Genomic DNA, 57,671 nt, shown 5'->3' on the forward strand with positions numbered 1-57,671 from the left:
GGGTACGGGTTGCCATGGGCTGGAGTGGAAATGGCTATGGTTTTTCTGCGGTACCGCGCATCGGCACACAAGTGCTGGTCAGTTACCTGAATGGGGATATCGACAGACCGATAATTACCGGTTGTACCTATGATGGTCGTAACGCACCACCGATTAAGTTCCCAGAGAATAAGACACAAACCACTTTCCGTAGCCAAACCCACAAAGGGGAAGGTTTTAATGAACTGCGTTTTGAAGATGCCGGCGGTAAGCAAGAGGTGTTTCTTCATGCGCAGAAGGATATGAATACCGTAGTCCAAAACGATAAAGGAACGACGGTAGGGGCTAACCATACTGAAACCATTATGCAAAACCAAAAGATCTCAGTACATGGTACGCAAACTACGGCGGTTCAAGCGGATCAAAAAAATATCGTGTTTGGTAACCAACATTCAATCGTGGATGGTGAAGTGTTGATCGCATCAGCCAAAGGTATTCGTTTAATTAGTGGCAACTCGGCACTTCAATTAAACCCTGACGGGACTATCACCTTAGTGTGTAACAACTTTGATTTTTACGGTCACGGTAGCGGTCGGATTGGTACTGGTGAGTTATTAGATTTGAATATGGACGGGGCAGGTCCCGGAAACCTTGAAATGAAACCCGATACTAGCACTATCGCTCAAGCGAAAGATCAGTTCTTCCCTAAAAAATAATTAAGCAAAAGTAATAAGGTCAGCCATGAATTATCAATTCCAAGAAGGTGCTATCACATTACCGGATGAAGAATATCAAGACAATAGTCTTAATATGCTGCGTTTCCCGACGTTACAAGGCAGTATTTCTATTACGCGTGATGTAGTGGCTCCAGAGATAACCCTCAATGACTATCTGGCTGGACAGTTGTCGGCCATCAAACGTGAAATGAAAAATGCGGTGGTAAAAGCACCCACAGATTTTCGTACCGAAAAAGGAGTTACAGGCTGTGAAATCTATTGTGAAACCAAACAAAAAGGGATCCCTATTTATCAGTGGATCGCCGCTTTTCGTCTCGAAAATAAAATAGTGGTGTTGACTTACTGCCAAATTAAACCGTTTTCCAATACTGAGCAGGCGCAATGGCGAGCGTTAAGAGACAGTTTTACGCCATCGCCCAATTAATGCAATCCCGATGTTTTAACCATACCCACTGACGATTTATTGTTTATTTTATAAGGATAGAGATATGGGAAATGAATTTTTCGCAGCCAAGCAAGGCGATAAATTAATGCACTCGTCAATCTTCGCCGATATCGTGTGTGGTGTGGTTAAAGGGGCGGTTTATGCCGCGATAGGGACGGCCGCTGTGGCGCTGACCATTGGGACAGGCGGTATGGCAACGGCCGCCGGTGCGGCCATTTTTGCCGGTGCAGGGCTGGCGGCGGGCTTTACTATCGGTGGATTGATTGATGATGCCGCTGATTGGGTCGCGGATGGGATCGATAGCTTATTCGGGCTAAGTAACCCTGATGGTGAAATCGATACAGGCTCGAAAAATGTACGTGTCAAAGGCAAGGGAGCCGCTCGCGCAGCGGGAAAATTACCGTCACCCGTACTATTAGCCTCAATTGCGGCAGATAATACCCCACCGAAAGAAGAAAAAGGCACCGAGATTGCCTTACGCGTATTGAAAAATACCGCCATGATGACGACTGGGGCATTTTCTTTATTGGCGGGTAAGGTGCTAGGGAGCCAAACCAACAATGCGGCACCCATAGCGCTCGATCCCTCCGAGTTTCCCGAATACCCTTCTCCAGAGCAAGGCTTTTTTGACAGTATTCTTTCCCCAGTAAAAGCTGCGAAACACCCGAATGCTGAACCTATGCCTTTGGATACCATCACGTGCGATAAATGGCATTGTGCTAGCGCCCCTTACTTTTTAGCCGAAGGGTCGAAAAAAGTCCAAATTAATAGCCAACCGGCGTGTCGTAACGGTGATAGAAGCACTTGTGAAGCCAAAATCAGTGATACGCAAGAAAAAGGGATTGTGCGTATTGGCGGTGGCAGTGTGGTAGTACGCGATATTATGAGTGGGCGTAACCCCTTTGCCGAAATGTTTGGTGAAATCCTCGGTGGCCTTGCTGTTGGCGCGGCGTCTACCCTGTTTCGCAGAGGGGGACTCAAGGCGATTAAACAGTGTTTGAATAGTGTAGGCTGTACTTTGGTGAGTGAAATCGCCAGTACCGCAGTGGGCAGTATGGTAGTCGCCTCGGTGACCCAAGCCTTTAATAGTGTGCGTCACCCCGTGCATGCGGCTACGGGGGCGAAAGTCCTAAATGGAGAGGATGACACCGATTTTATTATTGATGGTGTGTACCCGTTAGTCTGGTCGCGTATTTACCAAAGTCGTAATACGGGTGAAAATCGTTTAGGACGCGGTTGGGCGATGCCGTTTGATGTCTTTTTGACAATTGACGACACGGGTAAAGGGCTTGAGAATGAAAACATTTATTATCATGACATGTCGGGAAGGCGTTTAGCGTTAGGAAAAACCGCCCTTGGTCAGAAAGTGTTCTATCAAGATGAAGGCTTTACCGTCTATCGCACGACAAACAATCTTTTCCTTGTTGAATCGGCGGAAGGTGATTATCAATTTTTCGAAGCCAATCCACATAAAATCAATACACTGCGCTTAATGAAAAGTGCTGATCGTCATAATAACGCTTTACACTACCGCTATGCTAATGACGGTCAATTGGTACAAATTCATGATGATGCGTATCTGACCGATATCCGGTTACATTATGATGAAATCACCCAACGCTTACAGTCGGTGACCCGCCACCAAGGACAAGAAGAAAAAACGCTGGTCACTTATACTTATGATGCACAACAGCGTTTAGTGCAAGTCACTAATGCGGATAAGCGAGTGACTCGTCGTTTTGGCTGGGATGATGAATCGGGTTTAATGGCCATGCACCAATATGCCACAGGGGTCAGTAGTCATTATCGTTGGCAACGTTTTGATGCCTTTACCATTGAAGACAATGAACCTGAGTGGCGAGTGGTTGAGCACTGGCTTAAAGACGGTAAACGCTGTTTAGAGCATACCGAACTGACCTATGATTTAGCTCAACGAACCCTCACCACCGTGGAAACGGGGGGCGAAACCACCTTCCGTCGCTGGAATGAACAACAGCAAATTATCGAATACACTAATGCATTGAATGAAACGTGGTGGTTTGAATGGGATACCAGCCGCTTATTAACGAAAGCAATAGCCCCAGATGGCAGTGAATGGGGGTATACCTATGATGAGCGCGGTAATTTAACCCAATCGACCGATCCGGAACAACAATCGACTTGCTATGATTGGGACAAAGATTTTGCGTTTCCCACGGCACAAACTTTGCCAAATGGGGCGGCTTGGCATTGGGAGTACAATGAGCACGGCGATATTCGTCGTGTGATTGACCCGCTTGGCCATATCACGCGCTTGGCGTGGGATGACCAAGGCCTGTGTCTGGGGCAAGTGGATGCTAAGGGCAATGAAACCCACTATCGCTATAATGCCCGCGGTCAGTTAATCGAGCAACGGGACTGTTCGGGTTATCCCACCACCTTGACCTACGATGATTGGGGACAACTTCGCTCGTTGACCAATGCACAGAATGAAACCACGACTTACACCTTTAGTGAAGCGGGGTTGTTGTTAACAGAGCGCTTACCGGATGGGACAGAAAACCGTTATGACTATGATGCCACCGGGCAATTAGTGGGAATAACGGATGCCGGAGAGCGCCATATTCTGTTGCGCCGTAACCGTCGTGGACAAGTAATAGCCCGACGCGATCCGGCAGGGCATTGGTTGCATTTTCACTATGATACTTTCGGGCGCATGCAGGCACTGGAGAATGAACAGGGCGAGCAGTACCGCTTTGAGTATGATGCCTTGCATCGTTTAACCGATGAACATGATCTTATCGGACAACAAAAGCACTATCAGTACGATGTGATGGGGAATGTCACCCAGATAAAAACTACCCCGGGGCCTTGCGTTGATACGCCGATACCCTTATCCCCGCAGGTGACCACCTTTGGTTACGATAAAGTGGGACGGTTACTGTTTCGAGAAAACGCCGATTATCGCACGGAATACCTTTATCAACCTTTGAGTGTGACGTTACGCCGAGTCCCCATGGCGATATGGCATGAAGCCGAACGCACCGGCACCACCGCCCGCGTAGAGTATCAAGACGCCCTGACCTTTACCTACGATAAAGTGGGGCAGTTGGTTCGAGAAGCCAGCGCCCGCGGTGATTATCAACATCACTATGATGTGCTGGGTAATATCACTCGCACCGAGTTGCCCCATCAACGGGCATTTGAATACCTGTATTACGGCTCTGGGCATTTACAACAAACGCAATGGCGAGATAATGAGCAACTGACGGTATTGGCGGAATATCAACGAGACCGTTTACACCGAGAAACGTTACGCACCAGTGGCGCCTTAGACAATGAAACGGGCTATGACTGTCGGGGACGTATTACGCACCAAGTGGCGCGCCAAATGAATGCCTCACAGTTTGTGACCCCGGTGATTGACCGTCGTTACCGTTGGGATAAACGCAATCAACTTATCGAGCGCAGTGTCAGTTATGGTCAAACGGGCGAGGTTTTTACCGCCGGACATTGGTACTACCACAGTTATCAGTACGACCCACTGGGGCAGTTGACGGCGCATTTAGGGTCGGTACAAACCGAACACTTTCTGTATGATGCAGCGGCCAATTTACTGACCCGTCCGCACACCGAAGCACCGCATAACCAAGTACAAGGCAGTGATAAATTTGATTATCGCTACGACGGTTTTGGTCGCATGGTCTCGCGCTATGAAAAAGGCAGTAGCTCGGGGCAACGTTATCACTATGACAGTGACCACCGCATTATCGCGGTGGATATCGACCAAGGGCCCTTAGGGTATCAGCGAGCGGAATACCGCTACGATATCTTAGGGCGCCGGATTGAAAAACGGTTATGGAAAGCCAGTGCGATTGCCAACACAGTCACCTATCACCAACATGAGCCGGATGAAGTATACACCTTTGGCTGGGTAGGGATGCGACTGGTGTCTGAGCACAGTAGCGCAGCGCCCCATACCACGGTTTATCATGCTTACAATGACCAAAGTTATACGCCTCTTGCTCGCATTGAATGCACGGATAACCCGCTTAATCCGCAACGGGCGATTTATTATACGCACAGTAGTTTAAGTGGCTTACCGGAAGCGTTGACCAACAGTGACGGTGAAATAGTTTGGCAAGGGCAATACAGTGCTTGGGGGCATTTACAGCGTCAAACCCGCCCCACAAGCACATTTAATCGTGAACAGAACCTGCGTTTTCAAGGGCAGTATTTCGACAAAGAGACGGGGCTGCATTATAATACGTTCAGGTACTATGCCCCGGATTTAGGCCGTTTTACCCAACAAGACCCAATAGGGTTGGCAGGGGGGATAAATTTATATGCTTATGCGCCAAATCCATTGACATGGGTGGATCCGTGGGGTTGGGCTAAGCTGTTTGCATTAGGTACTTATGGTGAATTAAATGGTTCTGTGCATGTGGGCGATCAATTACAGGCTCATGAATTATTGAGACACGAATATTTAAAACAACAAGGCCTTGCAAACACATCACGGTTATCTGGAAATCCATCTATAGCTTTAGACCTAGATCATCATACTAGAGGCCCGTTGAAGGATACTAGAGGAATTGGGGGGGCTCATTGGCATGAAGCTGAAATTCGAGCTAATCAAGGGCTAGGTAAAAATGAGTTTGCTTCAACACTAAAACGTGAATTGGATATAACATCAGGTGGTTTAAGAAAATCAGGTGTTCCTGCTAGTCGAGTTAAACAATTAAGACAAGAAGCATTAAAATTTTATAAACAACAAGTTGCTGCAAAAGTAAAAAGTTGTAAATAGGAATATATATTATGTATGAAATTACTCAATTTATCGTAAGTGATAACAAAAATGTAGATTCAGGCTTGATTATAGGAGGTAATAAAGCATATGTGTCTAAATGGCCTATTAATCCAAAAGGAAAGGAGCTATTGCATCTTTTCTCTATAGATTGTGAGAAAGTAACTCCTCAGATCGCTGATGGCATTTTGCCCAAAACTGGTTATTTATCTATATTTTCAACATATGATAGTAATGATTATTTTCTTGATGAAATAACTTATTTTGGTGATGAGAACGAGTTAGGCCTGATTAAATCAGGCTTTACTTTTGTATCTTATTCATTAACTGGTAGTTTAAGTAAAACAAATGAAGACTTTATACCTGAAACTAAAGTTGATTTATTAAATACAAAAATTAATAGTGAAGATTATCCAATGATATCATTTTTTTCAAAAGATATTCCAAATGGATTAACTGGTGTGGATGAGATTTTGAAAAATTATCATTTTGTCTGTCAGGTATATTCTGCAGATTTCCCTCCCCCTTTTAAAGACGTATTGGGATTGTCCGATGCCATCGGATACTTATTTATTAAAAATGAAGGAAATAATATAGAGGGCCTTTTCTTCGTGCAAACAGCATAAAGACCCTAGTAGTAATTATTATAATTTAAATTATGTAATTTCCTGTGTTGGATATATAATCACTATGCCAAGGCAGGTAATTACATAATATTATTTACCGAACTATGTTTTAACCTTAATGCATTTATTCATTTTCTATTATTAATAAATAATTAAAACTGAAATTTTATAATTATTTACTATATATCTTCAGTGGAGATTGTTTAAAAAATATAATTTATATTTTAATTATAATCTTATTCCAAAAAATGCATTAATTATAGATTTTGGTTAGTGATTCAAATAAAGATGTGTTTAAAATAATCATAACAGAATGAACTATTTAATAATTTAATAAATCGTATTTTACTGCAAATAAATAAGTTAAATTAAAAGTTATTTTTAATAATTAAATGGATGTATTAAATTAATTCAGGTTCGTGATGATTTTTCAGTTATAGTTAAAATTGATTCTATGCAACTGAATAATGCTAATAAATTCCCTAAGTTTAAGTATATTATTTCAGGTCAATTAAAAATGAAGGAGATTTCACATACTGGAAAATTATTCCTTTTTGTCACATTAAAAATATGAAACACTCAGTAAAATGATTAAAAATAAAATTAATGCTAGGAGTAAACGTGATGCTTGATAACACTAAGGCAGTAGCTCGGGACAACGTTATCACTATGACAGTGACCACCGCATTATCGCGGTGGATATCGACCAAGGGCCCTTAGGGTATCAGCGAGCGGAATACCGCTACGATATCTTAGGGCGCCGGATTGAAAAACGGTTATGGAAAGCCAGTGCGATTGCCAATACAATGACCTATCACCAACATGAGCCGGATAAAGTGTACAAAAGGTTCTAGATGAGATCCTATAACAACTGAAAAAGGGAAAGAAAGATAATGGAGTATATAACTAATAAACATTGGGCCAAATATATCAAGGGATATATTTTTACTGGTTGTGCAATCCGAGATAAAAATATTGTGTACTTTTGTTTGCGCAAAGATATTCCATACGAAAAGGCTCGAAACTTATGGAACAGTGAAATACCTAGTATGTTATTAGCTATCTATTTAGATACACCAGCCACACCTACAGGGTATGCGAGTATTACTGGATTTGATAATCCTAAAGTAGGTGTTTGTTTAAAACCGAAAGAACAAGGGATACTTGCATCTAGAGGTGATGATGGTGTTGTGGTGTGTGTGGGCAGTGGTGCTAATTTACCACCAGAAAAGGTTATGCCAGAAAAAGAAGCTTTTCCGATAAATATTAAATGTATTGATGGTTATGCCTACTATGTTGGCCCAGGAAGAGATATTTATAAACGAATCGATATTGGTCAGTGGCAACAGATACAAAATGGTATTCCAGAGAGTAAATTCAATACAGATATGGGGTTTGATGATCTCGATGGTTTTTCTGAACAGGATATGTATGCCGTTGGCGGTGCAGGTGATGTTTGGCATTATAATGGCGAAATCTGGATCCCCTGTGGTTTTCCCTCTAATGAGCAATTAAGTGCAGTTTTATGCGCCCCTGATGGTTATGTGTATATTGGCGGTGAAGGGGGCAGTTTATGGCGAGGGCGTGAATATCAATGGGAAAAACTTTATCACGGCAGTTCGGCTATTTTACTGAACCAGTTGCGTTGGTTTGAAGATAAAGTGTGGGCATGTGATGACTATCGCTTACAGTGTTGGAATGGTAAAGAAATGGTCCGTCCCAAGGATGGTGATAAAAATGTTATCGCCTCAGGTCATATGGATGTCCGCGATGGGATTTTAGTTGTAGCTGATGATTATAATGTTGATCTGTATGATGGAACCGCTTGGCATAAGATAGTGAGACCTTATAAATAATAGGATTATTGTGAACATCAAGGCCTTATTGGAACTTACCCCTCCAGAGTTCTAAAGCCTTTTCACCGGAGGAAAAACCTCCTGCATATGGCCTATTTTGCGTGGTTCAGGTGCTGTCAGTTTCAATGTCATTCCTCTTAAGGGGATTTAGACATCACTGTTTTTCGTAATGTTTCGTTGCTTACAAGTGTTGCATCAAGTGGGTTGATAACTTCCTGATAAACTTCGGAATTAACATTTATGACTCGCAGATCTGTCAGTGTTTCTTCGGCTGAACGTCGAACGGCTTTCAAAACAAATTCAGTATGGTTTTTTCCCACAGCACGAATAAAACAATAAAAAACCCAACAACATATCTAATTAAATGCTGTTGGGTTATAAAACGTGTTATCTAACTGTATGCTTTAAAACGATGAAAAAGCCATTAAAGTACAGCGACAATGGCTTCACACAATGGAACCATATTTTCCAGTGTTAAGCCTGCGACATTAATACGACCAGAGCCGACAATATAAATACCATATTCAGCACGTAGACGTTCAACTTGCTCTTTATTAAGGCCACTAAATGAGAACATACCATTTTGGTCAATAATAAAGCTGAAATCTTGTTTTGCGCCTTTTTCTTGTAAGGTTGTCACCAGCAATTGGCGCATACGCTGAATGCGTTCACGCATTGTGGTGAGCTCTTCAATCCACTCTTCTTTTAACTCTGGGTTAGATAAAATAGTGGTCACCACAGATGCACCATGTGCCGGTGGATTAGAGTAGTTTGCGCGAATAATCGCCTTGGCTTGGCTAAATGCTTTCTCAGCAGTATCGCTCTCTTTTGCGACAATAGTGCAAGCACCTACACGCTCATTATAAAGGCCAAAGTTTTTTGAATATGAGCTTGCAACAATCAGCTCAGGATTGCTTTCAGCAAATAGGCGTAAGCCTTGCGCGTCTTCTTCAAGACCATTAGCAAAACCTTGGTAAGCAAAGTCAAATACTGGTAACCAACCTTTCTCTGCGGATAAGGCAGCCAGTTGACGCCATTGCTCTAGCGTTGGGTCAATACCACTTGGGTTATGGCAACATCCGTGGAATAGCACAACATCACCTGCTTGTGCATTTTGTAGGCTGGCTAGCATACCTTCAAAATCTAAACCGTGGCTTTCGGCATCATAATAATCATATTGGCAAATCTCTAAGCCTGCAGTCTGAAAAATATTATTATGGTTTGGCCAAGTCGGGTTACTTATCCATACACGTTTAGCATTAGTTTGCTGAGCAATAAAATCCGCTGCAATACGTAATGCCCCAGTACCACCCGGAGCTTGTGCTGTACGTGCACGTTTTTCTGTGATGATAGGGTGTTGTTCACCAAACAACAGTGCTTGAGTGACCGCACCAAACTCAGGAATACCGCCAATAGGAAGATAATTTTTAGTGGATTCGTTTTCTAATAAATATTTTTCTGCTTTTTTAACGGTGGTGAGTACAGGTGTTTTACCTGTTTCATCCTTATAAACACCAATCCCTAAGTTAATTTTGTTTTCACGAGTATCAGAACGGAAACTATCAGCTAAACCCAGAATAGGATCGGCTGGTGCAGCAATGATTTTCTCAAACATAGTGTAATTATTCCCTAAGCTCAAAACGAAGCCGAATTATGAGTAACAAGAGTAACGCTATAGAATCGGTTTGCCAACAGTTTGTAGAGAAATTAGCAAGAAGTTGTGAACTAAGTGAGAATAAATAGCAAAACAAGATGTAAATAAGTAAATCTTTCGTGATTACATTAACATGTAAATATAACCACTAAAAATAACCAATAGTTTAGTATAATAAACTGTTTATCTTGGTGTTAGAAAAGGGGGGAACAGAAAAGCGAGCAACATAAATAGGATAGGAAAATAAAAAAGCAACACCGAAGTGTTGCTTTTCACATCAATTAACTTGACTGTTTAATTACCTTAAAGGGTAATTAGAACTGATAAGTCAGACCTAAACCAACTACGTTGTCAGTTGCAACGCCGTAAGTTTTAGTGAAGTCATTGTCATCTAACAGGTTGATTTTATAATCAACAACTGCAGTCATGTTTTTGTTAAATTTGTAGAAAGAACCTACAGAGATATATTTAACTAAATCTTGGTCGTTACCTTGAGCAACACCTAAGTCTTTACCTTTAGATTGAACATAGGCTAAAGATGGTTTGATACCTAAATCAGCAAAATCATACTGTGCAGTTAACTCGATATTTTGAGTTTTGTTAGCAATATTATTTTTATTACCGAAATAGGTCATGTTACGGGTTTCACCGTACATTGCAGCTAAGTAAACATTGTTAGCTTCAAACTTACCACCAACGTTCCATGCTTCAGCGCGTTCACCTTTTGCTGAGCTGTAATGTTGTTGGCCAGAAGTACGAGCAGAGTTAGAGTAACCACCACCCAGTGTTACGCCCCAGCCTAAGTTATAAGCGGTAGAGAAACCGTAACCATCACCGTTAGCTTTTTTATCTACACTGTAGCCTACAACATTATCATTGTCATCAGTGATTTTTTCACCACGAGCATTGTTGGTGTTTTCGTTGTTTTTGCCTTGATATTGCAGAGCAAAGCTTAAGCCATCAACATAACCGAACATATCAGTGTTGCGGTAAGTTAATACGCCAGTAGCACGGCCAGTCATATAAACGTCAGTTTGTGACATTGAGTCACCGCCCCATAAAGGCAGAACGTCAGTCCATGCGTTGGTGTCATAAATTACACCGTAGTTACGGCCGTAGTCTAAAGAACCGAAGTCAGCAAATTTCAGACCAGCAAAAGCCAGACGAGTTTTGTTGTTACCTTCGCTTCCTTCAGTATTATTAGTTTTAACTTCGTACTCGAAACGACCAAAACCAACTAAGTCTTTATTGATTTGAGTTTCGCCTTTGAAACCGATACGTGCACGAGATGCATCACCGTCTTCACCAGAATCTTTGTCAGCGAAGTAATGACGAACGTCAACTTTACCGTAGATATCTACTTTGTTGCCGTCTTTGTTGTACATTTCAGCTGCGTTTGCTGCACCAGCAAACATTAAAGCTGGGATTACCACTGCAAGAATATTGCGCTTCATCATTATTATTACCCTCATTGGTGTTATTCAGACACCTTTGCCACTGCCAGAAATAGTTTCTTAATTTTTATGGAACTATTTATGAGAGTTAAGTGTCGTCTGTGTCGGGTGACAGTGTTCCATTGGTAAAAAATTTTATCTACCCCGAATTTGCTACAAAATCGAAAAAAGTGTAACAAATTGTAACAATGTATTTCAAAGTGTGTATTTGGGGGAACTTTTCCATCAAATTGTAGCCATGCATAAAAAAAGCCAACCCTGAGGTTGGCTTCTGGTATAACTAAAGTTAGTACAATTAATCAGCAACACAAATGTTTTTTGTTGGCTACTAATTAATCAAACTATTAGAAATCGACATTTCTTGGTGTACGTGGGAATGGGATCACTTCACGAATATTTGTGACACCAGTCACATAAGCAACTAAGCGTTCAAAGCCGAGACCAAAACCAGAGTGTGGTACTGTGCCATAACGGCGTAAATCACGATACCACCAGTAGTCTTCTTTATTCATACCCATCTCAGCTAAACGTTTATCAAACATCTCTAAACGTTCTTCACGTTGAGAACCACCAATGATTTCACCGATACCTGGTGCTAACACATCCATTGCCGCAACTGTTTTGCCGTCTTCATTCATACGCATATAGAATGCTTTGATATCTTTCGGGTAGTTCTTCACAACCACAGGGGCTTTAAAGTGTTTCTCAGCAAGATAGCGCTCATGCTCGGAGGAGAGGTCAACACCCCAATAAACTGGGTTTTCAAATTTCTGGCCACAATTTTCTAACACAGTAATCGCATCTGTGTAGTCAATTTGTGCGAAATCAGAAGCAATAAAGTGCTCTAAACGTGTAATGGCTTCTTTATCAACGCGTTGAGCAAAAAACTCCATATCATCTCTGCGCTCAGCTAACACCGCAGCAAAGGCATATTTCAGCATTTTTTCTGCTAATCCGGCGATATCATTCAGATCAGCAAAAGCCACTTCAGGTTCAACCATCCAGAATTCAGCCAAGTGACGACTAGTATTTGAATTCTCAGCGCGGAAAGTTGGGCCGAAAGTATAGACTTTACTTAATGCAGAGGCATAAGTTTCGCCGTTTAATTGTCCTGATACGGTTAAGAAAGCTTCACGACCAAAAAAGTCTTCGCTAAAATCAACTTCACCTTTATCAGTACGTGGCAGGTTGTTCATATCTAAGGTAGAGACACGGAACATTTCACCCGCACCTTCGGTATCCGCCGCCGTAATTAATGGCGTAGAAACCCAGAAAAAGCCTTGCTCATCGAAGAAACGATGTAGTGCTTGTGCCAAGGTATGGCGAACACGTGCAACAGCACCAATTAAGTTTGTGCGTGGACGAAGATGAGCAACTTCACGCAGATACTCAACGCTGTGACGTTTAGCGGCCATCGGATAAGTTTCCGGATCATCAACCATTCCTACTACCACAACTTTGGTCGCATGAATTTCAAAGTTCTGACCTTGACCCGGAGATTCAACAATTTTACCGGTGACTTCCACAGAGCAACCTGTGGTTAAGTGCAGCACTTCATCTTGATAATTCGGTAAATTATTATTAATGATGGCCTGTACTGGATTAAAGCAGGAACCGTCATAGACGGTAAGGAATGAGATACCAGCTTTTGAATCTCTTCTTGTACGTACCCAACCGCGAACGGTGACGTCTTCGCCAACCGCGATACGGCCTTGCAGTACGTCGACTACAGGCGCAACGATCATAAATAAATCTCTCTTCGTTTAATTAAAATAATTGTTTAGTAAATTCATTCTGCCCCTGTCGGACAGTTTTTCTATGTTACTTGCAATAGCGCAGGAAACAAGTAGGAAATTTCAGTTTAAAGAGGGAATCAGCAAGAGAAAAGCCTTTATAGAAAATATTTTGCTAAAAATAGGTAAAATCAGTCGAATAGTGGGGGTGATAGCAAAAAGAAAGGGCAATATTGGCCCTTTCTTTATAGATAGAATAGATAGAGTGAATAGATAGCGATTTAATCTTTATTAACAAGCTTGCCTAACAAGAGGAACATCAAAGGCTTTACGTAGCTTGTCGACAAACTCATCATCTTCACAAATGGTTTTACCTGGACTATCTGATAATTTAGCAACAGGTTTACCATTACACTCCACCAGCTTAATCACAATATTAAGAGGTGTAATATTCGGGATATTACAAGTCAATCTGGTGCCGATACCAAAAATTAAGCGGATACGCTTATAGAAATGCTTATAAAGTACTAAGGCTTTCTGAAAGTCGAGGCTATCAGAGAATACCAATACTTTACTCATCGGATCGATACCGAGCTTTTCATAATGAGCAATGGCTTTTTCACCCCATTCAATCGGATCACCTGAGTCATGACGTAACCCTTGATAACGGCTGGCGAATGGCATATCAAAGTCACGTAAGAATGCATCCATAGTGATACAATCAGTGAGTGCAATACCGAGTTGATCTGGGTATTCATCTAACCATGATTGCAATGCAGCCCGTTGACTATTGGCAAGCTCAGGACTAATTTGCTGATGTGCTTGGAACCATTCATGGGCTTGTGTGCCTACGGGGGCCAGTTGCATACGTTCAGCAAAATGATAGTTACTGGTGCCGATAAGATAAGGGAAATGATTTTTTAATTCATCGACAATGGCACGTTGCACATCATAAGAAAAGCGACGACGAGTACCAAAATCCATCAATTTGAAATCCGCTAAATCAATCTGTTGTTCAGCCGCATCACGATAGAAAATATCGATAAGTTTGCGTAATTGAATAACAGCGTCATCAGCGGTGATTTGTGGCGAACGAGCACGGTGGACAATTTCACTCACCAATGCTAACAAAGGAACTTCCCATAAAATAACTTCACGCCAAGGGCCAGTTATCTTAATTGTCAATTGATTGTCAGCAGTGGTCGCGATATGCACTTGCTCGGGTTTAAAGCGAAAATGTTTAAACCATTGCAGATAGTCATTTTTAAAGAAAGGCAGGCTTTGAAGATAGCCAAACTCTTCATTAGTTAATGACAAGTCTGCCATCATATCCACTTGATGGCGTAAGGTTGTTGCATATTCACCTAGACGTTCATCACTCCGGCAGCGGAATTCAGCAACGACAGGAATATCACTATAATGATGGTAAACCGCCTGTTGCATGTGGAGCTTGTATGCATCGGTATCCAACAGTGATGTAATAATCGGTGTAGCGTCTAAAATCATAGCGCGTCAAGCATCCTCACGGAGCGTTTTTATGTCAGCTAAATCGTTAAGGTTGGAGAGTATACCCGAATATGATGATAATGCGTCACTATTCGTTAATATTTCTCTGCGACATAAAAACAAGCTGTAAATCTCTATTGAGTTTACCACGTTAAACATAATTTGGGAGTATGTTAGCATCAATTAGCAAATAAATTAGTTACACATATTAATATCCCATTAACATTCTATTGACTTTTAATGTGCTCAATTGAATATTCGACTAGCTAAACCGTTTTTTGACGAGTAAGCTTTGGTTATATAACCGTAAAATAGTCGTGTTAACTAAAAGGCTTTTTTCTATGACACAACAAAGAATTGCTAAATATCGTAAAGATTACCGCGCCCCAGATTACACCATCACTGATTTGCATCTTGATTTTATCTTAGATAAAGAAAAAACACAGGTTACTGCTATTAGCCAATGCAAGCGCTTAGCGACAACAGCAACGTCGTTGGTGTTAGATGGGGAAGATTTAACATTAAAATCTATTTTTGTTAATGATGTTGCTTGGACACACTATAAAGAAGAAAACGGCAAACTCATCATTGACCAATTGCCTGAACAGTTTACGTTAAAAATTATTAATGAGATTAACCCATCAGCTAATACCGCGTTAGAAGGGTTATATGTTTCTGGCGATGCGCTATGTACACAGTGTGAAGCGGAAGGTTTCCGTCATATTACTTATTATTTAGATAGACCGGATGTTTTAGCGCGCTATACCACCACGATCACTGCAGATAAAAAACAGTATCCTTATCTATTATCTAATGGTAACCGTGTTGCACAAGGTGATCTTGAAGATGGTCGTCATTGGGTGACTTGGGAAGATCCGCATCCTAAACCAAGTTATCTCTTTGCATTAGTGGCGGGAGACTTTGATGTATTACGCGATACATTTAACACTAAAAGTGGTCGTGAAGTTGCTTTAGAGCTATTTGTCGATAAAGGTAATCTTGATCGTGCTGATTGGGCGATGACATCACTAAAAAATGCCATGAAATGGGATGAGTCACGCTTTAATTTAGAATACGATCTCGATATCTATATGATAGTCGCCGTTGATTTCTTTAATATGGGAGCAATGGAGAATAAAGGGCTTAATGTCTTTAACTCTAAATATGTTCTTGCTAAAAGCGAAACAGCAACAGACAAAGATTATTTAGGGATTGAATCTGTTATTGGCCATGAATATTTCCATAACTGGACAGGTAACCGTATTACTTGCCGTGACTGGTTCCAATTAAGCTTAAAAGAGGGACTAACGGTTTTCCGTGATCAAGAATTTAGCTCTGATTTAGGCTCTCGCTCAGTTAATCGTATCAATAACGTGCGTGTGATGCGTACAGCACAGTTTGCCGAAGATGCAAGCCCAATGGCTCATCCAATTCGTCCAGATAGTGTGATTGAAATGAATAACTTCTATACCTTAACGGTATATGAAAAAGGGGCGGAAGTGATCCGTATGATCCACACGCTACTCGGTGAAGAGAAATTCCAAGCGGGTATGCAGATGTATATTCATCGTCACGATGGTAGTGCAGCGACCTGTGATGATTTTGTACAAGCGATGGAAGATGCCTCTAATGTTGACCTGACTTTATTCCGTCGTTGGTATAGCCAATCAGGTACACCGGTATTGACTGTACGTGATAGCTATGACGCACAAAAACAGCAATATACATTAACCGTCAGCCAAATGACGCCACCAACGGCAGATCAGGCGGAAAAACAAGTTCTACATATTCCGTTAGATATTGAATTATATAATCAACAAGGGGAGGTTATCCCTTTACGTTCACAAGGTCAGCCGGTTTCTAATGTATTAAATGTGGTGAGAGAAGAGCAGCAGTTTATTTTTGATGATGTTGCTCAACAGCCAATTCCTTCATTATTGCGAGAATTCTCTGCGCCAGTAAAACTTGATTATCCTTTTACGGATGAGCAACTCTCATTCTTAATGAAACATGCACGTAATGCTTTTTCTCGTTGGGATGCGGCGCAATCTTTATTAGGTCGTTATATTAAAGAAAACGTTTCGCGTGTTCAAAAAGGGCAACCATTAATTTTACCTGAAATGGTAATTGATGCTTTCCGTGCTGTATTGCTTGATAAAGATATCGATCCTGCCTTGGCAGCACTTATTCTGACATTACCTACCGATGTTGAAGCGGGCGAAGCTTTTGCTATTATCGATCCTATTGCTATTCATCAGGCCTTAGGTTTTATTCGTAAAACTTTAGCCACTGAAATGGCTGATGAGTTCTCTGCGGTTTATCACTCAATGCATATCGGTGCTTACCGTGTCGATCATGGTGATATTGCTAAACGTGATTTACGCAATGTCTGCTTGGGTTATTTAGCCGTTGAAAACCAGCAAACGGGTAATCAATTGGTTGAAGCGCAATATCACAATAGCGACAATATGACCGATGCACTCGCGGCCTTAAATGCCGCAGTAATGGCACAATTACCTTGTAAAGAGGCACTATTACAAGAGTTTGATGATAAATGGCATCAAGATGGCTTGGTAATGGATAAGTGGTTTAGCTTACAAGCAATGAGTCCGGCAACTGATGTATTACAAACAGTACGCAGTTTGCTATCACATCGCTCTTTTACTTTAGCTAACCCAAATCGTACTCGTGCTTTAATCGGTGCGTTTGTGAATAATAACCCTGTGGCTTTCCATGCAGAAGATGGCTCAGGTTATTTATTATTGACAGAAATTCTGACTGACTTAAATAGCCGAAATCCACAGGTTGCATCTCGTCTTATTGAGCCGTTTATTCGTTTGAAACGCTATGATGCTAATCGCCAAGAGAAAATGCGTGCCGAGTTATTAAAGCTAAAAGCCCTTGATAACTTATCAGGTGATTTATATGAGAAAATCACTAAAGCATTAGCGGATTAACACTATATCGCTATCACTAAGTAAGTGATAAGAAGGTATTAAGTTAGCATGATAATTAGATCCCCAGCATATTCTGGGGATTTTTTATGGTAAGTATTTCATACAAAAAATTATAATGGTTTAATAATATGTATTGAATAAAAGCTAAGGGGTTATGACTATTATTCAAATAATTTTTGGCGTTCTTTTTCTAATTGTAAAATTAATTCTTTTTCGCTTGGTAATTCAAGCATATATTTTGAAGCGAATAGCTGTTTACTTTCATTTAGAATGGAGTATTTGGCTACTGTGTGATTTTTTTCAGTGCAAAGAATTAGTCCTATGGTTGGATTATCATCATGACGGCGTTTTTTCTCTTCATACATGCGGACATACATATCCATTTGCCCAACATCTTGATGGGTGAGTTTATGCATTTTTAAGTCTATTAACAAAAAGCATTTTAAGTGAAAGTTATAAAAAACTAAATCAATATAGAAATCACCATCATTAGTACTAATACGTTGTTGTCGTTCGACAAAAGCAAACCCTTTTCCTAATTCGAGTAAGAATTCTTTTAGGTTTTCTATTAAAGTTTGTTCTAGTTTATTTTCTTGCAGGATACTACTAGGTAGTCCTAGAAAATCAAAAATATAGGGATCACGTAAATAATCTTTGACTGAAGTTGCGAGTTCAGTAGTTTTTTGTTTTCCTTCAGCTAATACAGGATAAATACTTTGCTGTTTCCCCTGTGTTGAAAGTAATCGTTCATAATATAATGTGCTAATTTGTCTTTCTAATGCACGGGCGGACCAAGATTGTGTAATTGCTTCATCTATATACCATTGACGGGCGAGTTCATTCTTTAGTTTTAGTAGCGTTCTATAATGAGTCCAACTTAATTCGTGACGCACTGCGTCACGAATTGGAAATGTGAGATAAAATTTCCTCATATATCGAAGATTTGAGGTATCAAATCCTTTACCAAATTCTTTTGTTAATTCAGCTGATAAAGTTTGTAAAACTCTTTTTCCAAATTTTGCTCGATTATCTCCATGTTGTTCATCTTCAACAATTAAACGACCGATTTCCCAATATGTTTGTACCATTATGCTGTTTACTGCTTGTACTGTGTTTTTTCTACCTTGTATCAAGAGGTTTCGAATATTCGTAAGTAAAGGGGTGTGCGTGTTAATGGTTTTTTTATCGTTCATAAAGTAGTTTCCATTTTTGAGTATAAAAGACTCTTTTATTCAATTTACTATCCAAGTTTAGCGCTACTGAATTGCTAGGATTTAACTAGTGTTATATTGCTCAATAATTGTAGAAAACTTTATTTATTGATAAATATGAAAAAAATCTTAAATATTGATTTTTTTAAGTTTTTTGAGATGTTACATCATCTTAATGAAAGGAGAATTGTGCGAGGGACATCATAAACTGGGGATTTTTTATGGTGAATTGTGCAATTGAAACGTTTACTTTTCGTGCTTTTATCTATATGATGCTCGACGCTTAAATCGTCGTAGACATATCATTCCTAATACCCGATATTCTCAATGGAGATCGTATGTATTATTCCTTAGTAAGGAAGGCATTGTTTCGGCTAGATCCTGAACGTGCCCATGATTTTACCTTTCGTCAGTTAAAACGCTTATCTCATTCCCCATTTCAATTTCTTATTCAACAATCACTTCCTGCCAAACCCGTTTCTTGCATGGGACTTTCATTTAAAAATCCTCTCGGTCTTGCCGCCGGCCTTGATAAAAATGGTGATTGCATTGATGCATTAGGGGCAATGGGGTTTGGCTTTATTGAAGTGGGTACTGTTACACCACGAGCACAAGTAGGTAATAACAAACCGCGTCTCTTTCGCTTAGTAGAAGCTGAAGGCTTAATTAATCGAATGGGGTTTAATAATTTAGGGGTTGATAACCTAATAGAGAATGTAAAACAATCTCAATATGGTGGTGTGCTGGGTATTAATATCGGTAAAAATAAAGATACCCCCGTAGAGCAAGGAAAAGATGATTACTTAATCTGTATGGAAAAAGTTTACCCTTATGCAGGTTATATTGCGATTAACATCTCTTCACCTAACACCCCCGGCTTACGGACACTCCAATATGGTGAAGCATTAGACGATTTATTATCTGCGATTAAAAATAAACAACTTGAGTTACAAGGGAAATATCAAAAATATGTGCCTGTGGCCGTTAAAATTGCCCCTGATCTTACTCATGAAGAATTAATCCAAGTTGCAGATAGCTTAGTGCGTCACCATATTGATGGCGTAATTGCGACCAATACAACATTAGACAAATCATTAGTGAGTGGATTAGATCACTGCAATGAAGCCGGTGGATTAAGCGGTCGTCCGGTTCAATCAAAAAGTACACAAATCATTCGACAACTAAATGAAGAGTTAAAAGGCGCTTTACCTATTATTGGGGTAGGGGGGATTGATTCATTGACTGCCGCACGCGAAAAAATGGATGCAGGTGCTTCTTTAATACAAGTCTATTCAGGATTCATTTATCATGGTCCTGCACTTATAAAATCTATAATTAATCATATTTAATTACATTCAATAATCAGTTAAGGGCTTTTCTTCTGCCCTTAACTCGTTTATATTGCCTCTAGTTGATTATTTTTTATTAAATGGCAGTGATTGTGCTTAATTAATAAAAAAATGAACCCTGTTTTTGTTAGGTGGTATTAAATATTTTATTTAGGTTATTTAATATTGAGTATCAGAGAAAAAAGCAGGTAATAAATCGAAGGGGGAATAATTAGTGATAATAAAACCCGATGATCGCTGGCGTTGGTATTTTGATGACGAGCAACAAAAGTTGATGCTCGATTTAGCTAATGGAATGATTTTTCGTAGTCGTTTTCCAAGTAAAATGCTAAGTGCAACTGCTCATCAATCATCACCTTTTACTGTTGATGATGCTGCTCTTTATTATGGATATGATGAGCAAATCCGCCAGATTGATATGCCTTCTGAGTCGCGAGCAGAATTAGCGTTAAACGCATTAATAGCCCATCGTTTTTTAAAGCCATTAATGCCTAAGAGCTGGTATTTTGAAGTGAGTCATTCATCAACCCGCCCTTATTTAGCTCAAGTGGTGGAAACCGCATTGAAAGATAGCAATGAAAAAGTGCTTTTTTTAGTGGCGGAAGTGGGAGAGCAAGCCTGTTTATGCTTATTAGCCCAGCCTCAGTTAGCATTATTTGATAGAACACTAACGTTTTGTGATCCACTAAAAATCATGAATGATCGGTTAAGTGAATATCATAAACAGTCTGAGCCAAGATCGTTTTTGTACGAAAAAGTCATCTAATAAAAGAGTAAAAAGGACTTACTCTTTTATTTTCACTTATTGTTTATAATATGCTAAAAACAATTGGCCTTAAACAACACTTCCTAAAATCAAATCTGCATTATTCTCTTTTTGCAACAAATTTATAAAAGTAAATAAAGTGAGTTTATAGTTAATTTAAAATTGAGTTATTGATGAGATGATTCTTAATCAGCAGAGCAGATCATGCAAAATAAAAAGAAGATAAGGACAGTTTACCTTCTTTTTATTTGTGATAAAGATAAGCGTTATTTTTTATTAAGTGAAAGTTTTACATTGCCTTTAGGAACACAACTACATGCGAGTATTCTGCCAGAACGTTTTATGGCACCTGCTTTTAATGCATTGACATCACCTTCATCTAATTGAATAACACAAGAGCCACAAATCCCCGCACGACAACTATAGGGAATAGCATAACCGTGATTTTCCAGTTGCTCTAACAACACCTCTTGATTATTCCCAGCAAAGCTGATGCCATTAAATTCAATAGTGACAGCTTGTTTTGGCTCTTGAGCGGAGGCTGCTGTAACCGCATTGTCAGTTGCCGGTTCGGTTGTTTGCTCTGTTGTTTGTAAATAAGATTTCGCTTCTTTATAAGCTAATATTTCAACTTTATCCCCAACACGAATAATACCTGATTGGCGAATGATAATATTTTGACCAAAATCCACATCGCCTTTTTCATCTGTACGGAATGTTTGCAGTGTTGCTAACGGTTCTGTGGTAGGATGTTTAATGCCTTTATCGATACTGATAGTGGTCATAATGCAGCGACTGCAAGGCTTGACTAAGTCCATGACGACAGAGCCAATACGGATTGTTTGCCAGCTATCTTCTGCAAAAGGTTTTGCACCTGTGATGATGATATTACCGCGAAATTGCTCAATATTGATTGAAGCTGGGCAACGCTGTTGCAGAGACTGAAATGAGGCTTCATTAATCAATAGATAAGGGTAACCGTCAGCGAACGAAACCGCGGTTTCAGGAGATTTTTTTACTCGACGTGTTGATTTTTCACCCGTCCAGCGAAGTTGTACATCCATGCCTAAATAGCGGCTGAACCATTGATTTATTTCATCTGGGGCAACATAAGCGGTAAAATGATTTCCCCACACTTCAGTTGGTTGTAATGAAGATTGAAAATCCTGATAAGTAATGGCAATTCCTTCACCATCGGGTGCTTGAATATAAATACCATTTGTCATTACAGTGGGAATAAAACACAGCAACAAAGGGTATTTACGTGCGGTGATAAATGTCCCCTCAGGGGTCGTTATCATAAAATCACGATCAAACGTGAAGCCGCTTTCACGGGCAAAGGCTTGAGAAAGACGGATCCCTTTCATTGATTTTACAGGGTGTATATAAAGGCGTGATACGTTGATCATCAGTGCTCCCAAAAAGGTTTTATTATTTTTTTATCGTCAGTAACTTTATGACAACGTAATACAATTAGCTATAATGCCCAACAATTTTATTTTAGGTGGTAACAATATTATGCGCTCTCTGTTTGCCAGCACAGGCCGAGGTCTGGAAGAATTATTAAAAACTGAACTTGAACACCTTGGTGCCCAGTCTTGCCAGATTACGCAAGGTGGTGTCTATTTCCGTGCTGATGATAAAACCATGTATCAGTCTTTGCTCTGGAGCCGTTTAGCTTCTCGCATCATGCTTCCGCTAAATGAATTTAATGTCTACAGTGATCTAGATTTATACCTTGGTGTGCAAGCAATTGATTGGAGCGAAGTATTTACAGTTAATCATACTTTTGCTATTCACTTTAATGGCACTAATGATGTGATCCGTAATAGCCAATATGGTGCATTAAAAGCGAAAGATGCTATCGTCGATTCATTCCAACGTAAAATAGGGCAACGACCGGATGTTGCTAAGCAATCACCGGATATTCGTTTAACTATACATCTACATAAAGAAAAAGCGTCATTATCTTTAGATCTCAGTGGCGATGGATTACATCAACGTGGTTATCGTGACTTAACAGGGCAAGCACCGCTAAAAGAGAATCTAGCCGCAGCGATTATTATGCGTTCAGGTTGGAAAACCGATACACCATTAATTGATCCTATGTGTGGCTCAGGTACTTTACTTATTGAAGCGGCAATGATGGCGACGGATTGTGCCCCCGCTTTAAATCGAGTCCATTGGGGTTTTCGTCATTGGTTAGGACATAATGAAGCGCTATGGAAAGAAGTCACTCATGAAGCATTTGCCCGCTTCCGTGAAGGTAAAAAGAATACTCAAGCGCGTTTTTATGGTTTCGATGTGGATAAACGCGTATTAGATATGGCAAGAGCTAACGCACGCCGTGCGGATGTGGCCGATTTAATTACTTTTACCCAAGGTGATGCAGCAAAACTGACTAATCCAGTATCCACGGGTGTTAAAGGGACGATTATTAGTAACCCGCCTTATGGTGAACGTTTAGAAAGTGAACCCGCACTCATTGCCTTGCATAGTCAGTTAGGACGAGCGGTAAAAGCCCATTTCCCAGGATGGCGATTATCACTTTTTAGTGCTTCTCCTGAATTGTTAAGCTGTATTCAGTTACGTGCTGAGCGTGAATTTAAAGCTAAAAATGGTCCGTTAGATTGTGTACAAAAAAACTATTTATTATCAGAAACACCTTCGACGATTAATACACGACTGGCGGAAGATTTTGCTAACCGTTTACGTAAAAATGAGAAAAAACTCGCAAAATGGGCAAAACAACAGCAAATTGAGTGTTATCGCTTATATGATGCTGATTTACCAGAATATAATGTTGCGGTAGATCGCTATGGCGAAAAAGTGGTGATCCAAGAGTATGCACCTCCAAAAACCATTAATGAACATAAAGCACGTCAGCGTTTATTTGATGTGATTAGTGCCACCATGGAGGTTTTAGCATTACGCTCTGATCAACTAATTTTAAAAACTCGTCAACGCCAAAAAGGTAAACAACAATATGAAAAAATGGCAGAGAAGGGTGATTTCTTTTTAGTTGATGAGTTTGGTGGCAAATTCTGGGTGAATTTAACCGACTATCTCGATACTGGACTGTTTTTAGATCACCGCATTGCACGCAAAATGTTAGGTGAAATGAGCAAAGGAAAAGACTTTTTAAATCTCTTTGCTTATACCGGTAGCGCGTCAGTCCATGCTGGGTTGGGGGGAGCTAAAAGTACCACAACAGTAGATATGTCAAGGACTTATCTTGAATGGGCTGAGAAAAACTTTCAAGCAAATGGATTATCAGGTAGACAACATCGTTTAATGCAGGCGGATTGCTTACAGTGGCTAAGCCAAAGTAATGAACAGTTTGATGTGATTTTTATCGATCCTCCGACGTTCTCTAATTCAAAACGCATGGAAAATACCTTTGATGTACAACGTGATCATATTGAATTAATGAAACATCTAAAGCGTTTATTAAGAAAAGGCGGAACAATTATGTTCTCAAATAATAAACGTGGTTTCAAAATGGATCATGAAGCATTAGCGAATATTGGGTTAACAGCAAAAGAGATAACACAAAAAACGTTATCGCAAGATTTTGCACGTAACCGCCAAATCCACAATTGCTGGCTATTAAATCATGCTGGTGAGGAATAATTTACAATGCCGTTAATTAGTTTGACTGGGGCTTATTTAGCGTTTAGTGATGCCCCTTTATTAGATAATACAGACTTGTTTATTGATGAAAATGAACGCGTTTGTTTAGTCGGTCGCAATGGTGCCGGAAAATCGACCCTATTAAGAGTGTTAGCCAAAGAGCAGCCCTTAGATGATGGGCAAGTGGTGTATGAACAAGATCTGGTGACTGCACGTTTACAACAAGATCCCCCCAGAGATATCGAAGGCACTATTTTTGATTTTGTCGCGCAAGGCGTTGCAGAAGATGCGCAATATATTACCGAATATCATCGTGTTTCAAAGGTAATAGAAACGGACCCTTCTGAAAAAAATCTTAATCGATTAGCTCAGTTACAAGAAGTGCTCGATAACCGTAATCTCTGGTTATTAGATAGCCGTATTGCTGAAGTACTGGAAAAATTAGGGTTAAATGGCGAAGCTGAGCTTTCCTCACTTTCTGGAGGATGGTTAAGAAAAGCCGCATTAGGGCGCGCATTAGTGAGCGCACCGAAAGTGCTCTTTTTGGATGAGCCCACCAACCATCTAGATATAGAAACTATCTTATGGTTAGAGAAATTTTTAAAGGATTTCCAAGGTAGCATTGTCTTTATTTCCCATGACCGATCATTTATTCGTAATATGGCAACCCGCATTATTGATTTAGATCGCGGAAAACTATCCTCATGGCCGGGAAATTACGATAAATATCTGGAAAGTAAAGAAGAAGCATTGCGTGTTGAAGAGCAACAAAATGCTGAGTTTGACCGGAAATTAGCGCAAGAAGAAGCATGGATACGTCAAGGGATCAAAGCTCGCCGGACTCGTAATGAAGGTCGTGTACGGGCATTAAAAGCATTGCGAGTTGAACGAAGTGAACGTCGCGAAGTATTAGGCAGTGCTCGTATGCAGGTCGAAGAAGCAACGCGCTCAGGTAAAATTGTGTTCGAATTAGAAGATGTTAATTATAGCATCGGTACGCGTAGGCTCGTTCGGGACTTCTCTGCAAAAGTACAACGAGGAGATAAAATTGCCTTAGTTGGCCCTAATGGTTGTGGTAAAACCACACTACTCAAATTGATGTTAGGGGATTTAAAAGCAGATAGTGGTCGTATTCATTGCGGCACTAAATTAGAAGTTGCTTATTTTGATCAACATCGTGCCACTCTTGATCCTGATAAAACAGTGATGGATAACCTTGCAGAAGGTAAGCAAGAGGTGATGGTAAATGGTCGTCCTCGTCATGTTTTAGGTTATTTGCAAGATTTCTTATTTCCACCAAAACGTGCCATGACACCTGTTAGAGCACTTTCGGGGGGCGAAAGAAATCGTCTATTGCTTGCTCGTTTGTTCTTAAAACCAAGCAATTTACTTATTCTTGATGAACCAACTAATGATCTTGATGTTGAAACATTAGAACTATTAGAAGAGCTGGTGGATGCTTATCAAGGCACTGTGTTGTTGGTTAGCCATGATCGTGAATTTGTTGATAATAGTGTTACGGAGTGTTGGATCTTTGAAGGTGATGGCGTAATCAATAGCTATGTTGGCGGCTATTATGATGCGCAGCAGCAGCGTGCACAGTCTGTTTCTCTTAAAAATGAAGCGAATAAGTCACGTAATGCACCAGAAAAAACTGAAAAAGAGACTAAACCAAAACAGAACGCCAAAAAGGCTACACGAAGTAACAATAAGTTAAGCTATCATTTGATCCGCGAGCTTGAACAACTGCCCGCTAAACTGGAACGTTTAGAAGAGGAATTAGGTTGTTTACAAGAAGAAGTGGCTGCAGCTGATTTCTTTACACGTCCTCATGAAGAGACAGAAAAAGTGCTAAAAGCATTAGCTGATAAGGAAAATGAACTTGAAACAGCTTTTGATAGATGGCAAGAGTTGGAGATGATGCAAAACGGTGAATAACGTATGCCAACTCATAACGGGGCATAATGCCCCGTTTTAGTCTCTATACTTATTGTTGTTTATTGATTATCAAATAAATGAGAGGTGCCGTTGTGTGTTCGGGTCAACATTCTTGTCATGAAGAACAACATGAGCAAATATTGTGCCCTCAGTGCGATCTGGTAGTGAGTGTTCCTGAATTAGCCCAAGGAACCAAGGCGACCTGTCCACGTTGTCACACTTTGCTAACAGCACGTTGGCGACAACCTTTTTATCAGCCTGTAGCCTTGGCGATTAGTGCATTATTTATGTTGTTAATGGCTTGCCAATTTACTTTTGTCAGTATGGAAGTGGCAGGAATTACCAATAACATTACTTTAATGCAGATCCCAACTGTGATGTTTAGCGAAAATTATGTTGAGCTAGGCGCTTTCTTTTTACTCTTTGTACAAGTGGTTCCTGCTTTCTGCATGATAGCGATTTTACTGCTTTGTACACCCATTAAGCTGCCAAGAAAATTACAAATTTGGCTATCACGAATTCTTTTCCAATTAAAATCGTGGTGTATGGCAGAGATTTTTTTAGCCGGTATTTTAGTCAGTTTTGTCAAGCTAATGGCGTATGGTGATATCGGCTTAGGGTTAAGCTTTCTACCTTATGTACTTTACTGCTTATTACAAATTCGTGCATTTCAATGTTTAGATCGCCATACATTATGGGAAAAACTAGAATCGCGACCCGCTTATCCTAAAATTGAATCAGGTAAAACAGGTTTAAAGCAAGGGGTAAGATTATGTCGTTCTTGCACTGCTATTTTACCGGCTGATCAATATGAATGTAGTCGTTGTGAAGTAAAAGGGTATGCGAGAAAACCTCATAGTTTGCAATGGACGCTCTCTTTCTTAATTACTTCTTTAATTCTTTATATTCCGGCTAATCTATTGCCGATTATGGTGACGGAGTCGCTGGGTAATAATCTTTACTCAACCATAATGGCTGGGGTTATCTTACTTTGGGAAGATGGCTCATATCCTGTGGCAATGGTTATTTTTATTGCCAGTATTATGGTACCTAGTTTAAAAATGGTGGCTATCGGTTGGCTATGTTGGGATGCACATAAAGCCAAAGGAAAACGTGATCCGGCGAGAATGCACTTTCTCTATGAAGTGGTCGAATATGTAGGGCGTTGGTCAATGATTGACGTTTTTGTTATCGCTGTTTTAGCTTCATTAGTCAGAATGGGACGTCTGATGAGTATCTATCCCGATTTTGGTGTAGTGCTATTTGCATTGGTTGTCGTATTAACGATGTTCTCTGCAATGATGTTTGATCCTCGGTTAACATGGGATAAATGTACTGCCGATGATGATAAACCCATGATTAAGGAGCCTAAGGGTGACTGAAAAGAACGATACTGCTTTAACACAAGCAAAAATTAATAAACTGAAAAGCTGGTCTCCAGTTTGGATAATACCTCTTGTTACTTTATTGATAGGAGCTTGGATACTTTATTATCATTTCAGTCATCAAGGTCCTGAAGTCACATTAATAACCTATAATGCTGATGGTATTGAAGCAGGTAAAACTAAAATAAAGAGCCGTAGTGTTGATATTGGCTTAGTCGAAAGTGTGACATTAGATAGTAATTTTAGTCGAGTGATCATCAAAGCTCGTCTCGATAATGAAATGAAAGAGCTACTGCGTGCTGATACCGCTTTTTGGGTGGTTAAACCACAAGTGGGAAAAGAAGGTGTCACTGGTTTAGGTACTCTACTCTCAGGTGCTTATATTGAGCTACAACCCGGTTTAACAGGCAAAGAGCAGGATGAATTTAATTTATTGGACTCTCCACCACTGGCCTCTCCGGATGCAAAGGGGATACGCATTAATTTAGTCAGTGAAAGAGCAGGCCAGCTTAATGCAGGTGATCCGGTATTATTTAGGGGTTATCAAGTCGGCTCGGTTGAGACGAGTGAATTTAATATTGAAAGCCGAGATATGCACTACCAGCTTTTTATCAAAGCACCTTATGACAAAATGGTCACGTCGAATGTTCGTTTCTGGAAAGATTCAGGCATTGCATTTGATATGTCATCATCAGGGGTTCGTGTTGAAATGGCTTCGCTTTCCACACTGTTTAGCGGTGGGGTGAGTTTCGATGTGCCTACGGGGTGGTTACCTGGTGAAGCTATAGCCCCTAAAACAGAATTTAAACTTTATGATAACGAAAAGAGTATTCAAAATTCGTTATATACCGATTACCGTAGCTATATTATGTTTTTCTCTGATTCTATAAGAGGATTACAAGCCGGAGCGCCAGTTGAGTTCCGTGGTATTAGAATGGGTACGGTTGTTCAAGTACCCTATTACACTCAAGAAATGCAACAATCGTTAGATAAAGATTTCCGTATTCCTGTGCTTATCCATGTTGAGCCGGAACGTTTTGCGAATGATGTAGGTGAAAGTTTTGATTTCGTAAAAGAGCTTTCTTCTGCTGCTAAAAATGGATTAAGAGCATCGTTAAAATCAGGCAATCTATTAACAGGTGCGCTGTATATTGATCTGGACTTTTATCAAGATGTTGAGCCTTGGAAAGGGCCACAAACTGTTGCAGGATTACCACAAATACCCACAGTCAGTTCTGGTTTAACGCAAATTCAGCAAAAAGTGATGACTTCATTGGATAAGATCAACAATCTTCCTGTTGAGCCAATGTTGAAAGAGATGACCGCGACATTAACCGAAAGTCAAAAAGCGGTTGCTGAAGCGAAGGAAACCCTGAAATCATTAAATGCTATGATTGGTAGTGATGACTTCCAAAAACTGCCTAATGATATTCAACAATCATTAAAAGAGATCAATCGCAGTATGCAAGGTTTCCAACCTGGCTCACCGGCATACAGTAAAATGGTTGATAATATGCAACGCTTAGATCAAGTGCTCAGAGAGATGCAACCGCTATTGAAGACCTTAAACAATAAGAGCAACGCATTAATTTTTGAAGCACAACAAGGTAAAGATCCTGAACCAAAGAGGGCTGAAAAATAATGAAATATATTATTGGGATCGCGGTATTGATGCTGACGGCTTGTTCAAGTGTGCCTGATAAAGCTTATTATCAATTACCTGATGTTTATCAAGGTGCAAATAATAAGGTTGTTACAACCACTGAGAGCGCAAAGCAAGATCAGATTTGGGTTCAGCCTATCCGTTTATCTGATATGTTAGTTAACACGGGCATTGTCTATCAAACCAGTGATATCAATTATACCGTTGCTAACCAACATTTGTGGATAAACCCGCTTGATCAACAGCTACAGCAAAATCTGGTTGTGGGATTAGCAAAAGAATTCCCTAATCGAGTGGTCTCGACACAACCTATTGAAGATAAACTTGCTAAATTGACTGTCAATGTTAATTATTTTCAAGGTCGATATGACGGCAAAGTGATTATTGCTGGTGATTGGATCTACACTCAAGGCAATAAAGTGATTAGTCAGCCTTTTTCTGTCGTGTTAACACAAACGGAAGATGGCTATCCGGCTCTGGTACGTACGCTAGGGGAAGGATGGCAGAATGTCGTCGCTGAGATCGCAAAAACAATTAAATCACAATATTAATTGTTTTATACAGTAATATAGGAATAACCAATGCCTGACTAAAATCAGGTGTTGGTTTTTTATTCGAGATAACGAGAGAAAAATCTCATGCTGGAATTGATAAAAAAGAAATACCCTACAGCGATTTGTTGGTCTTTCGGGGATAATCCGCAGCTTGCTGATGAACTTGCACAACTTGTCGTTGAAAGAAAAAAAACAGCAACATGTAGCTCATTAAGTGGTTTTTTTAGTGATCCAGTCACGCCAACAATTGGTGGTTACAATATTATTTTAAATAGCCATGGGGTTCCTATTTGTGTTATCAGAACACGCTCTTTAACATTGGTACGTTTTTCTGAAGTCACAGAACAGTTAGCGCGTAAAGAAGGTGAGGGTGATCTAAGCTTGTCATATTGGCAACAAGGACATAAAGAATTCTTTATGCGAGAAGGCACCTACTCTCCAGATATGGAATTAATATTTGAAGAATTTGAGTTAATAGAGGTTTTTTAGTTAACAGGCTTCATATTTGTCGATAACTTAAGTTATATCATTAATGTTGCTATGGTTATTTGGCATAAATTTTATTTTTACTACTGTGAATAGTAGAAAATAGGCAATTCTAATAGGATTGTTATATTGACATAAATTGAAAAAAATCAATTATTTATTTTCAAGCGATTGTTTTTATTATTTAGGTCAGAAATCGGATCTTTAATATTATTTTTTTATAAAAATAAATAAAAATCAGCTTGTTATGATTTGCTTTATGTCTTTTATTAATAAATACAAATAGATATAAATTATTTAATTATATTAAATATAATTAATTGTAATCTAAGGTGATTTAAATAGGATCCAGCTTAGTATCACAAATATGACAATTATATTAATTTCTTTACTTGCTTAAATCCTCAATAAAGCGTATCAATTTATAGTGGTTGTATGAAAAACAATCATTATCTTTCCGCTTAAACTTAGAACGTGAGGGTTGTCTAAATATGAAAAGACAGAAACGAGATCGTTTAGCTAGAGCATTATCGAAAGGTTACCAAGCCGGTATGCAAGGTCGTTCAAAAGAGCAGTGTCCCTATTTTGCCATTGATGCACGTTCACATTGGCTAGGAGGTTGGCGACAGGCCATGGAAGATCGCCCTGGGCTTGCAAAATAAATAACCCGTCGACGTGATACTGCGGACACATGTGTTATCGCAAATATTATCACCAAGATTTAATTGATAATCAAAAGAGGGTTATTTATGCATATTCCTATGAATAACTTGAACATAGGACAATTTGAATATAAATAACAATTGTGAATTGGAAATAAAAAGGTCTACCGCGGTAGGCCTTTTTATGTTGTAAAGTACGGTAGGGCGAAAACTCGCCAAGTACTCTTATCTGAGATACACCATAAAAGAAAAAGCCTAATCTCAATCGAAGAGAATAGGCTCTTATCTATACATGTGTAATATTGACTTAGAATGCGGAGGTATCTTTAAATAAGCCGACTTTTAAATCTTTGGCTTCATAAATCAGTTTACCATCAACATAAACTTCACCGTCAGCGATACCCATAATAAGCTTGCGATTGATAACACGTTTGAAATCAATTTTATAGGTGACTTTTTTGGCTGTTGGTAGAATTTGCCCAGTGAATTTCACTTCACCCACACCCAAAGCTCGGCCTTTACCTTCACCGCCTAACCAACCTAGGTAGAAACCTACCAGTTGCCACATTGCATCAAGCCCTAAACAACCCGGCATAACAGGATCATTGACAAAGTGGCAATCAAAAAACCATAAGTCTGGCTTGATATCGAATTCTGCTTCGATAAAGCCTTTATTATGGGAGCCGCCATCTTCAGTCATTTTAATGATGCGATCCATCATTAGCATATTACCTGAAGGCAGTGGTGGGCCATCTTGGCCAAATAATTCACCACGGCCTGAAGCAATGAGGTCTTCTTTAGAATAAGATTCGCGTTTATCAACCATTGTTTATATAGCCTTTATCAAGTGTAAGATAACAGAATAGCTTACACTTGTACGCTGAACAACTCCGATCACTTGAAACAGAATTATCTGAATAAGCGTAGGAACCAAGGTAACTTAGGCCTATCCTGATTATTAGCTTGTGTTATTCGATCATGAATAACAGCTAACAAGTGTTCATTTGATTGTGGATTTTCACATTGCTCTTCGTAATAAGGCTGATGTGTTAGCAAAGTAATAGCTTCTGCAACATGGACAACCGGCCAAATATGGAATTTATTTTCTTTGACGGCTTGTATCACGCTCTCGTTTAAAACTAGATGTCGCACGTTCGCCAGCGGTATAATAACCCCCTGTGATCCTGTTAATCCTCTTTGCTGACAGATATCAAAAAAGCCTTCAATTTTTTGATTAACACCACCAATAGGTTGTACCTGACCAAATTGATCTACGGCACCGGTTACGGCGATTTGTTGATCAATTGGGTGTTGTGACAATGTACTGATTAGCGCACATAATTCTGCTAGTGAGGCACTATCACCATCTACTTCACCGTAAGATTGTTCAAAAACGACGGAAGCACTAAAAGGTTGTGGCTGATCTAATCGTAATTCAGAATTTAAGTAGGCTTGCATAATCATCATGCCTTTTGCATGGATATTGCCACCTAATTCTGCTTTTCGTTCAATATCGACCAGTTCGCCATCACCAATATGAGCCACACAGGTAATACGAGTTGGCTCGCCAATTAGATCGGGATAACCGGGATAATCTAAGACAGAAAGACCGTTTATTTGGCCTACCATTTCACCTTCAGTGTGAATAGTGACTTGGCCTTGTAATATTTCATCACGGCTTCGTTCTAATAAGTAGCTATGTCGCCATAAACGATTTTCTTGCGCTTTTTTAAGCGCCTCAGCACCAAGATAAGCGTCATGATTAAAACGCATGGCATAACGCAATTGGCGTAATAGGAATTCAAGATCGAGAGATAAGATAAGCTGATCTTCATGCTCTCTTGCGCCCTGAGTCAGTAATACTTGCCAAGCATCAGCAGATAATGAAGGAAGACGATATTTTTGGCAAAGTCCATTAACAAAACCACACCATTGGCTCAGGGCGGTTTCATCTTCTAAATACATATCGTATTCATATTCGCCATATAGCGCCGTACTGCTGATATTAGGCTCCATAAACTCAAGCTCTTCTAAGCTTAGGCGATCGCCCACTAAAATAACACGTAAGTGAAGGGGCATGGCTTCAATAGGCAAAGGAAGGGCTTGATGGTCATTCCACACTAACCATTCAAAGCGTTGCTCTTCAACCATCTTTTTCAGTCGGAACCACATTAAGGGTTGTGCTAAGAGCGTTTTAATGGATAAGACTAAAATACCACCATTGACTTTATGCAGCAGTCCTGGGTTAACGAGGAGCTTATCTTTATGATAATAAAATGAACCAAAAAGTTGTTCAGGCTCTATCCATTGGCAACAAGCAATAGATTCTGATGATGAAAATGAACCTTCTACATTATCTTGCCAATAAATTTGATTAGACTCAGCTTGATAGGCACCTACAACAGGATAATTTTTTATCTCTGCTTGTTGTAATGTATCAGCGAGTGTTTCGAAATAAGCAGTAGAATCTTCTGCTTTTAACAGCATAAATTGGCCTGCTTCTGCATTATTTAGCCACTGTAAGCTTTCATATAAGCGAGGTTGAACCTCACGAAGTGAAGATGCAGGCAATTGCGATGCTGTTTGAAAGAAAGTCTGGTAGGAGGCGTAATCTGGGCGTAACGCCTGCCATTCTAATTCGTTGTTTTTCAAGGTTACCGTTTTTATTATTGAGTAGTGAACATGGAAGTTAACATAAAGCGTTAATAGCTGGTATCTATCCTGCAATAAGACAGCTATTGACAGTTATATTATGTCTATACTTTTGGCCGGGAATATACGTTGCCATTACTTTTGCTATAACCTATTAAATTGAATGTATTGTTTTATTATAGCGACGCACGATTCTATCACAACGTGGTTAGAAAACTATCCCTTCTGACATTTGTCGGTGGGAGGTAACAAAAGCTACTTATCTTTTTTGGTGATAATTTAAGCAAAAATATTCGGTTTAAGGCAGTTTTTTGGCAAAATTGTTGATATGCTAGTATATAGTTACGTTGTCACGGTGATTTGTATGAAATATCAACAGTTAGAAAATCTAGAATGTGGCTGGAAGTGGGCTTATTTAGTAAAAAAACATCGCGAAGGTGAATTAATCACCCGTTATGTCGAAAAGAGCGCCGCCGATGAAGTGGTTGAGCAACTATTACGCCTTGAATCTCAACCATTAAAAGTCCTTGAATGGATCAATTTACATATGAACCCTGAGTTATCGAATAGAATGAAGCAAACTATTCGTGCTCGAAGAAAGCGTTATTTTAATGCTGAACATCAGCATACGCGTAAAAAATCTATCGATTTAACTTTTAAAGTTTGGCAACGCCTATCAGCACTATCTCAGCGCCGAGGTTTGACATTATCAGAAACGATTGTCCAGCTTATCGAAGATGCGGAGCGAAAAGAGCAGTATGCACTAAAAGTACATAACCTAAAAGATGGCCTAATTGAGTTACTAGAACGAGACAAACAGAAAAAAGAGTAGATGACAATAGTGTTGTTTATTATCGAGAGATCATCAGTATAGCGTTAACTTAAGAGGTATAGAGAATATCTCTGCTAATTATTTAAAGTCATCATCAAAAGAAAAACCCTGCCGAAGCAGGGTTTTTTTAGAATTCATTACAGTAGATGTCTCTACTATTTGAATTATTGACCAGGTTGAACAACAACTTCAGTTGTACCTTGGATTTCGATTTCTACACGACGGTCTGGCGCTAAGCAATCGATCAGAGCTGCACGAGCTTTGATGTTGTCACAAGTGTTGCCAGTTACTGGGTTTTCTTTACCACGACCTTCTGCAGAGATGCTGTTTGCAGGAATACCTTTAGATACCAGGTAATCAACTACAGATTGAGCACGTTTTTCTGACAGAGGCAGGTTGTAGTTTTGAGAACCGATACGGTCAGTGTAACCGATAACTACGACACGACCTTGAGTTGGGTCGATGTTAGCTAATTCATTGTACAGACCATTCAGTGCTTCTTGACCTTCAGCTTTCAGAGAAGATTTGTTGTAGTTGAACAGAACGTCTGAACGCAGAGTAAAGGTTTTGTTCTCAACAACTGGAGCTGGAGCAACTACTGGAGCTGGCTCAACAACTGGAGCTGGAGTTTCTTGGTTGAAACGGTAAGCAACACCAACACTCAGCATACCATTGTCTGGACGAGCGTTCAGAGTACCTTTATCACCGATGTTGTTGATCCACTGATACTCAAGACGAGTAGCAATGTTAGGAGTGATCGCGTATTCAGTACCTAATGCGAATACTGGAGAAACGCCAGTATCATTTTCAGAGAAACGTTTTTGAGTTCCTGCTGAAGTTGCATTAATAGTTGCAGTTGAGTCTGCACGCCATACCATACCACCTAAACGTGTATAAACGTCTAAGTCATCCATTACTGGATAGCTTAATTTAGTGGTTAATTGGATACCTTGAGCTTTGAATGCACCGTTGTTGTATGAACCTTTATAAGCCATACGACCTAACCAGTCATAACCCAGTTCAAAACCTAAGTATTGGTTGTACTGATAACCAGCAAATGCACCAGCACCAATTTGGTCTTTGTGTGTGCTACCGTTACCGATATTCACGCCGTCCCAATTGTTACCAGTACTTTGATACTGAGACCAACCTAATTTACCACCGGTATACCAAGTATTGTCTTTTGGAGCTGCTTGCGCTGCAGTTGCGAAAGCTGCCACTGCCACTGCTAATGCGATAGCTGTCTTTTTCATTTTACGCCTCGTTATCATCCAAGTTAGGCATTTGGCTTTAAGCCTTATTATTTGCCCTTGGTTAAATTATTGTTAGGAATTCGATGCTTTCATCAAATGATGATCCCCAAAAACGGGATTTAAAGCATAACCTTAACGATATAAAGTCTACAATGAACTTAAAAAGTTACAAGTATCCCTTTAAAATTCGACTTAAAATTTTAAAAAGATCGGCCGTTATTCACAATAAGAATTATTCTATATTTTTGTTAAATTTCTTGTAACCATATGATTTAAGTTACAATTGATTATGACTTATCTTAAATGATAATGTTGCGTTATGAGTATTAGGAAAACTCTTAAATTTCACTAATGGTAGTGATTTGAATGAATTTTTATCGAGTTTAAATGTCGTTTAGAGGAATTATTGTTTTCTATTTGGATATGATTACTGTTTTGTTGTCGCATGATAAAACCTAACGCTTTACCGATGCTGGCAGCATATTCTAATCTTTTCATCTCTTCTGACGATATTTCTGGTAACCAACCCAATACTACACTGTAGTTTCCACTTAGTAGCGCTTTTTCCATTAATTCCACAGTATTAATTGAATCAACATGATTGAGTTGAATGATTTTATTCAGGGGTAAGCCGGTTTCTTTTAACCAACTACGATTTAATTTTTGTTGTGGACTTAACCACAGTAACCAACGTGATTCATGGCTATACTGTTTTAACAGAGGTAGTAAGATGTGGTTAATCATCAAGGGATTTTGGTAAAGAAGTTCACTTACCATGCCTTGTCTATTATCGGGCATTGTTGTTGTAATTGCATCGGAGGCCATAGAGAGAGGTAATACCTCAGTAGAGATCTCTTGGAAAAGGCCATTTTGTCTTGCCAAAGATGATGTTGAGAGTTTCATATTTACCTCGTTCAATATGTACTGTATGTATATACAGTATACCTGAGTTTCACTTAAATCAAGATCAATTTTTTGAAAGTTGCTCTCAAAATTTATGTAAATTCATATTTTTGAGCGGGTAACTATTGGCAAAAAAAGGACATTTATTTATTGTCTTAACCATCAAGAATACAGTCATATATTTGAATTTTAAGATAAAAAATATTTTTTGTGGTTTGGAGATCTGATGTCAATTTTACCTGAGCAAAGGAAGGCTCATTTATTATCGCGCGTAGCGGAATATGGAAAGTTAAGTAAGAAGTCTCAATTCGGCGGTTATAGCTTAATGGTTGATGAGGTTATCTTTGCGATTACTGCTGATAATGAATTTTATTTAAAAGGGAGTGGTTTTGTTGAAACACTCTATAAAGCAAACAACATGGATGCATACGTCTATCTAAAAAAAGGTATCCCCATTACATTGCGCTATTATCGTATTACGCAAGCAATATGGCGTAATAGCGCTAAGCTCAATCAATATATCGATTTTGCATATCACTATAGTACTCAGGAGTTTTTAGGGCAGCAAAAGCAGCCTCGTCGTATCAAAGATTTACCCAATTTGGGCATAGCATTAGAGAAAAAGCTGAATCAAGTTGGGATTAACCGTATCGAGGAATTACGTACGATCGGTGCGAAGGCATGTTATTTAAAACTGATTGCGCAACCTAAGCAAGGAAATAGCGACTTATTGCTTGCGTTAGCAGGTGCTATTGTTGGCTGTCATCGCTCTGTGTTACCTAATCAATTAAAAATGGAATTGTTAAATTGGTATAAAGAGTTATCCGTTAAATCCTATTAAACTACAGTACTCGGACTTGAGTACATTAGAATGAACAGGAATAACGGAATAAGAGCAAACTTAAGCCAATAGAGTCTGTTATTTTCTCTAAGGTTCTAATAGAAATTAGAGAAAATAACTTTTTATCCATCAAGCTGTAGCTAATTTATCTTTATCGTTTTGCCATTCTGTTTGCTCAATTAGCTCAATGCAATTGACAATTTGTGGCAATAAATCCAGTAACAAGCGTATTTGCGTTAACACTAATTGAATACGGGCGTTATCTGAACTTGGTTGTGCATTAACACGTGCGATAAGTTGATCATGAGATTGTATAAAATCATTATCTTGTGGTTTTTTACGTCTCAACGCGGAATCAATATAACAGACAGTATCATTAAGCAGGGTGAGTACTGCTTCATCTTCAATTTTGCAACGATGAACACCTAACGCTGAAATATAGCTCAGTAAAGTATGATTTAAACACAGTAATTTAAATGCTTCTTCTTGAGAGGTTTGAAAGCTTTTAGGCTCTGATGACATGTTAGAAATTAAAGATGCTAACTCACCATCACTGCTATGTGCATTACGACGTGCAATACGATAATTAACGCTATTATCTCTTCCTTGATAATACTGAATGAGGATCGCATCAAGATAGTAGCAGTTATTGGTCATGGTTTTTTGGATGAGCAATGGCAACTGACGGAACTTCCAATCCGGCCAAATAAAACTGACTGCAAACCAGGCAATAGCACAACCAATTAACGTATCAATGATCCGCGGTAGTGCGACATCATAGCCTTCACCTAATAAATTAAAACTTAATAAAACGAGTAGGGTAATAAACAAAGTGGCATGAGCGTATTGTACGGTTCGGAAAGCAAAAAAGAGCGTACCTGTCACAACAATAAGCACTAATTGACCTTCGATGGAAGGCACAAAATAGAGAATAGGGAAACCAATTAAAATACCAATAATAGTGCCACTGACCCGTAATGTTAATCGTCTACGTGTCGCATTATAGTTAGGCTGACAAACAAACAAACTGGTTAATAAAATCCAGTACCCTCGATGCAAATCAAAAAACTGGATGATCACATAACCTATACATAAGACAAGTGACATTCGTACTGCATGTCTAAATAGAGCTGATTTTGGTGTTAAGTGACCTTTTATTCTTAGCACGATATCTCGCCACCCAGTAAGCCCTTCATCAGATAACTGAGTTTCTTCTTTTTGGTCATGAGAGATTTGATATTGCTCTGTACTAATACTTTTTAATAAAGCATCGATGCCCTGTAAGTTTTGTAATAAATTATAGAGTGGCGCAATAATTTGTGGATCAGAAGTACTGTTTTTTACATTATTAAGTGCATTTTCTAAATGAGTGATTGCACGTTCAAAATGAGGATTATGTTGGTACTTTTTATGCCAAAGAATAGATTGAGCGACTTGTTCGCAGGCTCTTGCTTGCATTGACAGTAAGCGCTGAAAGCGGAAAAGGACATCACTGTGGCGTAATCTATCACTCAGTAATTGATATTGAATATGAGAAGAGCTGGCCCGTTCATGAATATCTTGAGCCACAAAGTAATAATGCAATGTGAAACGACTGCTACGCTGGCCCCTATCACCTTTTAAACGGCTTAGTAATGTTAGTTTAGTTTGGCTCATTGCCTCAATTAACTGATTATTAGCCAATGCCAAGTTATACAGTAATTGCTGTTGATCACCTTCAATATCGGGATCAAATAATGCGGCTTTGGCTTCTAGATAAGCGGAAAGCTGCTGATAATAACGCGTAAGGCTATCTTGAACGGGACGAATAGGGAAAAGTAGGTGACCAATTAAGGTAAGCAAATTATACCAAATCGCGCCTAAAAGGAGCCAAATAGGTTGTTCATGCCATTCTGGGAAAATCGGCATACCTAACATGGTATAAATAGCGATTAATAGCGCACCAAAGGCGATGGTAGCATAACGCTGCCCCAAGGCGCCTAATAAAATAAACCCCCAAGTGGAGATAGCAAGACCACAAAAGAATAAAATAGGGTAAGGGTAGAGTAATCCGATAGATGTTGATGCTAATAAGAAACAACATAAGGTGATCACAAGGTTTCTTAAGCGGCCCACAAGCCTATCATCTAAGTCAGTTAATGCGGCTGCGACAACACCTAATGTAAGAGGTATAGTATATTTTGGTTCTTGTCCTAAAGCCCATGGAAATAAAGTCGTTCCCGTAAGTGCGATTATTATGCGAATATAATATAAAAAGTGGCTATTATAGATAAATCGGCGGGCGCCATTAAACAAATTGAACACAAAAAGCCCTTAAATAAACAAGATGGAGATAATTACCTCTTAGAATATAGGGTTTATTACAGATAAAAAAGAGTTTAACGACAGACTATTTGTTATTTATTGTAGGAATTACAGAATGGAACTGAAATCAACCCCAATGGGACAACGTTTAGCTCAGCATCCTTATAACAGGGTAAAATTGTTAAATGCGGGTATTGAGGTCAGTGGTGAAAAGCATCAATATTTAATTCCTTTTAATGAATTGATCGACATTTTTTGTAAAAAAGGCATTGTGTGGGGAGAGTTAGAGTTTTTACTGCCCGACAATAAAGTGGTTCGTTTGCATGGAACGGACTGGGAAGAAACGCAACAATTTTACCGCTATCTTTATCAAACTTGGCAAATATGGAGCCAAGAGATGAGTGAGATAACGGCTCAAGTACTTGAAAAGCAACTCTCTTCTATCCAAGATATAATTCAAAGCGATAAATGGATAAAGCAAAACCAGTTAGCCGCTATTCAACAGGCAATCCAAGAAAGTTTTTCTGCTCTTCCTCTTCCTCTGGAACGACTTGCTCAATTTGATAACTGTAAGGTGCATTATCAACGCTGTTTACAGTGGTTACAGCAAGGTAAGGCATTAATTGCGCAAGAAAATGAGCAATGGATCACCCGTATATTGACAGAGCATGCGGAGTTTTTTACTACCATTGAAACATCGCCTTTAAATGAATCGCAATGTAAAGCCGTTATCAACGGTGAAGATAATATATTGGTATTAGCGGGTGCTGGTAGTGGTAAAACGTCGGTACTAGTGGCAAGAGCAGGGTGGTTGTTACGTCGTAAACTAGCAACCTCTGAACAAATTCTACTATTGGCTTTTGGACGTAAAGCCGCTGAAGAGATGAACCAACGTTTATCTGAGCGCTTAAACGCTGATATTACGGCGAAAACCTTTCATGCATTGGCATTATTTATTATCCAACAGTCAACTAAAAAACAACCCAAGATCAGCGAATTAGAAATCAATAGTGAAAAGAGAAGAACACTTTTGCTAACGCAGTGGCGTGAGCAGTGTCAGCAGAAAAAAGCACAAGCGAAAGGCTGGCGTGAGTGGTTATCTGAAGAGCTAGCATGGGAGATCCCTGATGGGGAATTTTGGCATGATAAAAAATTAGAAAATCAAGTTGCCGTAAGGTTAGAGCGGTGGATCAGTTTATTAAGAATGCAAGGTGGTAGCCAAAAAACAATGATTGATTCTGTGCCTGCAGAATATACGGATGCATTTAAAAAGTATTTAAAACTATTAGCACCACTGTTAAAGGCATGGAAAACCGCATTAAAAGAAGAGAATGCCATTGATTTTTCAGGGCTATTACATCAAGCCATTAATCTGATAGAAAAAGGGCGTTTCGTCAGTCCTTGGAAACATATTCTGGTGGATGAATTCCAAGATATTTCACCACTAAGAGCAGCACTATTAAATGCGTTAAAACAACAAAATACACAAACTTCATTATTTGCAGTTGGTGATGACTGGCAAGCTATTTATCGCTTTAGTGGGGCTGAATTATTACTAACAACAGCGTTTCATCAATCTTTTGGTGATGGTGCTGAGTGTGCATTAGATACCACTTATCGTTTTAATTCGACTATAGGTGACGTTGCCAATACATTTATTCAACAAAATCCTAATCAATTAGCTAAGCCTTTAAATAGCTTAACAAAAGGTAATAAAAAAGCCGTTGTATTATTGCCGGATGATCAATTAGAAAGTTTATTAAATAAAATGAGTGGTTATGTCAGTGACGATGAAACGATCCTTTTATTAGCGCGTTATCATTACTTACAACCTGATTTATTGAAAAAGGCGAAAACGCGCTGGCCCAAATTAAAATTACAGTTTATGACTTTTCATGCTTCAAAAGGTCAACAAGCTGATTATGTGATTATATTAGGTTTACAATCGGGTAAAGACGGATTTCCAGCTCCGGCAAGAGAGTCGATTATAGAAACCGCTTTATTACCCCCAGTTGAAGACTATCCTGATGCTGAAGAGCGCCGATTAATGTATGTGGCATTAACAAGAGCAAAAAAACAAGTATGGTTATTATTTAATAAACAACAACCATCTTGTTTTGTGTCAGAGTTAAAATCTCAAGGTGTTCCTACGCAAAAAAAACCATAAGGCATTATTTTAAACGTTCTTTTAAATAACCTTCATAGTCGGGAATTTTAATTTTTGACTCTTGTGAAAAAAGAGGGGACGAAATAAGAAAATTAGCCGTCGCACGATTGGTTGCTACGGGAATATTCCAGACTGTTGCTAGGCGTAACAGCGCTTTCACATCTGGATCATGAGGAACGGCATTGAGTGGATCCCAAAAGAAAATAAGAATATCAATTTTCTTTTCTGCGATCATAGCACCAATTTGTTGATCACCTCCCATGGGGCCACTTAACATCTGAGTGACCTCTAATCCTGTATGGTGATTAACCAGATTTCCTGTTGTTCCTGTGGCAAATAACTTATGGTGAGAAAGCTGTTCACTGTTGTTTTTAACCCATTCAAGCAATGAGCTTTTACAGTGATCATGTGCAACTAACGCAATATTTTTTTCTGTGGCGAGTGTGCGGTCAATTTGTTCCATTTGCTACCTTTAAAAATAAATACAGTTATTATTCCAGTTGTCAACATACCTTTTTTTTATCTTACAAGCTATGAGCGGAACAAGATACTATGATGTATCATAAGATTTTCAATCTTCCTGCTGATAACGGAGCATATAAATGGTTGATTCAGAGATTTATGACATTCTAAGAAGTGTCAAAACAATTGCACTGGTTGGTGCAAGTCATAAAGAAGATCGCCCTAGTTATAAAGTCATGAAATTCTTATTAGAGCAAGGCTATGAGGTGATCCCCGTTAATCCGGGTATGGCAGGGGAAACAATATTAGGCCAGCAATGTTATGGTCATTTGCAAGATATTCCTGTGGCGATTGATATGGTAGATGTATTTCGTCAATCAGCAGCAGCGCTCGAGATTGCCAAAGAAGCGATTAAAATTAATGCTAAAGTTTTATGGTTACAGATAGGTGTGATCAATGAAGAAGCAAAAGCATTAGCTGAACAATCGGGGTTGCGTGTGGTTATGGATCGCTGTCCTAAAAAAGAGATAGAAGCCCACGGATTGCCTTGGTAATAGGCAGAGTAAAATCGCCGAAATGTATTCGGCGATTATCATTAAGGTTAAGAATGGAAGAAAATTAGTTTCTTAATCGCGGAGCCTGTAATTGGTTGCGGATTGATTGTGACAACTCATCCATTGAGTCATTATCTAAATGCTCATCTGAGAGTTCATAAGTTATTTGAGCTTCAGCTAAATAGGTATGAACCGGTTGTCCTTCATCATCTTCCATGACAACATGATACCAAGGCGCTGATCGCAAGGTCATATTAGATGCAATATCATCCTCGTTAGGTTGATCAAGGGAATATTCAGCATCCACATCAACAACTACACCTAAATAACCGAGTAGTTTATGTCTAACCTGCTGGCCTATTCCAAATTTGCTGGCGATCATCATTTATCACCTCCGTAAAACCTTGCTTTATTAATTTCTGTATATGAGGGCATAAAGTGAAATTTCAAGGTGTAACAAAATTAAACACGTCGTTATCCAGTGTAAATGCAAACCTCACAAAATCAGATTATCTATTGTATAAAGAAAAGACAACAATCTTATCGGAATTTTTGCGTCACATGTAAGTTTGGAGGGTAGGTAAATGAAGGTTGGTAGAGAATATATTATTCAAGGTCGTGTACAAGGTGTCGGTTTCCGCTTTCATACTTATCAATGGATGAAAAAGCAGCCTATTACGGGTTATGTGTGGAATCGTGATGATGGCAGTGTGGGGATCAGAGCTTTTGCTGAAGAGCAGGTACTGAGAAAAATAGAAGATTGGTTGGCTGCTGGAGGACCAATAGGGAGTAAGATTGTATTCTGGTCGGCAACACCATGCCAATATGAAGAAATGGCAGACTTTTCAATCCGCCATTATGCATCTTAGTATTAAATACATTTGACAGGTTTAGGTAAGCCCGCGAGCTTCGTTGCCTGTTTAGCAGGACCTTTAGGGAATAAGCGATATAGATAACGGCTATTGCCTTTTTCATCGCCATATTTTTGTGCTAATGCTTTCACTAACATTCGGATCGCCGGTGAGGTATTAAATTCTAAATAAAACTGGCGCACAAAACGGATAATTTCCCAATGTTGCTCTGTGAGTTCAATTTCTTCAAGTTCAGCTAATATTGGCACCATCTCTTCGGTCCATTCATTGCTGTTTTTTAAATAACCGTGACTATCTGTCTCGATTTGTTGTCCGTTAAATACAAACATGTGTTTCTAACCAATCAAAAATAATCATTTAATTTAGCAAAAATAACCGCAATACCCAAGTCTAATGCGTAAATCGTTGATAAATTAAGCTGTTAAATCAAAGGGCGTTTAAAATTACGCCAAACAAGACAATAAGGGCTTTACAATATAAGCGTGGATGTTTATATTGCTCCCCATTGCGGAGGGGTGGCCGAGCGGCTGAAGGCAGCGGTCTTGAAAACCGCCGATGGGAAACCATCCGAGAGTTCGAATCTCTCCTCCTCCGCCATCTCAATGCCTTCTAGCGTCTCCTGAAGTCTCCTTAACTTCCTTTGATCCACTAAAAACAAATTTCCTAGTCAACAGTTTTATTCATAATTGTTCAAATTTCTGTTTGTATAAAGAGTATTGAGCATTATTGTAACCTCTAAATATTTCGAATAGATTATGGTTGAATATATTTACGACTGGGGACAATCAATATGATGATTTATTGTTATGATGACAAAATAAGTGAAATTAAAATAGAACAACTCACCAAATTGTTATATAGATGTGTCCTTGGTGGGGCAAGTGTTGGGTATACTGACGCAGAAACTCAAGTAGATGATATGAGAAATTATTGGCTTAGTGTTAATCACTCATTATCAACAAATACGTTTAAATTAATTACTGCAGTGATTGACGGACAAATAGTCGGTGTTGTTGGTCTTGAATTATGCACTAAACCAAATGGCAAACATCGTGGGGAGATTTGCAAACTATTAGTATCCCCTGATCATAGGCATAAAGGAATAGCACAGCAATTGATGCAAAAGGCTGAACAAATAGCATGGGAGAGAGGGATAACACTTTTAACTTTAGATACCATTACAAAAGGTATGACGGTGAGTCTATATCGCTTTCTTGGTTGGCAAGTTAGTGGTGAAATTCCTGAGTTTGCTCAAGCAGTTGATGGTAAGTTTGAGGCTACAACCATTATGTTTAAACTTAAGCCTGAGAGTAATAGTTAAATAAAAATAAGTTAATGTCATTTTGCTATATATGATATTTTTCTAAATACACCAAAATAAGCCCCAGTCCTAGAGCTTATTTTTAAATTAACGATTAAAAAATTTAATTATTAATAATCGTTAATGTACTAAATGATGAATAAGATATTGTATTCATCATTTAGTAGCTTATTAACTCTATTTCCTTTATAGAATGAGATAGTGACTGCTTTAATTGTTGATTAATTTTTAATTTACCAACCACAAACATTGGCTTCTTCATCCATATCATAACCACGGACGATATTGATTAAATCTTTAACCATTAGACTCGCCATATCAGGATCAAGTAAATCTTTTATCTCGCATTCTTTATCCACTGAAACACCATTATTTTTATTGGTGAGCGTTAAAGTCAGCGCTTGGGCTGAGAGATCTATTTTGCCCTTTAATTCGTTAGTTAATAACAAAATTTCTTTAGCGGCAACATCAGGAATATAAAGTATCTTAGGATTAAGGAAGATTTTCTCTGCTTTATCATCACTGTTATCACAAATAAGTGTCAATAAATAACCTTTATTATCATTTTCCATAGTCATTTTTAACCTTCAGCAAGTATTTTGGGGTCAACATAAAAGTCGATATTAAACACGGTGTCTTCAGTTTGTGCTTCAATTCTGTGCCAAGTTTCTGGTGGAAATACACCAAACTCACCCTCCTTAATCACTAAGGTTTCGGTAGGCTTTGGGCTATATTGATCGGCATAGGCATAATAAATAATAGTGCCTTGCATCACGGATAATCTAGGGTATACCCCTTGCTGGGTGCCTTTGTCTAAATGTCTCTCCCAGATTGATTTAGGGGCTGTCTCCCTTGTCCAAAAAGGCGTTGTTCGTATATGAATATAGTTTGTGGGAATAATGATACGTTTCATTGCTTCTCCCTTATTATTGCCAGTTATTTTGTTGCTTTTTCTCTTAGTGAAAATAAAAAACAGAGATAAATCACCTGATAAATTATTTCTTCTTTGACCAAAATTTACCGCCAATAAAGAAGTATTTCAAATGCAATTTAATGATATTTAGATGATTAGTTATTCGATTTAGCTCTAACTATTTGTTTTTATTTATTTAAAAATATTTTAATAAATAAAAAATTTTTTAAGTTTAGCCTTCTAATAAACTTAAATAGGGATTTATGAAACTTATTTTGGTTAACAAAAAAGCGTTCTCTGTCCTATAATCTATAGATGTAGGGTATTTAATGTTTAACATAATCGAGATATCACTATGGAATTAAAGGATTATTACGCCATTATGGGGGTAAAACCCACTGATGACATGAAAACAATTAAAACTGCTTATCGCCGTTTAGCGAAAAAATATCACCCAGATGTAAGTAAAGAGCCAGATGCTGAGGAGCGTTTTAAAGAAATAGCGCAAGCTTGGGAAATTCTTGGTGATGAACAGCGTAGAGCTGAATATGACGAACTTTGGGCTCACCGCAATGATCCGAAATTTAAACAATTTACACAGCACAACAATTCACATTCAAACCAACAAAGTTTTAGTCAGGAAGATTTTGACGATCTTTATGCTTCTTTCTTTGGCCAAGGTTCACCTTTTGAAGGGCGCCATTCACGTCAAGCACCTAGACAACGTGGACAAGATCTAGAAATTGAATTACCAGTTTTTCTTGAAGAAGCACAAGAAGAGCATAAGCGTACCATTAGCTACCATTTACCGGTTTATAATGTCTTTGGCATGATAGAGAAAGAAATTCCTAAGACCTTGAATGTCAAAATTCCTGCCGGTGTTGTTGATGGACAACGTATTCGTTTAAAAGGCCAAGGTACTGCTGGGGAGAATGGCGGAGAAAATGGTGATTTATGGCTAACTATTCGTATTGCACCTCACCCATTATTTGATGTAAAAGGGCATGATCTTGAAATTGTGGTTCCTATTGCACCTTGGGAAGCCGCATTAGGTACTAAAATTGCTATTCCTACACTTAAAGATAAAATTTTACTTACTATTCCTCCCGCTAGTCAGGCAGGTCAACGCCTGAGAATTAAAGGAAAAGGCTTAGTAAGTAAGCAAAAGAGTGGTGATCTCTATGCCATTTTGAAAGTCGTCATGCCACCTAAAGTGGATGAAAAAACACATTCATTATGGCAACAACTCGCCGAAGCCCAAGCCGATTATAATCCACGTAAAAACTGGGAGAATAAATAATGGCACAATTAACAACAATATTTACTATGACTGAGCTTTGTCATCATACTGGTGTTTCCAAAGAGGAACTTCAAGAAATTGTTGAATTAGGGGTTATTGAGCCTGTAGAAATTACCACACAGGAGTGGTTTTTCAATGATGATGCAGTTGTTGTTGTACATCGGGCGTTAAAACTTCATCGAGAGTTAGCATTGGATTGGCATGGTATTGCAATCGCCTTGACATTGTTGGATGAAAATGAACGATTAAAGCAAGATAATAAACAACTTCGACAACAGCTTATGCGCTTTATTAATAATGAATAAAGTGTCAGATAATATATCGCTAATTGCTTGAGAAAAACTAACTATAAAAATATAGAAATAATTTTTTAAAGCAATTAGCGTATATCTTATATAATAAGAGTGATTCGTTATTAGGTTATTATTCACTCGTTTCTAAGGTCAATAATGAAAGCCACCTCAGAAGAAGTCCAAGTTTTTATTGCAGTAGTTGAAAGTGGTAGTTTTACACGTGCTGCAGAAAAATTAGCATTAGCCAATTCTGCTGTTAGTCGTACAGTAAAAAAACTTGAGTCAAAGCTAGGCGTTAATTTATTAAATCGGACTACGCGACAATTGAGTTTAACGGAAGAGGGGGAGCATTACTTTCATCGTATGCAAGTTATCTTGCAAGATATGAAATTAGCTGAAGATGAATTAATTAATACACAAAAAACACCACAGGGTCTATTACGTATTGATGCCGCAACGCCGGTTGTTTTGCATCTACTGGTGCCTTTTATTAAACAATTTCAGCAAAAATATCCTCAAATAACCCTCTCTTTAGTTTCATCTGAAACATTTATCAATCTTATTGAACGTAAAGTAGATATCGCGATTAGAGTCGGTAATTTAACGGATTCCAGTTTACGGGCAAAACCACTATTGAATAGTTATCGGAAAATCGTTGCGACCCCGGACTATCTCGCCCGTTATGGACAGCCTAAAATCGCAGAAGATCTGCTTGACCATACTTGTCTAACTTTTACTGAACCAGTATCACTAAACACATGGCCTATTGAGCGAGATAATGGACAATTATTAGAAGCTCCTATGGGAATATCGTCGAATAGTGGAGAAACGATAAGACAATTGTGTCTCGAAGGTAATGGTATTGCTTGCCTTTCCGATTTTATGGTGGTTAATGATATCGAAAATGGTCGATTTATCGAATTATTCCCCGATAAGCTGCAACCCATCGCAATGCCTTTTAATGCCGTTTATTATAGTGAAAAAGTGGTTAGCCAACGCATCCGTGTATTTATTGATTCTCTGAGTGAGTATATTGCTAAAAAAGTAGGTTAAGATATATAGGTGATAAAAATAATATCACCTATATTACGATTTAAATTGGTTAATCATTAATCCCAATGAGGCGCTAAACCTTCTGGGCTAACTAAACGATCATGACAATCTAACTTTGCAATCGCTTGTTTATCTTCACTATCCAATTTGATATTTACGCTGAGTAAATTATTGGCTAAATTTTCACGTTTTGTTGAAGATGGAATAACAGAATAACCTTCATTCATAGCCCAAGCTAAAATGATTTGTGCTGGTGTTGCATTGTGTTTTTTAGCAATGGTTTGTATTGTTTCATCTTTTAATGCTTTGCCGTAAGCTAGAGTCATATAAGATGTAATATGAATGCCATGCTGTTTAGCCCAATTTACCACTTTATGATTTTGTAAATAAGGTGATAATTCGATTTGGTTTGTTGCGATATTTTCAACACCAACGGCAGCAATAGCTTGTTCCATTAATGGAATGGTAAAATTTGAAATACCAATTTCTCGCGTTAATCCCATCTGTTTCGCAGCTAATAACTCTTGCATAAATTCTTTAACAGAAACTGCATCATTTGGTGATGGCCAATGTACTAGAGTTAAGTCAACATAATCTGTTTGTAAATCACTTAAGCTTTGTTTCAAACTAGGAATTAATTTATCTTTACTTAAATTTTCTACCCAAATTTTTGTTGTGATGTAAAGCGCATCGCGAGATATACCACTTTCTGAAATAGCTTGTCCTATAGCAGCTTCATTTTCATAAATTTGTGCTGTATCAATAGCACGATAACCTAGTTCTAGTGCAGTTTTTACAGAATTTATAACCGCATCGTCTTTTAAGCGAAAAGTACCAAGACCTAAAACGGGAACACTCATACATCTCTCCTGAAAATGGTAATAATAGTAGGGGAATTAAGTTGATATTTGTGACACCTTATTGGGTGTCTCATCGTCATGGTGGACAGTATAGTCTTTTTTATTGTTCTAAAAACAAGCTATAAAGCAAAAGACTTTTGTGATAAAAGCAATAATCAAATATATCAGTTTATAGGGAATAAAAAGTTCTTGGTATAAACATAATTAAAAATAAAATAATAAATTTATAATTATATTTTAGGTAAATAAATACGTTTTTTTATTAACGATATATCATATGATTATATTTTAATACACAATTCAACCAACATGGTTTGCGATATTTTTTAATATTTGACTACATCATATAATATTATTTGATTTTATATGCACTATAAAAAATGGTTGTTAGGCTGATGCGATTTTTATTTTTTAAATAGTTAATCATTGAGATGTTAATCACGGTAATTGAATGTTTCTCATTGCTAATATTCTGCAGACCAAAAAATATCAAGTTTTTTACTCTAAAATAGAGATAATTAATTGAGATATAAATTATAAATAACAAGCAAATGAGGCATTATATGTTTTTATTTAAAAAAGCTGTTATCGCTTTGTCAATTAATATCGCATTAGTTTCTTCGGCTCTGGCCTGCACAACGTTATTAGCAGGGAGTGAAGCAACTAATGATGGCTCTTTGATTGTAGCTCGTAGCGCAGATAGTGATGCTTTAAAAGCACAACATTTTGTTATTCATCCAGCCAAAAGCAATCAGACTGGCATTTATAGCACTCAAGCCCATCATGGCGCTAATAACTTTACTTATCCACTACCTAAACACTCATTACGTTATACCACTGTACCTAATTGGAAAACTCAATTGCATGGTGCAACGGGTTTTAATGAGCTAGGCGTTGGGGTGAGTGGTACAGAATCCATTTTTGCCTCACCTAAAGCATTGGCGTTCGATCCTTATGTTGAAGATACGGGGATCACTGAAGATGATATTCCAGATATTTTACTCTCAAGGGCAAAAACTGCCCGTGAAGCAATTGAATTACTGGGGAACATCATCGAAACACAAGGTGCGGGAGAAGGGTTTGGGGTTGCCGTCGTTGATAAAAATGAGGTGTGGTACCTAGAAACAGGTACAGGTCATCAATGGATGGCGCAAAAACTACCAAAAGATAAATATTTTGCGACGGGTAATCAAGGGCGTTTACAGGCTTACCATACAGATAGTAATGATAATTTAGGTTCTAAAAACTTAGTTGAGTTTGCAATAGAAAAAGGACTTTATGATCCTGCCACTGATGGCGAATTTAATTTTTCTAAAGCCTATACGCGTGATGATGAACGTGATCTCACTTATAATTACCCGAGGGTTTGGGTTATCCAGCAACAATTTAACCCTTCTCTGAAACAGAATGTGGCAGATGGTCGTCAATTTGCGCCTATGCTGACACCGGAGAAAAAAGTATCAGTAGAAGACGCCAAAGCGATGTTACGCAACCATTTTGACGATACAGAACATGATCCTTATACCAATGGATTGAATGGCAATGAACCATGGCGACCAATAAGTGTGTTTCGTACTTATGAATCTCATGTGATGCAAGTAAGACCTGAATTACCGCAAGAGATTGGTGAAGTGACTTATGTTGGTTTGGGAATGGCTGATCTAACCGCTTTTGTTCCTTATTACAGTGGATTAAAAGCATATCCGCAACACTATGCTATTGGAACAGATAAAGCAGATAATGACTCTATCTATTGGAAATATCGTAAGTTACAAACATTAGTAATGACAGATTATCCTCAATTTGCTCCTATTGTTAAAAAAGCATACCAAGAATGGGAAGCTAAAACAGCATTAGAACAAAAAGAAATGGAGGCTAACTATTTGTCAATGAGTAAAAAGAATAAAGCAGCAGCGGATAACATGCTGAATGAATTTAACTTACGTGTAATGGCTGATGCAGAGCAACTAACTGAAAACTTAACTAATCAACTCTTTACTCTTAAAACTAAAAATATACAAGATGGGATCTTTTTTGCTAATCAATCTAAAAAAGATTAATTACTTTAACGTATTATAAATATTAAAAAGATCTCAAGATGCGTAATCAGATTGAGATCTTTTTATTTTTATTAGCGACTAAAGAACAGGAATATAGTAACTAATTTCTTGTAGATGCTGCTCACTATGTCCGATTAACTTATCATAGCTAACCGATTGTTTTAAGGTATAGCGCTCAATATCTGGACCAGATCGACGTAGCAAATTCATCTTTGGTAATACTTTGGTATAGACAGTATAAATAATATCATCATACCCGGTGAGGGAATCTAAAATATTATCCATCTCAAAAGTAATAACTAAATATTTCCCATTGGGTAATTCTACTTTAGACATAGTGGAAATATTAGCAGAGCTTGTTAATTGTTCTTTACTTACTGCTGTTGTATAAATATAAGTCGTATCATCTAGCGAGCCTGCAGAAGCACGATGTGTGGCATACATTTCTGTAGGGATGGTATGTATTTCTTTTAAAAACTTCTTCCAGAATTCTTTTCTAAATTTTTTCTTATCATAATTCCATGCTGAAATATTTTTATTGTATTGATGAGCCATACCTATCAACTCTTTAGAAGGCAAGGTCATTACTTCATATTTTGCTTTAAGTTCAACAGTTTCTAATGCTGGAAAGATAAGTTCACTAATATCCCAACCTTGCTTTTTCCTGTATTCAGAAGGAGTGATATTAAATTGTTTTTTAAACGCACGACAAAACGTTTGTTGCGAATCAAAATGGTATTTTAAAGAAATATCTAAAAGGCTACTACGAGTGATCCTCAACGCATAAGCGCCACAAGATAAACGGCGTGCTAGGACATATTTGCCTAAAGATATTCCTGTATATGCTTTAAATAAGCGCTGGAAGTGCCACTTGGTATAGCCTGATTTTTCAGCAATAATATCTAATGATAAACGTGAATCTAAGTTTTGCTCGATCCAAACAATGATATCTTTAACTACATTTTCTTGAAGCATTGATCTTCCCACTATTTCACTTTATCGATATTATTAGATTAATCTATTGAAAATTAATCAAATTATTATTTGACAATAATATCATATTAGGCAGATTCTGTTACTCTAATTAAGGTAAAAGTTAATAACAATAATGTAAAGTTATGTATTTGAGTTGGTTTCTCCTTAAAAATTAAGCTAGTAAAACTAATCTAGACTATTATACGGTGTGAAATAATTGCTTAGAAAATCGCTTATTTCTTTATATTACCCCTATAATTAAATACGGAGATATCTTATTTTTTATTTTATAAAAGCTATCTAACCTAATTGGACTAACCATAGTTACTTTAATTATTTTAGGAGATGTAAATGCGTAAATTACTTTCTATCTCTGCAATTGCTTTATTAACTTCAATTATTGCAACGCCTGCATTAGCTGCTAAAACAGAAACTTACGACTGTGAAGGGCAAAAAATCAGAGTTTCTTTCCCTAATGATGATTTGGCCGTAATGGATTATAATGATGAATTAATCGTGTTAAAATCTGCCGTCGCTGCAAGTGGTGCGCGTTATGTTGGAGAAAGTTTCCAACTGTGGGGTAAAGGTAGTGAAGAGTTCAATTTAGCGACGATGTCAGAAGATGAAATAGTTAATGATCGTATTGCTGAAGATACAGGGCGTACTTGTAAAATAGTAAAATAATTTAATGATTATTTATTGAGATAAAGGCGAGCTAGACTCGCCTTTATTTTTAAGTCATTATATATTTTTTATCGGCAGTTTGTTAGGATATCTAAATATCGATTATTTTATCTCAGATAAAATATAACTGTATAAATCAATGCATACTGAGAGTTAAAATGAAATCTTATCCTTAGCTAGTTTCAATATTAATTTTAATATCAGTTTTAATAAGAAACTGAAAAATAATTATTATATCTATCATTTTTTAATGACGGGTATTCTATCTATAAATTAATTTTGGATACAGTCTAATGAAAGTTACAAGTGCCGAAAAACATGCATTGTTATTACCAGATAATCGAACGTTAACTTGGTATGAATCTGGCCCATCAGATGGTCAACCGGTATTATTCTGCACAGGTGCAGGGATGAGTGGGCTATTAAGTATGGATGCTGATCTGTTAACTAAGTTAAATATTCGACTTATTACACCGACTCGTCCTGGTTTAGGTGAATCAACTTTTGATCCTAAAAAGACATTAAAATCGTTTTCTAGCGATGTATTATTCTTATTAGCATATCTTAATATTAAGAATATCAGTGTGATAGGATCCTCTCAAGGTGCTGTTTTTGCAATGGCCATTTGTTACTATGGTAAAGTGGATAAGCTGGCAATTGTTGCTGGTCAAGATCAACTAGATTATCCTGAAATAAAAAAACTGTTGTCCAGTGATGTGGTTAATATGCAACAACAGGCATTATTCGATCCTGATGGATTAAAGACCTGGATCATTGAAAATATCACCGCTGACTGGTTAATGGATTTTATTTTGAATTATAGTGCTGATGTTGATTTGGCTCTTTATCAAGAAAATAAATTTTTTCCTGTTTATCAAGCTTGTATGAAAGAAGCATTTAAATATGGAAATAAGGGCTATGCTCAAGATTTATTAATCACGATGCAACCTTGGGGATTTACTCCAGAAATGATTAGCACACCTACAACATTATGGTATGGACTAAAGGATACGAGTACTGTTCACTCGCCTGATTTTGGCAAGTTATTGTCTCAACGTTTTCCCCATGCACAACGTTATGTCTATGATAATGAAGGTGGCTCTTTGTTGTGGACTAAAACATCACAGATTTTAACTAATCTTATTAGTTAATCTGAGCAAATAAGCAATAAAAACAGTAGATGGTATAAATATATCAGTAGATATTGATTGTTTTGTAAAATTATCAGTATCTACTTTGAGTAGGCTTATTCCCAATAAATAGCTATCTATTTGTAAAGGTTAACAATTTCATGGTAAATAAATCAAATAAAAAATAAATTTACACTTCTATAAAAAATAAAAGTGAAAATAGTTTGCTATAAAATAAATTCTATGACTTAATAGCGTCATTGGTTTGGAAGTACAGACCTATTTATGTTAGTCCAGTTTTTAGTAGTTCACCGTTTAGCGCTATCCTTGATACCTCTTCGTTGCGAATTCCTTCAAATAGTACCCATAAGTAAAAATCCGAAATCAAACCGCAATTAGCCTTATGGCATAACTAAATTTATTAAAGGAAATTCTATGTCTAATACAATGACTGGTACAGTAAAATGGTTTAACGACGATAAAGGCTTTGGCTTTATCACACCTAAAGATGGTAGCAAAGATGTATTTGTTCACTTTTCAGCAATTCAAAGCGATAGCTTTAAATCACTGAAAGAAGGCCAAGAAGTATCATTCTCTATTGAAAATGGTGCAAAAGGTCCAGCAGCTGCTAATGTTATCGGTCTGTAATAATTATGGATTATTGCGTCTAAGACTTAAAGACACTTATATAAGTGTATCTTACTAGACGAAATAACTTAAAAACCTCACTGATGTGAGGTTTTTTTATATCTATTATTTGCTAATAAAAATAAATTTTATTCTAACTGATATTATTAAAGTTTGGTAAATATTCACCATACATAAAAAAAGAAAATAAAAATAATTTTACTTACTTTGCTATTACATATTTTTCCAAAAAGATTAGAATAAAAGCAATCAGAAAATAAAGCTATGACTGGTAGTTTTTTTTTAAGAAAAGAATAGGAAAAAGCCGTTTAAAATAAACTTATATAAGATAAATGGTAAATTTTATTAAGTGGTATTCACTAAGTAACTTATCTTAAATAAACTATCTTAAATAACTGTTGTCTAAATTAACTTAAGCTTAAAAGAAGTCTTTTAAGTGACGAAAGGACAAATCTTGTGTACGCTAAAAATTCTTTTTCACTACATCTGTTACACCCTAAATATTTTCTTACTTGGCTAGGCGTATTTATTCTTTTTTTATTAGTACAATTACCTTACACGTGGCTTTTATTCTTAGGAAAACATTTAGGATTACTATCGCGTTTTTTTATTAAAAGAAGAGTTTCGATAATAAAGAAAAATTTAGAGTTATGTTTTCCGAATAAAAGTAAAAAAGATATCGATAAGCTAGTTATGGAAAATTTATCAGCATTAGGTATCGCTTTATTCGAAACTGGCATGGCATGGTTTTGGAGCGATAACAGACTGAAAAATATCTATCAAGTCGATGGAATAACAAATTTTACTGAGGCTAATCGAAAGCATACCGGTATTTTGTTGATTGGTATTCACTCCATGTCGTTGGAGCTTGGAGGGCGTATTATGGGGTTGTGCTTCCCTGTAAACGCAATGTATCGGCCTCATAATAATAAAGCGATGGAGTTTATTCAAACTAGGGCAAGATGCCGTTCTAATAAAGGTATGATTGATAGACGTAATTTAAAGTTTATGGTCACTGAATTAAAAAAAGGGAAGGCCATTTGGTTTGCACCAGATCAAGATTTTGGTTTAAAAGGAACCACCTTTTCACCATTTTTTTCGGTTAAGGAAACGTCTACTTCAAAAGGTGCTGTTATATTAGCAAAGTTATCAGGAGCTCCTTCTTTAACGGTAACATTGGTACGTAACCATGGTCATGATGATAAAAAATATAGCTTAATTATAGGTAAAGAGCTTCATAATTATCCAACAGAAAATATTCAAAATGATACAGATAGAATGAATCATCTGATTGAAATTGAGATTATGCGAGCGCCAGAGCAATACTTATGGGCTCATAGACGTTTTAAGACCAGACCCAAAGGTGAAGCCAGTTTTTATTAATAAAAAAAGACCAACACATTAAGTGTTGGTCACAGTAAATACTGGAAGCAATGTGAGCAATGTCGTTGCAAATAGTTTAGTAAAACACTCAACTATTCACGAGTTAAAAGATAATCATTCTCAACTAGATTGTCAACCTTAAAGTTTATAAGGGGATAAGTAGTGTGAGGGTAATGTAAAGGCCTACTCTAGATGCCTTGGTGCCTTGTATAATTTTTTGTTTTTAATAAGATACATAAAAATTGGTACAGACTAAGGGATATTATGCAGAGTTATCACTCTCTATCGGCTCAAGTTTATCAATTGGATAAACCGATAGGATGCAGTTTCGGCGATGTTGAATACTATCAACAGCGATTAAAAGATGTTAAAGGTAAAATTTTAGAGCCGGCAGTAGGAACAGGACGTATCCTTATCCCTTTATTGCAATCAGGTTTTAATATTGAGGGATTTGATCTTTCCGAAGAGATGCTTGAATTTTGTAAGAAAAATCTAATCGAGCATGGGTTTACAACCAACTACGTAACTCAAAATAATTTAGTCACTTTTGAAGTCAATACCCCTGTCGAGGCTATTATTATTCCTACAGGGACATTCCTCTTATTAAATACCCAACAGCAGGCGATCCAAGCCTTAAAACAGTGTTATCAAGCGCTTGAGTTTGGTGGGCGCTTATTGGTTGATATTAGTCTTGCCCATCATTTTGTTAAAGGTGAATGTACTAGTCGCCAATTTAATACACCAGAAGGCGATCTAATTACCTTACAGATAATTAATGCTGAAATTGATTATATAAATCAGTTAACTACTTCACACCATCGTTATGATAAA

The 57,671-nt window shown here is 38.1% G+C and carries 50 protein-coding genes and 1 tRNA gene (1 of these 51 cut by a window edge); 32 read left to right on the top strand and 19 right to left on the bottom strand.

From position 1 onward, the window contains the following. The 6 genes from HMPREF3129_RS18155 to HMPREF3129_RS00615 all read left to right on the top strand — a co-directional run. Positions 1-695 (top strand): type VI secretion system Vgr family protein (locus HMPREF3129_RS18155; protein ID WP_254668227.1); only part of this gene is annotated, 695 nt, incomplete at its 5' end. A gap of 25 nt (positions 696-720) precedes the next feature. Further along, entirely contained in the window at positions 721-1,140 is a 420-nt protein-coding gene (locus tag HMPREF3129_RS00600) for a DcrB-related protein (RefSeq protein WP_004247655.1), read from the top strand. 64 nt (positions 1,141-1,204) lie between these two features. After that, positions 1,205-5,947 carry an RHS repeat-associated core domain-containing protein gene (locus HMPREF3129_RS00605; RefSeq protein WP_175437860.1) on the top strand — a complete coding sequence of 1,581 codons (4,743 nt, stop codon included), beginning with the start codon at positions 1,205-1,207 and terminating at the stop codon, positions 5,945-5,947. An 11-nt stretch (positions 5,948-5,958) separates the two neighbouring features. Then, positions 5,959-6,573 carry a YwqG family protein gene (locus tag HMPREF3129_RS00610; protein WP_036920045.1) on the top strand — a complete coding sequence of 205 codons (615 nt, stop codon included), beginning with the start codon at positions 5,959-5,961 and terminating at the stop codon, positions 6,571-6,573. Positions 6,574-7,268: 695 nt separating this feature from the next. Then, complete coding sequence (locus HMPREF3129_RS18585) at positions 7,269-7,427, top strand: hypothetical protein (RefSeq protein WP_175437861.1); 159 nt, start codon at positions 7,269-7,271, stop codon at positions 7,425-7,427. A 39-nt stretch (positions 7,428-7,466) separates the two neighbouring features. Beyond that, positions 7,467-8,429, top strand: coding sequence for a hypothetical protein (locus HMPREF3129_RS00615; protein WP_036920059.1), 963 nt, complete (start codon positions 7,467-7,469; stop codon positions 8,427-8,429). Between the two features lie 137 nt (positions 8,430-8,566). Here the strand turns inward: HMPREF3129_RS00615 and HMPREF3129_RS18160 are convergent, their stop codons facing one another. The 5 genes from HMPREF3129_RS18160 to pncB all read right to left on the bottom strand — a co-directional run bounded on the left by HMPREF3129_RS18160 (position 8,567) and on the right by pncB (position 14,776). After that, positions 8,567-8,749 carry a type II toxin -antitoxin system TacA 1-like antitoxin gene (locus HMPREF3129_RS18160; RefSeq protein ID WP_223302920.1) on the bottom strand — a complete coding sequence of 61 codons (183 nt, stop codon included), beginning with the start codon at positions 8,747-8,749 and terminating at the stop codon, positions 8,567-8,569. Positions 8,750-8,853: 104 nt separating this feature from the next. After that, positions 8,854-10,044, bottom strand: coding sequence for an amino acid aminotransferase (locus HMPREF3129_RS00620; RefSeq protein WP_036920060.1), 1,191 nt, complete (start codon positions 10,042-10,044; stop codon positions 8,854-8,856). 353 nt (positions 10,045-10,397) lie between these two features. Next, positions 10,398-11,540 (bottom strand): porin, encoded by a 1,143-nt coding sequence (locus HMPREF3129_RS00625; RefSeq protein WP_036920062.1) that lies wholly within the window; start codon positions 11,538-11,540, stop codon positions 10,398-10,400. A gap of 341 nt (positions 11,541-11,881) precedes the next feature. After that, positions 11,882-13,282: an asparagine--tRNA ligase gene (gene asnS / locus HMPREF3129_RS00630; RefSeq protein WP_017628416.1), complete on the bottom strand. Its 1,401-nt coding sequence runs from the start codon at positions 13,280-13,282 to the stop codon at positions 11,882-11,884. Between the two features lie 279 nt (positions 13,283-13,561). Continuing rightward, positions 13,562-14,776 (bottom strand): nicotinate phosphoribosyltransferase, encoded by a 1,215-nt coding sequence (pncB, locus tag HMPREF3129_RS00640; RefSeq protein ID WP_036920064.1) that lies wholly within the window; start codon positions 14,774-14,776, stop codon positions 13,562-13,564. Between the two features lie 341 nt (positions 14,777-15,117). Between pncB and pepN the strand changes: the two genes are divergently transcribed. Further along, positions 15,118-17,733 (top strand): aminopeptidase N, encoded by a 2,616-nt coding sequence (gene pepN / locus HMPREF3129_RS00645; RefSeq protein WP_036920065.1) that lies wholly within the window; start codon positions 15,118-15,120, stop codon positions 17,731-17,733. A 161-nt stretch (positions 17,734-17,894) separates the two neighbouring features. Here pepN and HMPREF3129_RS00650 read toward each other — a convergent pair whose 3' ends face one another. Continuing rightward, positions 17,895-18,926, bottom strand: coding sequence for a PDDEXK nuclease domain-containing protein (locus tag HMPREF3129_RS00650; RefSeq protein WP_004247678.1), 1,032 nt, complete (start codon positions 18,924-18,926; stop codon positions 17,895-17,897). 356 nt (positions 18,927-19,282) lie between these two features. Here HMPREF3129_RS00650 and pyrD point away from each other — a divergent pair, with 356 nt between their 5' ends. After that, the gene (gene pyrD / locus HMPREF3129_RS00655) at positions 19,283-20,293 is read left to right on the top strand and encodes a quinone-dependent dihydroorotate dehydrogenase (protein WP_004247679.1); all 1,011 of its coding nucleotides are present in this window, start codon (positions 19,283-19,285) and stop codon (positions 20,291-20,293) included. Between the two features lie 214 nt (positions 20,294-20,507). After that, positions 20,508-21,059: a cell division protein ZapC gene (locus HMPREF3129_RS00660; protein ID WP_012367736.1), complete on the top strand. Its 552-nt coding sequence runs from the start codon at positions 20,508-20,510 to the stop codon at positions 21,057-21,059. A 266-nt stretch (positions 21,060-21,325) separates the two neighbouring features. Here the strand turns inward: HMPREF3129_RS00660 and HMPREF3129_RS00665 are convergent, their stop codons facing one another. Then, positions 21,326-22,468 carry a YcbX family protein gene (locus HMPREF3129_RS00665; RefSeq protein ID WP_036908201.1) on the bottom strand — a complete coding sequence of 381 codons (1,143 nt, stop codon included), beginning with the start codon at positions 22,466-22,468 and terminating at the stop codon, positions 21,326-21,328. Positions 22,469-22,577: 109 nt separating this feature from the next. Here HMPREF3129_RS00665 and rlmKL point away from each other — a divergent pair, with 109 nt between their 5' ends. The 7 genes from rlmKL to rmf all read left to right on the top strand — a co-directional run bounded on the left by rlmKL (position 22,578) and on the right by rmf (position 31,380). After that, entirely contained in the window at positions 22,578-24,692 is a 2,115-nt protein-coding gene (gene rlmKL, locus HMPREF3129_RS00670) for a bifunctional 23S rRNA (guanine(2069)-N(7))-methyltransferase RlmK/23S rRNA (guanine(2445)-N(2))-methyltransferase RlmL (protein ID WP_070486575.1), read from the top strand. A gap of 6 nt (positions 24,693-24,698) precedes the next feature. Further along, positions 24,699-26,630 (top strand): ABC transporter ATP-binding protein, encoded by a 1,932-nt coding sequence (locus HMPREF3129_RS00675; protein ID WP_004244674.1) that lies wholly within the window; start codon positions 24,699-24,701, stop codon positions 26,628-26,630. A gap of 92 nt (positions 26,631-26,722) precedes the next feature. Beyond that, positions 26,723-28,012, top strand: coding sequence for a membrane integrity-associated transporter subunit PqiA (gene pqiA, locus HMPREF3129_RS00680; RefSeq protein WP_012367738.1), 1,290 nt, complete (start codon positions 26,723-26,725; stop codon positions 28,010-28,012). Beyond that, positions 28,005-29,657, top strand: coding sequence for an intermembrane transport protein PqiB (gene pqiB / locus HMPREF3129_RS00685; RefSeq protein WP_004244676.1), 1,653 nt, complete (start codon positions 28,005-28,007; stop codon positions 29,655-29,657). The genes pqiA and pqiB overlap by 8 nt, the downstream gene beginning before the upstream one ends. Further along, the gene (pqiC, locus tag HMPREF3129_RS00690; RefSeq protein WP_004247683.1) at positions 29,657-30,229 is read left to right on the top strand and encodes a membrane integrity-associated transporter subunit PqiC; all 573 of its coding nucleotides are present in this window, start codon (positions 29,657-29,659) and stop codon (positions 30,227-30,229) included. The genes pqiB and pqiC overlap by 1 nt, the downstream gene beginning before the upstream one ends. An 87-nt stretch (positions 30,230-30,316) precedes the next feature. Further along, on the top strand, positions 30,317-30,721 hold the full coding sequence (locus HMPREF3129_RS00695) for an ASCH domain-containing protein (RefSeq protein WP_004244678.1): 405 nt from the start codon (positions 30,317-30,319) through the stop codon (positions 30,719-30,721). Between the two features lie 488 nt (positions 30,722-31,209). Continuing rightward, positions 31,210-31,380, top strand: coding sequence for a ribosome modulation factor (gene rmf, locus HMPREF3129_RS00700; RefSeq protein WP_004244679.1), 171 nt, complete (start codon positions 31,210-31,212; stop codon positions 31,378-31,380). 307 nt (positions 31,381-31,687) lie between these two features. Here rmf and fabA read toward each other — a convergent pair whose 3' ends face one another. Next, complete coding sequence (fabA, locus tag HMPREF3129_RS00705; RefSeq protein WP_004244680.1) at positions 31,688-32,206, bottom strand: bifunctional 3-hydroxydecanoyl-ACP dehydratase/trans-2-decenoyl-ACP isomerase; 519 nt, start codon at positions 32,204-32,206, stop codon at positions 31,688-31,690. Between the two features lie 83 nt (positions 32,207-32,289). Beyond that, a complete protein-coding gene (locus tag HMPREF3129_RS00710) occupies positions 32,290-34,032 on the bottom strand; it encodes an AAA family ATPase (protein ID WP_004244681.1) in 1,743 nt (580 codons plus the stop codon). Between the two features lie 364 nt (positions 34,033-34,396). Between HMPREF3129_RS00710 and matP the strand changes: the two genes are divergently transcribed. Next, complete coding sequence (gene matP / locus HMPREF3129_RS00715) at positions 34,397-34,864, top strand: macrodomain Ter protein MatP (RefSeq protein WP_004244682.1); 468 nt, start codon at positions 34,397-34,399, stop codon at positions 34,862-34,864. Between the two features lie 164 nt (positions 34,865-35,028). On the opposite strand, the gene ompA is transcribed toward matP, so the two are convergent. Both ompA and sulA read right to left on the bottom strand, forming a co-directional pair. After that, positions 35,029-36,117: a porin OmpA gene (gene ompA, locus HMPREF3129_RS00720; protein WP_004247686.1), complete on the bottom strand. Its 1,089-nt coding sequence runs from the start codon at positions 36,115-36,117 to the stop codon at positions 35,029-35,031. A 348-nt stretch (positions 36,118-36,465) separates the two neighbouring features. After that, positions 36,466-37,020: an SOS-induced cell division inhibitor SulA gene (gene sulA / locus HMPREF3129_RS00725; protein WP_004247687.1), complete on the bottom strand. Its 555-nt coding sequence runs from the start codon at positions 37,018-37,020 to the stop codon at positions 36,466-36,468. Positions 37,021-37,246: 226 nt separating this feature from the next. On the opposite strand from sulA, the gene HMPREF3129_RS00730 reads away from it, so the two are divergent. After that, positions 37,247-37,861 (top strand): TfoX/Sxy family DNA transformation protein, encoded by a 615-nt coding sequence (locus tag HMPREF3129_RS00730; RefSeq protein ID WP_036920066.1) that lies wholly within the window; start codon positions 37,247-37,249, stop codon positions 37,859-37,861. A 129-nt stretch (positions 37,862-37,990) separates the two neighbouring features. On the opposite strand, the gene yccS is transcribed toward HMPREF3129_RS00730, so the two are convergent. Beyond that, positions 37,991-40,165 carry a YccS family putative transporter gene (yccS, locus tag HMPREF3129_RS00735; protein ID WP_004247689.1) on the bottom strand — a complete coding sequence of 725 codons (2,175 nt, stop codon included), beginning with the start codon at positions 40,163-40,165 and terminating at the stop codon, positions 37,991-37,993. A 115-nt stretch (positions 40,166-40,280) separates the two neighbouring features. Here yccS and helD point away from each other — a divergent pair, with 115 nt between their 5' ends. Beyond that, complete coding sequence (gene helD, locus HMPREF3129_RS00740; RefSeq protein ID WP_012367741.1) at positions 40,281-42,332, top strand: DNA helicase IV; 2,052 nt, start codon at positions 40,281-40,283, stop codon at positions 42,330-42,332. Between the two features lie 4 nt (positions 42,333-42,336). Here the strand turns inward: helD and HMPREF3129_RS00745 are convergent, their stop codons facing one another. Then, the gene (locus HMPREF3129_RS00745) at positions 42,337-42,795 is read right to left on the bottom strand and encodes a methylglyoxal synthase (protein ID WP_004244689.1); all 459 of its coding nucleotides are present in this window, start codon (positions 42,793-42,795) and stop codon (positions 42,337-42,339) included. Positions 42,796-42,934: 139 nt separating this feature from the next. Here HMPREF3129_RS00745 and HMPREF3129_RS00750 point away from each other — a divergent pair, with 139 nt between their 5' ends. After that, the gene (locus tag HMPREF3129_RS00750; protein ID WP_004247691.1) at positions 42,935-43,348 is read left to right on the top strand and encodes a CoA-binding protein; all 414 of its coding nucleotides are present in this window, start codon (positions 42,935-42,937) and stop codon (positions 43,346-43,348) included. 64 nt (positions 43,349-43,412) lie between these two features. Here HMPREF3129_RS00750 and hspQ read toward each other — a convergent pair whose 3' ends face one another. Further along, complete coding sequence (hspQ, locus tag HMPREF3129_RS00755) at positions 43,413-43,733, bottom strand: heat shock protein HspQ (protein WP_004244691.1); 321 nt, start codon at positions 43,731-43,733, stop codon at positions 43,413-43,415. A 199-nt stretch (positions 43,734-43,932) separates the two neighbouring features. Between hspQ and HMPREF3129_RS00760 the strand changes: the two genes are divergently transcribed. Continuing rightward, positions 43,933-44,217, top strand: coding sequence for an acylphosphatase (locus tag HMPREF3129_RS00760; protein WP_004244692.1), 285 nt, complete (start codon positions 43,933-43,935; stop codon positions 44,215-44,217). 2 nt (positions 44,218-44,219) lie between these two features. Here the strand turns inward: HMPREF3129_RS00760 and tusE are convergent, their stop codons facing one another. Beyond that, a complete protein-coding gene (gene tusE, locus HMPREF3129_RS00765) occupies positions 44,220-44,549 on the bottom strand; it encodes a sulfurtransferase TusE (protein WP_004244693.1) in 330 nt (109 codons plus the stop codon). 180 nt (positions 44,550-44,729) lie between these two features. Here tusE and HMPREF3129_RS00770 point away from each other — a divergent pair. Together HMPREF3129_RS00770 and HMPREF3129_RS00775 are read left to right on the top strand one after the other, a co-directional pair. Then, positions 44,730-44,817 (top strand) — tRNA-Ser (locus tag HMPREF3129_RS00770). A 193-nt stretch (positions 44,818-45,010) separates the two neighbouring features. Beyond that, complete coding sequence (locus HMPREF3129_RS00775; protein WP_004247783.1) at positions 45,011-45,541, top strand: GNAT family N-acetyltransferase; 531 nt, start codon at positions 45,011-45,013, stop codon at positions 45,539-45,541. 233 nt (positions 45,542-45,774) lie between these two features. Here the strand turns inward: HMPREF3129_RS00775 and HMPREF3129_RS00780 are convergent, their stop codons facing one another. Beyond that, positions 45,775-46,119, bottom strand: coding sequence for a DUF1869 domain-containing protein (locus HMPREF3129_RS00780; RefSeq protein WP_052124586.1), 345 nt, complete (start codon positions 46,117-46,119; stop codon positions 45,775-45,777). Positions 46,120-46,121: 2 nt separating this feature from the next. Then, a complete protein-coding gene (locus HMPREF3129_RS00785) occupies positions 46,122-46,454 on the bottom strand; it encodes a TehB family protein (RefSeq protein ID WP_004247785.1) in 333 nt (110 codons plus the stop codon). Between the two features lie 355 nt (positions 46,455-46,809). Here HMPREF3129_RS00785 and cbpA point away from each other — a divergent pair, with 355 nt between their 5' ends. The 3 genes from cbpA (at position 46,810) to yafC (ending at position 49,100) form a co-directional block, all read left to right on the top strand. After that, positions 46,810-47,754 (top strand): curved DNA-binding protein, encoded by a 945-nt coding sequence (gene cbpA, locus HMPREF3129_RS00790; RefSeq protein WP_004247010.1) that lies wholly within the window; start codon positions 46,810-46,812, stop codon positions 47,752-47,754. Continuing rightward, positions 47,754-48,059, top strand: a complete 306-nt coding sequence (gene cbpM / locus HMPREF3129_RS00795) for a chaperone modulator CbpM (RefSeq protein ID WP_004247011.1) — start codon at positions 47,754-47,756, stop codon at positions 48,057-48,059. Before cbpA ends, cbpM begins: the two co-directional genes overlap by 1 nt. Before the next feature lie 144 nt (positions 48,060-48,203). Continuing rightward, on the top strand, positions 48,204-49,100 hold the full coding sequence (yafC, locus tag HMPREF3129_RS00800; protein WP_004251908.1) for a DNA-binding transcriptional regulator YafC: 897 nt from the start codon (positions 48,204-48,206) through the stop codon (positions 49,098-49,100). Between the two features lie 56 nt (positions 49,101-49,156). Here the strand turns inward: yafC and dkgB are convergent, their stop codons facing one another. Continuing rightward, a complete protein-coding gene (gene dkgB / locus HMPREF3129_RS00805) occupies positions 49,157-49,960 on the bottom strand; it encodes a 2,5-didehydrogluconate reductase DkgB (protein ID WP_036920067.1) in 804 nt (267 codons plus the stop codon). A gap of 563 nt (positions 49,961-50,523) precedes the next feature. Between dkgB and HMPREF3129_RS00810 the strand changes: the two genes are divergently transcribed. Next, entirely contained in the window at positions 50,524-52,020 is a 1,497-nt protein-coding gene (locus tag HMPREF3129_RS00810) for a C69 family dipeptidase (RefSeq protein ID WP_036920069.1), read from the top strand. Between the two features lie 78 nt (positions 52,021-52,098). Here HMPREF3129_RS00810 and HMPREF3129_RS00815 read toward each other — a convergent pair whose 3' ends face one another. Further along, the gene (locus tag HMPREF3129_RS00815) at positions 52,099-52,995 is read right to left on the bottom strand and encodes an AraC family transcriptional regulator (protein ID WP_004251900.1); all 897 of its coding nucleotides are present in this window, start codon (positions 52,993-52,995) and stop codon (positions 52,099-52,101) included. 351 nt (positions 52,996-53,346) lie between these two features. On the opposite strand from HMPREF3129_RS00815, the gene HMPREF3129_RS00820 reads away from it, so the two are divergent. The 5 genes from HMPREF3129_RS00820 to HMPREF3129_RS00840 form a co-directional block, all read left to right on the top strand. Next, entirely contained in the window at positions 53,347-53,679 is a 333-nt protein-coding gene (locus tag HMPREF3129_RS00820) for an MliC family protein (protein WP_004247019.1), read from the top strand. Between the two features lie 293 nt (positions 53,680-53,972). Further along, entirely contained in the window at positions 53,973-54,830 is an 858-nt protein-coding gene (locus HMPREF3129_RS00825) for an alpha/beta fold hydrolase (RefSeq protein ID WP_004247020.1), read from the top strand. Between the two features lie 414 nt (positions 54,831-55,244). Beyond that, positions 55,245-55,457 carry a transcription antiterminator/RNA stability regulator CspE gene (gene cspE, locus HMPREF3129_RS00830; RefSeq protein WP_004247021.1) on the top strand — a complete coding sequence of 71 codons (213 nt, stop codon included), beginning with the start codon at positions 55,245-55,247 and terminating at the stop codon, positions 55,455-55,457. A gap of 456 nt (positions 55,458-55,913) precedes the next feature. Continuing rightward, positions 55,914-56,840: an LpxL/LpxP family Kdo(2)-lipid IV(A) lauroyl/palmitoleoyl acyltransferase gene (lpxL, locus tag HMPREF3129_RS00835; RefSeq protein WP_017827330.1), complete on the top strand. Its 927-nt coding sequence runs from the start codon at positions 55,914-55,916 to the stop codon at positions 56,838-56,840. A 264-nt stretch (positions 56,841-57,104) separates the two neighbouring features. Continuing rightward, positions 57,105-57,671 carry the 5' portion of a class I SAM-dependent methyltransferase gene (locus HMPREF3129_RS00840; RefSeq protein WP_004247023.1) on the top strand. Its footprint extends 189 nt past the window's final position, so the window shows 567 of its 756 coding nt (coding positions 1-567); it begins with the start codon at positions 57,105-57,107; the stop codon falls past the right edge of the window.

Source organism: Proteus sp. HMSC14B05 (genome assembly GCF_001808035.1).
Taxonomy (GTDB): Bacteria; Pseudomonadota; Gammaproteobacteria; order Enterobacterales; family Enterobacteriaceae; genus Proteus; species Proteus mirabilis.

Coding starts and splice junctions, on each gene's coding strand:
- HMPREF3129_RS00600 (WP_004247655.1), top strand. CDS start 721: ATGAATTATCAATTCCAAGAAGGTGCTATCACATTACCGGATGAAGAA.
- HMPREF3129_RS00605 (WP_175437860.1), top strand. CDS start 1,205: ATGGGAAATGAATTTTTCGCAGCCAAGCAAGGCGATAAATTAATGCAC.
- HMPREF3129_RS00610 (WP_036920045.1), top strand. CDS start 5,959: ATGTATGAAATTACTCAATTTATCGTAAGTGATAACAAAAATGTAGAT.
- HMPREF3129_RS00615 (WP_036920059.1), top strand. CDS start 7,467: ATGGAGTATATAACTAATAAACATTGGGCCAAATATATCAAGGGATAT.
- HMPREF3129_RS00620 (WP_036920060.1), bottom strand. CDS start 10,044: ATGTTTGAGAAAATCATTGCTGCACCAGCCGATCCTATTCTGGGTTTA.
- HMPREF3129_RS00625 (WP_036920062.1), bottom strand. CDS start 11,540: ATGATGAAGCGCAATATTCTTGCAGTGGTAATCCCAGCTTTAATGTTT.
- asnS (WP_017628416.1), bottom strand. CDS start 13,282: ATGATCGTTGCGCCTGTAGTCGACGTACTGCAAGGCCGTATCGCGGTT.
- pncB (WP_036920064.1), bottom strand. CDS start 14,776: ATGATTTTAGACGCTACACCGATTATTACATCACTGTTGGATACCGAT.
- pepN (WP_036920065.1), top strand. CDS start 15,118: ATGACACAACAAAGAATTGCTAAATATCGTAAAGATTACCGCGCCCCA.
- HMPREF3129_RS00650 (WP_004247678.1), bottom strand. CDS start 18,926: ATGAACGATAAAAAAACCATTAACACGCACACCCCTTTACTTACGAAT.
- pyrD (WP_004247679.1), top strand. CDS start 19,283: ATGTATTATTCCTTAGTAAGGAAGGCATTGTTTCGGCTAGATCCTGAA.
- HMPREF3129_RS00665 (WP_036908201.1), bottom strand. CDS start 22,468: ATGATCAACGTATCACGCCTTTATATACACCCTGTAAAATCAATGAAA.
- rlmKL (WP_070486575.1), top strand. CDS start 22,578: ATGCGCTCTCTGTTTGCCAGCACAGGCCGAGGTCTGGAAGAATTATTA.
- HMPREF3129_RS00675 (WP_004244674.1), top strand. CDS start 24,699: ATGCCGTTAATTAGTTTGACTGGGGCTTATTTAGCGTTTAGTGATGCC.
- pqiC (WP_004247683.1), top strand. CDS start 29,657: ATGAAATATATTATTGGGATCGCGGTATTGATGCTGACGGCTTGTTCA.
- HMPREF3129_RS00695 (WP_004244678.1), top strand. CDS start 30,317: ATGCTGGAATTGATAAAAAAGAAATACCCTACAGCGATTTGTTGGTCT.
- rmf (WP_004244679.1), top strand. CDS start 31,210: ATGAAAAGACAGAAACGAGATCGTTTAGCTAGAGCATTATCGAAAGGT.
- fabA (WP_004244680.1), bottom strand. CDS start 32,206: ATGGTTGATAAACGCGAATCTTATTCTAAAGAAGACCTCATTGCTTCA.
- matP (WP_004244682.1), top strand. CDS start 34,397: ATGAAATATCAACAGTTAGAAAATCTAGAATGTGGCTGGAAGTGGGCT.
- ompA (WP_004247686.1), bottom strand. CDS start 36,117: ATGAAAAAGACAGCTATCGCATTAGCAGTGGCAGTGGCAGCTTTCGCA.
- sulA (WP_004247687.1), bottom strand. CDS start 37,020: ATGAAACTCTCAACATCATCTTTGGCAAGACAAAATGGCCTTTTCCAA.
- HMPREF3129_RS00730 (WP_036920066.1), top strand. CDS start 37,247: ATGTCAATTTTACCTGAGCAAAGGAAGGCTCATTTATTATCGCGCGTA.
- helD (WP_012367741.1), top strand. CDS start 40,281: ATGGAACTGAAATCAACCCCAATGGGACAACGTTTAGCTCAGCATCCT.
- HMPREF3129_RS00745 (WP_004244689.1), bottom strand. CDS start 42,795: ATGGAACAAATTGACCGCACACTCGCCACAGAAAAAAATATTGCGTTA.
- HMPREF3129_RS00750 (WP_004247691.1), top strand. CDS start 42,935: ATGGTTGATTCAGAGATTTATGACATTCTAAGAAGTGTCAAAACAATT.
- hspQ (WP_004244691.1), bottom strand. CDS start 43,733: ATGATGATCGCCAGCAAATTTGGAATAGGCCAGCAGGTTAGACATAAA.
- HMPREF3129_RS00760 (WP_004244692.1), top strand. CDS start 43,933: ATGAAGGTTGGTAGAGAATATATTATTCAAGGTCGTGTACAAGGTGTC.
- tusE (WP_004244693.1), bottom strand. CDS start 44,549: ATGTTTGTATTTAACGGACAACAAATCGAGACAGATAGTCACGGTTAT.
- HMPREF3129_RS00775 (WP_004247783.1), top strand. CDS start 45,011: ATGATGATTTATTGTTATGATGACAAAATAAGTGAAATTAAAATAGAA.
- HMPREF3129_RS00780 (WP_052124586.1), bottom strand. CDS start 46,119: ATGACTATGGAAAATGATAATAAAGGTTATTTATTGACACTTATTTGT.
- HMPREF3129_RS00785 (WP_004247785.1), bottom strand. CDS start 46,454: ATGAAACGTATCATTATTCCCACAAACTATATTCATATACGAACAACG.
- cbpA (WP_004247010.1), top strand. CDS start 46,810: ATGGAATTAAAGGATTATTACGCCATTATGGGGGTAAAACCCACTGAT.
- cbpM (WP_004247011.1), top strand. CDS start 47,754: ATGGCACAATTAACAACAATATTTACTATGACTGAGCTTTGTCATCAT.
- yafC (WP_004251908.1), top strand. CDS start 48,204: ATGAAAGCCACCTCAGAAGAAGTCCAAGTTTTTATTGCAGTAGTTGAA.
- dkgB (WP_036920067.1), bottom strand. CDS start 49,960: ATGAGTGTTCCCGTTTTAGGTCTTGGTACTTTTCGCTTAAAAGACGAT.
- HMPREF3129_RS00810 (WP_036920069.1), top strand. CDS start 50,524: ATGTTTTTATTTAAAAAAGCTGTTATCGCTTTGTCAATTAATATCGCA.
- HMPREF3129_RS00815 (WP_004251900.1), bottom strand. CDS start 52,995: ATGCTTCAAGAAAATGTAGTTAAAGATATCATTGTTTGGATCGAGCAA.
- HMPREF3129_RS00820 (WP_004247019.1), top strand. CDS start 53,347: ATGCGTAAATTACTTTCTATCTCTGCAATTGCTTTATTAACTTCAATT.
- HMPREF3129_RS00825 (WP_004247020.1), top strand. CDS start 53,973: ATGAAAGTTACAAGTGCCGAAAAACATGCATTGTTATTACCAGATAAT.
- cspE (WP_004247021.1), top strand. CDS start 55,245: ATGTCTAATACAATGACTGGTACAGTAAAATGGTTTAACGACGATAAA.